This window comes from Gordonia sp. DT30 (genome assembly GCF_049844915.1).
Taxonomy (GTDB): Bacteria; Actinomycetota; Actinomycetes; order Mycobacteriales; family Mycobacteriaceae; genus Gordonia.
The window spans coordinates 1-57,671 of the sequence record NZ_JBNCLY010000017.1; the positions used below are offsets into that span (position 1 = coordinate 1).

Annotated in this window: 45 protein-coding genes, 1 tRNA gene and 2 pseudogenes (1 of these 48 running past the window's edge); 15 read left to right on the forward strand and 33 right to left on the reverse strand. The window is 66.1% G+C overall.

Annotated features, from left to right (window positions below):
• The first annotated feature begins 505 nt into the window (after positions 1-505).
• Positions 506-802 carry a hypothetical protein gene (locus ACLQ3C_RS15540; protein WP_425705987.1) on the forward strand — a complete coding sequence of 99 codons (297 nt, stop codon included), beginning with the start codon at positions 506-508 and terminating at the stop codon, positions 800-802.
• A gap of 713 nt (positions 803-1,515) precedes the next feature.
• Here ACLQ3C_RS15540 and ACLQ3C_RS15545 read toward each other — a convergent pair.
• From ACLQ3C_RS15545 to ACLQ3C_RS15560, 4 genes and pseudogenes are all read right to left on the reverse strand, one after another.
• A complete protein-coding gene (locus ACLQ3C_RS15545) occupies positions 1,516-2,841 on the reverse strand; it encodes an amidase domain-containing protein (RefSeq protein ID WP_425705988.1) in 1,326 nt (441 codons plus the stop codon).
• A gap of 74 nt (positions 2,842-2,915) precedes the next feature.
• Positions 2,916-4,026, reverse strand: a pseudogene (locus ACLQ3C_RS15550) (EamA family transporter).
• 120 nt (positions 4,027-4,146) lie between these two features.
• Positions 4,147-5,169: an LLM class flavin-dependent oxidoreductase gene (locus ACLQ3C_RS15555; RefSeq protein WP_425705989.1), complete on the reverse strand. Its 1,023-nt coding sequence runs from the start codon at positions 5,167-5,169 to the stop codon at positions 4,147-4,149.
• Positions 5,170-5,177: 8 nt separating this feature from the next.
• Complete coding sequence (locus ACLQ3C_RS15560) at positions 5,178-5,327, reverse strand: hypothetical protein (RefSeq protein WP_425705990.1); 150 nt, start codon at positions 5,325-5,327, stop codon at positions 5,178-5,180.
• A gap of 75 nt (positions 5,328-5,402) precedes the next feature.
• On the opposite strand from ACLQ3C_RS15560, the gene ACLQ3C_RS15565 reads away from it, so the two are divergent.
• Positions 5,403-6,293: a LysR family transcriptional regulator gene (locus ACLQ3C_RS15565; RefSeq protein ID WP_425705991.1), complete on the forward strand. Its 891-nt coding sequence runs from the start codon at positions 5,403-5,405 to the stop codon at positions 6,291-6,293.
• Positions 6,294-6,356: 63 nt separating this feature from the next.
• Here ACLQ3C_RS15565 and ACLQ3C_RS15570 read toward each other — a convergent pair whose 3' ends face one another.
• The gene (locus tag ACLQ3C_RS15570; RefSeq protein WP_425705992.1) at positions 6,357-6,914 is read right to left on the reverse strand and encodes an RES domain-containing protein; all 558 of its coding nucleotides are present in this window, start codon (positions 6,912-6,914) and stop codon (positions 6,357-6,359) included.
• A 3-nt stretch (positions 6,915-6,917) separates the two neighbouring features.
• Positions 6,918-7,343 carry an antitoxin Xre/MbcA/ParS toxin-binding domain-containing protein gene (locus tag ACLQ3C_RS15575; protein ID WP_425705993.1) on the reverse strand — a complete coding sequence of 142 codons (426 nt, stop codon included), beginning with the start codon at positions 7,341-7,343 and terminating at the stop codon, positions 6,918-6,920.
• Positions 7,344-7,537: 194 nt separating this feature from the next.
• On the opposite strand from ACLQ3C_RS15575, the pseudogene ACLQ3C_RS15580 reads away from it, so the two are divergent.
• Positions 7,538-8,494: pseudogene (locus ACLQ3C_RS15580) on the forward strand (MFS transporter); the annotation flags it as partial.
• On the opposite strand, the gene ACLQ3C_RS15585 reads toward ACLQ3C_RS15580, so the two are convergent.
• The 4 genes from ACLQ3C_RS15585 to ACLQ3C_RS15600 all read right to left on the reverse strand — a co-directional run bounded on the left by ACLQ3C_RS15585 (position 8,484) and on the right by ACLQ3C_RS15600 (position 14,521).
• Entirely contained in the window at positions 8,484-10,559 is a 2,076-nt protein-coding gene (locus ACLQ3C_RS15585) for a neutral/alkaline non-lysosomal ceramidase N-terminal domain-containing protein (RefSeq protein WP_425705994.1), read from the reverse strand. The pseudogene ACLQ3C_RS15580 and the gene ACLQ3C_RS15585 sit on opposite strands and share 11 nt — an antisense overlap.
• Positions 10,556-11,200, reverse strand: a complete 645-nt coding sequence (locus ACLQ3C_RS15590; protein ID WP_425705995.1) for a TetR/AcrR family transcriptional regulator — start codon at positions 11,198-11,200, stop codon at positions 10,556-10,558. The genes ACLQ3C_RS15585 and ACLQ3C_RS15590 overlap by 4 nt, the downstream gene beginning before the upstream one ends.
• A gap of 304 nt (positions 11,201-11,504) precedes the next feature.
• Positions 11,505-13,400, reverse strand: coding sequence for an alkyl/aryl-sulfatase (locus ACLQ3C_RS15595; protein ID WP_425705996.1), 1,896 nt, complete (start codon positions 13,398-13,400; stop codon positions 11,505-11,507).
• A 119-nt stretch (positions 13,401-13,519) separates the two neighbouring features.
• Positions 13,520-14,521, reverse strand: a complete 1,002-nt coding sequence (locus tag ACLQ3C_RS15600; protein ID WP_425705997.1) for a TIGR00341 family protein — start codon at positions 14,519-14,521, stop codon at positions 13,520-13,522.
• 169 nt (positions 14,522-14,690) lie between these two features.
• Between ACLQ3C_RS15600 and ACLQ3C_RS15605 the strand changes: the two genes are divergently transcribed.
• Positions 14,691-16,313, forward strand: a complete 1,623-nt coding sequence (locus ACLQ3C_RS15605; RefSeq protein WP_425705998.1) for an MFS transporter — start codon at positions 14,691-14,693, stop codon at positions 16,311-16,313.
• Positions 16,314-16,332: 19 nt separating this feature from the next.
• Here ACLQ3C_RS15605 and ACLQ3C_RS15610 read toward each other — a convergent pair whose 3' ends face one another.
• Positions 16,333-18,915: a LuxR C-terminal-related transcriptional regulator gene (locus ACLQ3C_RS15610; RefSeq protein WP_425705999.1), complete on the reverse strand. Its 2,583-nt coding sequence runs from the start codon at positions 18,913-18,915 to the stop codon at positions 16,333-16,335.
• A 225-nt stretch (positions 18,916-19,140) separates the two neighbouring features.
• On the opposite strand from ACLQ3C_RS15610, the gene ACLQ3C_RS15615 reads away from it, so the two are divergent.
• On the forward strand, positions 19,141-20,073 hold the full coding sequence (locus tag ACLQ3C_RS15615) for an LLM class F420-dependent oxidoreductase (protein ID WP_425706000.1): 933 nt from the start codon (positions 19,141-19,143) through the stop codon (positions 20,071-20,073).
• Positions 20,074-20,185: 112 nt separating this feature from the next.
• On the opposite strand, the gene ACLQ3C_RS15620 is transcribed toward ACLQ3C_RS15615, so the two are convergent.
• The 5 genes from ACLQ3C_RS15620 to ACLQ3C_RS15640 form a co-directional block, all read right to left on the reverse strand.
• Positions 20,186-22,834: an MFS transporter gene (locus ACLQ3C_RS15620; protein WP_425706001.1), complete on the reverse strand. Its 2,649-nt coding sequence runs from the start codon at positions 22,832-22,834 to the stop codon at positions 20,186-20,188.
• An 82-nt stretch (positions 22,835-22,916) separates the two neighbouring features.
• Positions 22,917-23,726, reverse strand: coding sequence for a YceI family protein (locus ACLQ3C_RS15625; RefSeq protein ID WP_425706002.1), 810 nt, complete (start codon positions 23,724-23,726; stop codon positions 22,917-22,919).
• Positions 23,723-24,526, reverse strand: coding sequence for an MSCRAMM family protein (locus ACLQ3C_RS15630; protein ID WP_425706003.1), 804 nt, complete (start codon positions 24,524-24,526; stop codon positions 23,723-23,725). Before ACLQ3C_RS15630 ends, ACLQ3C_RS15625 begins: the two co-directional genes overlap by 4 nt.
• A complete protein-coding gene (locus ACLQ3C_RS15635) occupies positions 24,526-25,017 on the reverse strand; it encodes a MarR family winged helix-turn-helix transcriptional regulator (RefSeq protein ID WP_425706004.1) in 492 nt (163 codons plus the stop codon). Before ACLQ3C_RS15635 ends, ACLQ3C_RS15630 begins: the two co-directional genes overlap by 1 nt.
• Positions 25,018-25,185: 168 nt before the next feature.
• Positions 25,186-25,770: a TetR/AcrR family transcriptional regulator gene (locus tag ACLQ3C_RS15640; protein ID WP_425706005.1), complete on the reverse strand. Its 585-nt coding sequence runs from the start codon at positions 25,768-25,770 to the stop codon at positions 25,186-25,188.
• Between the two features lie 62 nt (positions 25,771-25,832).
• Between ACLQ3C_RS15640 and ACLQ3C_RS15645 the strand changes: the two genes are divergently transcribed.
• Entirely contained in the window at positions 25,833-26,609 is a 777-nt protein-coding gene (locus tag ACLQ3C_RS15645; protein ID WP_425706006.1) for an SDR family NAD(P)-dependent oxidoreductase, read from the forward strand.
• 87 nt (positions 26,610-26,696) lie between these two features.
• Here the strand turns inward: ACLQ3C_RS15645 and ACLQ3C_RS15650 are convergent, their stop codons facing one another.
• The 5 genes from ACLQ3C_RS15650 to ACLQ3C_RS15670 all read right to left on the reverse strand — a co-directional run bounded on the left by ACLQ3C_RS15650 (position 26,697) and on the right by ACLQ3C_RS15670 (position 32,956).
• Positions 26,697-28,352, reverse strand: coding sequence for a SulP family inorganic anion transporter (locus ACLQ3C_RS15650; protein WP_425706007.1), 1,656 nt, complete (start codon positions 28,350-28,352; stop codon positions 26,697-26,699).
• A 38-nt stretch (positions 28,353-28,390) separates the two neighbouring features.
• Positions 28,391-29,719: an ion channel protein gene (locus ACLQ3C_RS15655; protein WP_425706008.1), complete on the reverse strand. Its 1,329-nt coding sequence runs from the start codon at positions 29,717-29,719 to the stop codon at positions 28,391-28,393.
• A 66-nt stretch (positions 29,720-29,785) separates the two neighbouring features.
• Complete coding sequence (locus ACLQ3C_RS15660) at positions 29,786-31,681, reverse strand: alkyl/aryl-sulfatase (protein WP_425706009.1); 1,896 nt, start codon at positions 31,679-31,681, stop codon at positions 29,786-29,788.
• 34 nt (positions 31,682-31,715) lie between these two features.
• Entirely contained in the window at positions 31,716-32,309 is a 594-nt protein-coding gene (locus ACLQ3C_RS15665; protein ID WP_425706010.1) for a hypothetical protein, read from the reverse strand.
• The gene (locus ACLQ3C_RS15670) at positions 32,306-32,956 is read right to left on the reverse strand and encodes a TetR/AcrR family transcriptional regulator (RefSeq protein ID WP_425706011.1); all 651 of its coding nucleotides are present in this window, start codon (positions 32,954-32,956) and stop codon (positions 32,306-32,308) included. Before ACLQ3C_RS15670 ends, ACLQ3C_RS15665 begins: the two co-directional genes overlap by 4 nt.
• A 160-nt stretch (positions 32,957-33,116) precedes the next feature.
• On the opposite strand from ACLQ3C_RS15670, the gene ACLQ3C_RS15675 reads away from it, so the two are divergent.
• Together ACLQ3C_RS15675 and ACLQ3C_RS15680 are read left to right on the forward strand one after the other, a co-directional pair.
• The gene (locus ACLQ3C_RS15675) at positions 33,117-34,088 is read left to right on the forward strand and encodes an alpha/beta hydrolase family esterase (protein ID WP_425706012.1); all 972 of its coding nucleotides are present in this window, start codon (positions 33,117-33,119) and stop codon (positions 34,086-34,088) included.
• 194 nt (positions 34,089-34,282) lie between these two features.
• Positions 34,283-35,749, forward strand: coding sequence for a DUF1254 domain-containing protein (locus ACLQ3C_RS15680; RefSeq protein ID WP_425706013.1), 1,467 nt, complete (start codon positions 34,283-34,285; stop codon positions 35,747-35,749).
• A gap of 155 nt (positions 35,750-35,904) precedes the next feature.
• On the opposite strand, the gene ACLQ3C_RS15685 is transcribed toward ACLQ3C_RS15680, so the two are convergent.
• Positions 35,905-35,975: transfer RNA gene (locus ACLQ3C_RS15685), tRNA-Gly, on the reverse strand.
• A 146-nt stretch (positions 35,976-36,121) separates the two neighbouring features.
• On the opposite strand from ACLQ3C_RS15685, the gene ACLQ3C_RS15690 reads away from it, so the two are divergent.
• The 4 genes from ACLQ3C_RS15690 (at position 36,122) to ACLQ3C_RS15705 (ending at position 41,263) form a co-directional block, all read left to right on the forward strand.
• Entirely contained in the window at positions 36,122-37,630 is a 1,509-nt protein-coding gene (locus tag ACLQ3C_RS15690) for a DUF222 domain-containing protein (protein ID WP_425706014.1), read from the forward strand.
• 46 nt (positions 37,631-37,676) lie between these two features.
• Entirely contained in the window at positions 37,677-38,252 is a 576-nt protein-coding gene (gene dcd, locus ACLQ3C_RS15695) for a dCTP deaminase (RefSeq protein WP_425706015.1), read from the forward strand.
• Between the two features lie 90 nt (positions 38,253-38,342).
• Complete coding sequence (locus ACLQ3C_RS15700; protein WP_425706016.1) at positions 38,343-39,773, forward strand: UDP-glucose dehydrogenase family protein; 1,431 nt, start codon at positions 38,343-38,345, stop codon at positions 39,771-39,773.
• A complete protein-coding gene (locus ACLQ3C_RS15705; RefSeq protein WP_425706017.1) occupies positions 39,770-41,263 on the forward strand; it encodes a hypothetical protein in 1,494 nt (497 codons plus the stop codon). The genes ACLQ3C_RS15700 and ACLQ3C_RS15705 overlap by 4 nt, the downstream gene beginning before the upstream one ends.
• Before the next feature lie 20 nt (positions 41,264-41,283).
• Here ACLQ3C_RS15705 and ACLQ3C_RS15710 read toward each other — a convergent pair whose 3' ends face one another.
• Both ACLQ3C_RS15710 and ACLQ3C_RS15715 read right to left on the reverse strand, forming a co-directional pair.
• Positions 41,284-42,084: a MerR family transcriptional regulator gene (locus tag ACLQ3C_RS15710; protein WP_425706018.1), complete on the reverse strand. Its 801-nt coding sequence runs from the start codon at positions 42,082-42,084 to the stop codon at positions 41,284-41,286.
• A 59-nt stretch (positions 42,085-42,143) separates the two neighbouring features.
• Positions 42,144-42,722 (reverse strand): TetR/AcrR family transcriptional regulator, encoded by a 579-nt coding sequence (locus ACLQ3C_RS15715; RefSeq protein WP_425706019.1) that lies wholly within the window; start codon positions 42,720-42,722, stop codon positions 42,144-42,146.
• Positions 42,723-42,819: 97 nt separating this feature from the next.
• On the opposite strand from ACLQ3C_RS15715, the gene ACLQ3C_RS15720 reads away from it, so the two are divergent.
• Positions 42,820-44,382, forward strand: coding sequence for a DHA2 family efflux MFS transporter permease subunit (locus ACLQ3C_RS15720; protein ID WP_425706020.1), 1,563 nt, complete (start codon positions 42,820-42,822; stop codon positions 44,380-44,382).
• A 161-nt stretch (positions 44,383-44,543) separates the two neighbouring features.
• Positions 44,544-44,756 (forward strand): hypothetical protein, encoded by a 213-nt coding sequence (locus tag ACLQ3C_RS15725; RefSeq protein WP_425706021.1) that lies wholly within the window; start codon positions 44,544-44,546, stop codon positions 44,754-44,756.
• Positions 44,757-44,820: 64 nt separating this feature from the next.
• On the opposite strand, the gene ACLQ3C_RS15730 is transcribed toward ACLQ3C_RS15725, so the two are convergent.
• From ACLQ3C_RS15730 to ACLQ3C_RS15745, 4 genes are all read right to left on the reverse strand, one after another.
• A complete protein-coding gene (locus ACLQ3C_RS15730; protein ID WP_425706022.1) occupies positions 44,821-46,326 on the reverse strand; it encodes an asparagine synthetase B family protein in 1,506 nt (501 codons plus the stop codon).
• A 68-nt stretch (positions 46,327-46,394) separates the two neighbouring features.
• Positions 46,395-47,243 carry a DUF5715 family protein gene (locus ACLQ3C_RS15735; protein ID WP_425706023.1) on the reverse strand — a complete coding sequence of 283 codons (849 nt, stop codon included), beginning with the start codon at positions 47,241-47,243 and terminating at the stop codon, positions 46,395-46,397.
• Between the two features lie 212 nt (positions 47,244-47,455).
• On the reverse strand, positions 47,456-48,370 hold the full coding sequence (locus tag ACLQ3C_RS15740) for a LysR family transcriptional regulator (protein ID WP_425706024.1): 915 nt from the start codon (positions 48,368-48,370) through the stop codon (positions 47,456-47,458).
• A gap of 257 nt (positions 48,371-48,627) precedes the next feature.
• Entirely contained in the window at positions 48,628-49,605 is a 978-nt protein-coding gene (locus ACLQ3C_RS15745) for a LysR family transcriptional regulator (protein ID WP_425706025.1), read from the reverse strand.
• 179 nt (positions 49,606-49,784) lie between these two features.
• On the opposite strand from ACLQ3C_RS15745, the gene ACLQ3C_RS15750 reads away from it, so the two are divergent.
• A complete protein-coding gene (locus ACLQ3C_RS15750; protein ID WP_425706026.1) occupies positions 49,785-50,360 on the forward strand; it encodes a TetR family transcriptional regulator in 576 nt (191 codons plus the stop codon).
• On the opposite strand, the gene ACLQ3C_RS15755 is transcribed toward ACLQ3C_RS15750, so the two are convergent.
• The 5 genes from ACLQ3C_RS15755 to ACLQ3C_RS15775 all read right to left on the reverse strand — a co-directional run.
• Positions 50,361-51,500, reverse strand: a complete 1,140-nt coding sequence (locus ACLQ3C_RS15755; protein ID WP_425706027.1) for a PDR/VanB family oxidoreductase — start codon at positions 51,498-51,500, stop codon at positions 50,361-50,363.
• 13 nt (positions 51,501-51,513) lie between these two features.
• Positions 51,514-52,434, reverse strand: coding sequence for a metal-dependent hydrolase (locus tag ACLQ3C_RS15760; RefSeq protein WP_425706028.1), 921 nt, complete (start codon positions 52,432-52,434; stop codon positions 51,514-51,516).
• Positions 52,435-52,444: 10 nt separating this feature from the next.
• Positions 52,445-54,241, reverse strand: coding sequence for an SDR family oxidoreductase (locus tag ACLQ3C_RS15765; RefSeq protein ID WP_425706029.1), 1,797 nt, complete (start codon positions 54,239-54,241; stop codon positions 52,445-52,447).
• A 126-nt stretch (positions 54,242-54,367) separates the two neighbouring features.
• Positions 54,368-55,621 carry a pyridoxal phosphate-dependent aminotransferase gene (locus ACLQ3C_RS15770; RefSeq protein ID WP_425706030.1) on the reverse strand — a complete coding sequence of 418 codons (1,254 nt, stop codon included), beginning with the start codon at positions 55,619-55,621 and terminating at the stop codon, positions 54,368-54,370.
• 136 nt (positions 55,622-55,757) lie between these two features.
• Positions 55,758-57,671: the 3' portion of a heterodisulfide reductase-related iron-sulfur binding cluster gene (locus tag ACLQ3C_RS15775; RefSeq protein WP_425706031.1), read on the reverse strand. Its footprint extends 1,470 nt past the window's final position; 1,914 of the gene's 3,384 nt are visible here — the last part of the coding sequence; its start codon lies off the right edge, out of view — the gene reads right to left on this strand; its stop codon occupies positions 55,758-55,760.

A 57,671-nucleotide genomic window follows, 5' to 3' on the forward strand; every position in this document is an offset into this window, starting at 1 on the left:
ATGCCCCGGCAGTCGCCCTCACCAGCGCAAACACGCCGCAGCACACCACAGACCGCGAACTACGGCTGTAGTACTAGTGCATAGATATCCAGCTCAAGTGCCGTACCCGGAGCAATCGCACCGACCGCCCTCTGCAATGCGATTCTATTACTGTGTTCAGGCGCCCACGTTTGACTAGCGACACTAGAGATCTCAGGCCCCAAATTTTCCTAATATCCATTATTTGCCTAACGGGACAGAAATCGCGTTCGTAGATAAAGCGCTAATCGAAATACCTGCACGAAAAGAATCGACTCTTCCGGATTGGCGGGGCGTGGAACGCGTTCTGCTGACCAACAGGTATAGGTCAGGTTCGTGGTTAGGAGCTTTCATCCTCACATCATCGGCCCCCGGGTCGGGCTGCGTGATTATGTCGATCGTGAGGCCGCCGATCTACCGATCTTGGGACAGTCCCGGCTGCACATCTACGCTACCTCGGTACCGCTACGGGACGACTGAGTGTCCGATGTCGGTCTCCCGAACCGACATTTCCACAATCGCCGCGCCGCGCGCGGCTCACCTGCCGCACCACGACCTGGATTCTGCGCGCGATGCTCGCGACAAGAGAAGTGCGAAGGAGGTTGCTGCGGAGGTCGGGCGGAGTTACAACACTGTCAACAAGCTGGCCCTGGAGGCGGTGAAGGAGGTCGCCCATGCTGAAATTCAGGCCGTTTCCCCTGGCTGCTTCAACGATCAGGAACTGAGGGGCTTCGTCAAGCCATTGATCGCAGCCATTTCACGATTGAAGCCCGCGACGTTGTGAGTATCCAGGTCATGGTACGTGGTTGCCGCCCTAATTATGGCTTCGGCGTTGTCTTCCAGCTTCTTCAGGACGCTATCGATGCTGGTGTGCAGGTGGTTGGAGTACGCTCTCACCGCAGGACCGGCCGTGAACCCTGGGTTGCCTGCTTCGGCGGTAGTAGCCGAGTCGAAATATTGCGCGATGTTGCGGCGCGCTTGGCCTGATAGTGAACTTAGTTGAGCCCCTGTGTCCTTTACGCGTTCAGTGGCGATACTCAGGTCATCATCACTCATGCGATATCCTTCACTCGTTCCCGATGATTCCGCGGTCAAGGTACGCGGGCGGACATTGCGGCAATGCAGGCCCCCCGATATTGTCTGGGACGAACGCTGCCACAGCGACGATGCCCGACGCGATGGTGATCACTATGCCCAGCAAGATGGACCAAGCGCGGGGACGGAGCCGGATGGTCAAGACGGTGCCAGCCCCCGCGATAATGAATGTGCTGATGGAAACCCACTGAGTGATTATCGTGCCGATATGTCTGCGCTCGGCGAGATTAGTCGGCCAGTATACACATGCCGTGGTGCCGAAGTCTGTGGTCCGGGGGGTGACGTTGTAGACCGCAGCGAACACAATCCAACCCACCGTCAACGCAATAGCGGCCAGAATAAGCACAATAGAAGCTCGCCGCTTCCACGAGTGGGCGGAAGTTTCCGGAGTGTGTGCCGTGATCACCATGTAACCCGAGGCTTGACGATCTTGACGATCTGGCCCCCCTCATTCTGCGTAACTTCAGGCATACGCTCGGACAGAGAGTAGTCAGTTGCCGAATCGGTGTGTTGTGTGTACAACACGTCTCCGTCAGGCAGGACGCCAGTGACAATGGCCGCGTGGTGGATATTCCCAGCGGAAATCCCCTCGCTGGGTACCGCCTGGGTTGATTGGAAGTACATGATGTCCCCGGGACGCGCACTCTCCACGGGAACCTCCTCTCCTCCATTATCCATGAAGAAGTCGTGGTTGTTCTGTGCGGCACCCCACGTCGGGGTATGGTACACGCCAGCCATGTGGTTGCCGATTCCGAATGGCAGACGTGTAGCCAACGTGGGGAATATGTTGTTGGCACCGTCAGTTCCGTCATCCCAGTCTTTCTGGCTATTGTGAAGCAAGATTCCGGAATTGGATTTAACTCTCATTCCTCCGCCATATGCCAGTGAGTCGGACACAAAATTAGTACAATTGTCATTGTACTCGTCCAAGCTTGTATTGGCCCAGTTCTTCTGTGCGTAGCGGACTGTGCCCACAGAGCTGTAGCCAAGTCCCGGCCGGTCGATTTGGGCCTTCACCGAGTTGGGAACGCCCTTCAGGTCATAAAGCTCGACGGGGCAAGCCCTCTCTAGGTCGTACTTGTCTTTCGGCGTCAGTTCCTCCCACCATTTCGCAACTTCGCCAGGAGTCAAGCCGTCGGGAAGGGTGTCGCGTATCGACTGGAGTGCATCGACTTCGTTCGAGTTCTGAACGCCTTGCGCTGCTCGAACCCGTGTGGTTGCAGGGTCGGCGCGGTCGGTGCGCCGCAGCGCACCGGTACACAGCTCGTCCGCTTGAGTGGCTGCCTCGATCGCGTCATTGATTACTTGTTGGCTGGTCTTCTGTGCATCGCGTATCAACAGCTCCTCGTTAGGGTCCGGAGGCATGACAGAAGGCAGCTCTACTTGCCCCGACGCCTGGTTGACGGTTAGCCCAGCGCGAGTCGCGATGCCGATTCCAGTGTGAAGTTCCTCCTGAGCGATCGACACAGCGTGCGCCAACGTATCGAGGGGATCCACAGCGGAGCGTGCCAGAATGGCAAGCACCTCGGTCTCGCTTGCGCAGTCGGTCAACGTTTTGCTCGCCATCTCGTAGGCGCTGCCTGACCAGTTTCTCGCAAGTGGCCTTGTGCCGTTGTCGTGAATGTCGTCCTTCATCCGCTCGCAATGCTTCGCCGCAGCAAGCACGTCCTCAGCGACGACGGTCCAGGCGTGCGGGCGTGCGTCGCGCAGCTGGACAAAATTGACCATAAGCCAAGACGGTATCGCAAGTAATAGAACCTAAATCCGACGAAACCGGCGACTGGACACAGTGGTGAGGTATATCACAGACCACTTTTGGTGATGCGAATGGTTGTGGCCCTGGGTGGTGGGGGCGCAGAGACGTTGACTCGTTGAGTGTTTGGCTCGCCTTGTGTCGTGTCGCATGGGCGAGTCCAGTATCGTGTATTGACCAGTGTTGCGTGGGAGATGTTGCCGCCTATTACGACCGCGAAGGATCGATTACGCAGTCGAGGAATAGATGGGTGTGCCTCTGCGGCCCGCACCCTCGACCGCGGCGCCGCCAGGACTCCGGCGGCGCATCCGGCGATGACCAGTGCGGCACCGGCGATCTCGATGCCGCCGGGCACCTCGCCGAGCAGCAGCCAGGCAGCGCTGATGCCGACGACAGGCACCAGCAGTGAAAGCGGTGCGACCCGACTGGCCTCGTACCGTTTCATCAGCATCGTCCACAGTCCGGAGCCGACGATGGTGCCCAACAACACCACGTAGGCGAGTCCGACGAGGGCGATCAGTCCGGATGAGGAGCCCAGGGGTCGTGAGCGACTCGAGGTCGGCAGCGGGGCCCTCGGTGGTAAAGCTCAACGCCAAGAACGGGATCGGCGGCACCACCGACATCCACAGCGTCATCCGCAGCGCGTCGTCGGGCTGGGCCAGGCGGCTGCCGATGTTGCCGAACGCCCACGACAGACCGGCCATGACGGTGAGCACCATCGGGATGACGATGCCCAAGCCGATCGACGAGTGTCCCGCACGGTCGACGCCGATGATGACGATCCCGGCGACGGCCACCGCGATACCGAGGATCTGCGCGGGCACCAGCCGTTCGCGCAGGAAGAACACACCCAGCAGGACGGTGAACGGCGCCGAGGTCTGTAGAACCAGCGAGGCCAGTCCGGTCGGCATGCCGAGTTCCATGGCGAGAAACAGGAACGCGAACTGCCCGAACCCGAACCCCAACGCGTACAGCAGGAACCAGCGCATCCGAATCCGAGGGAATCGGACGAACAGCACCACCAGGACGGCCATCACGCCGAAGCGCAGCGCCGCGAAGAAGAACGGCGGGAAGTGGTCGAGACCCACTCGGATGGCGATGAAGTTGAGGCCCCAGAGAACGACGACGGTCAGGCCGAGCAGGCGGTCGCGAGTGGTCATGGCATCCATCGTCGGGGCGCAGTCGATGAAGCACAATCGAATTCTTTTACATCAACAATTCAGGAATGCTTCACGGTCACCTGTTGTCGCAACCAGGCTGTGGCGGATCCTCGAAAGGTTTCAGCGCCAGCCGAGTCCGGGTGCCACCTCGGTGAGGATCGCCTCGATGACGTGTGCGTTGTAGTCGACGCCGAGTTGGTTGGGCACCGTCAGCAGTAGCGTGTCCGCAGCGGCGATGGCCTCGTCCTCGCGGAGTTGCTCGATGAGTTTGTCGGGCTCGTCGGCGTAGCTGCGGCCGAAGCGTGCCAGACCGCCGTCGATGTGGCCGACCTGATCGGTGCTCGAGCGATCACGTCCGAAGTAGGCGCGATCCATGTCGCTCACCAGCGGGAAGATGCTGCGGCTCACCGACACTCGTGGTTCACGCGGGTGTCCCGCGGCCTTCCAGGCGTCCCGGAAGCGACGGATCTGTTCGGCCTGCAATTCATGGAAGGGCACACCGGTGTCCTCGGTGAGCAGCGTCGAGGACATGAGGTTCATGCCTTGCTCGGCGGTCCATTCGGCGGTCGCGCGGCTGCCGGCACCCCACCAGATGCGGTCGCGCAGCCCTGGTGACTGCGGCTCGATGCCCAGCGGGCCCGGCGGGTTGGGGAACATCGGGGACGGGTTCGGTTCGGCGAAGCGTGCACCGTCGATGACCTTGAGGAAGACGTCGGTGTGGGCGCGTGCCATGTCGGCGTCGGACTGGCCCTCGGCGGGGACATAGCCGAAGTACTTGTAGCCCTCGATGACCTGTTCCGGCGATCCGCGGCTGATCCCGAGCTGCAGCCGGCCGCCCGCGATGAGGTCCGCCGCGCCCGCGTCCTCGGCCATGTACATCGGGTTCTCGTAGCGCATGTCGATGACGCCGGTGCCGATCTCGATGCGGTCGGTCTTGGCGCCGACGGCTGCCAGCAGCGGGAACGGGGAGCCGAGCTGCCGTGCGAAGTGATGCACACGGAAATACGCGCCGTCGGCACCGAGCTCCTCCGCGGCGACGGCGAGGTCGATCGACTGCAGCAGGGTGTCGGCGGCCGTGCGGGTCTGTGAACCCGACGACGGTGACCAGTGTCCGAAGGAGAGGAAGCCGATGTTCTTGCTCATGACACCAGTTAACCGGACTCTGGTCCGGATTGTTCCACGAGGGTGGCCAACCGCGCGAGATCCGCGGCGACCGTCTCGGCGTCACGGTCGAACTCCTCGTCGGAGAGGGCGAGTTGGCGGATGGTGAAGAGCACCTCCGAACCGTCGGGACGTCTCACGCGACGACTGCGCATACCTCCATGATGGATTCCGGGCCTGGCCTCCGTGGGCATTCGAGGCCTTATGATCCCGCCATGGAGGTTCGCCGGCTGCGTCTTCTGCGAGAATTCGCCGATCGTGGATCGATCGGCGCGGTCGCCGATGCACTGCACATGACGCCGTCAGCGGTGTCACAGCAACTCAAGGTGCTGGCCGAGGAGGCCGGGGTGGCGTTGCTCGAACCGGACGGGCGACGTATCCGGTTGACCGGTGCGGGGCAGGCGCTGGTGTTGCGCGCCGACGACGTCATCGCGGCGGTCGAACGCGCACAAGACGAGATGGCGTCGTACCGATCCGGACACGCATCGGTGCGGCTGGCGATGTTCCCGTCCGGTGCGTCGCTGCTGTTGCCCGACGTGCTGACGCGGGCGAAGTCGTCGGGCACCGACGCCTACGCCTTTCACCTCGACGTCGGATATGCCGAGGCGGCAACGGCATTGGCCGATTTCGACATCGTCGTCACCCATCGCGACGAACGCATGCCGACTCGGACGGACCCCCGGGTCGCGGTCACCGAACTGATGCGCGAGCCCCTCGACGTGATCGTCGCGCGCACCTCGGATCTGGCCGCTCACCGACGTGTCACCGTGTCCGAACTCGCCGACCGGGACTGGATCAGCGTGCTCGGCGGATTTCCCGTCGACGATGTGCTCCAGTCGATTTCCGCGTTGACCGGTGTGGCACCGCGGGTGACCCAACGCATGCTCGACTTCGCCACCATCGAGTCGCTGGTCGCCGCCGACCATGGGATCGCGCTGATGCCACGACATGCGGCGCGCGACCCGGGAGTGGTTCGCCTGGAACTCAAAGGAGTTCGGGCGGCACGCGTCTACGAGGCGCTGACGCGTCCGCACCCGCGCGCTGCGATCGCGGCGGTCGTCGACGATCTGGCCGCGGTGGCCGCCGACGTCGCGCGCACGCCGTGAACGGCACCCACCGAGGTGGGCCACAGCATGGCCAGTGCGCCCAGGCGACGGACCGGTTGCGGGTCAACGTATCTCGCGGTAGAGGGCGCGACCGGCGTCGACGATTGCCGGGTGGTCGATGGTCAGTGGTTCGACGCGTTCGAGTGTGGGGCGTTGCCAGCAGCCCAGCACGGTCCAGAAGGGCCGGTGAAATGACCACCACTGCACGGCCTGCCAGCGCCGCCCGTCGATCGCCGCATCGTGTTGAGACCAGATGCGGTGTCCCCATGCCGAAGTGACCGCAAGGTTGCGGGCAACGACCTGGGTAGGCCGCAGCTGCTGCTCGACGAGCCGGTGCGGGTCGTCGAGATCGCACACGCGCAGATCGTCGGGGAGTCTGAACACGGCCAAGGCCCGGCGCGCGCCCGCGATGAACGGGACATCGAACATGTCGTCGGTCCAGCGGGAGAGGTTGCCGAACGACTCGCCGCAAGCGCCGGCGGCTTCGCGCGCCAGATACCACGTGTAGTAGTCGGGATGGTCGACGCGCCCGCCGCGTTGCGGCCGATGCTCATAGAGCGGATGGCCGGGCCTACCCGTTTTGGCGCCGGCGAGATAAGGGAACACTCGATAGACGAGCACGGGTCAGGCGGCCCCGCCCCAGGTCTCGGCATCCAGGGCATCCAAGACGCGTGCGACTCCGTCCTGCTGCAGAACATCGACCGGCCGCGCGCCGTCGAGGAACGCGTTGGGGCTCTCGATCCAGATGGCCGCAGCCTCCGGTCCCCACACCAGCCGCGCGCGGGCGTAGACGTGGTCGAGGTCGATGAGCGCGGCCGCCGCCGCGGGCCCAGGGCGTTCCTTGCCGCTTGCCCATCGGGATGGCTGCGACGGGCTGACCCCGATCAGGGCCGCCAATCGGGCGCCGGAGAACGCGCTGCTGAGCGCTTGCACGCGAAACGCGGCGACGGGGTCATCACCCGCCGAGCCCGGCGACTTCTTCGTCGTGGCACTGCGGCCGCGAGCGGAGCGCTGTTGTCGTACCGGGGTGGAGGGGCGCGTCGTGGTCATGGCCCCATACTACCCAAGGAAAACATTGGGTGGGCGCGGCGACTTGTAAAGCTTCGGCAGGTGGAGCAACTGCGTCTCTGGGGCAGAACTGCTCACGAACATCGCCCGCCGACCGTGGCGGCATCGGAGGCTCTGTGGGTGGCCACGACCGGACACCGCGCCGACGCCCAGGGGCGAGTCCGCCGCGCTCGGCGCTGGTACTGGCGGCCCTGATCATCGTGGCCGGCGTCGCCAACATCAATCTGTCCGTGGCCAACGTGGCGCTGCCGGACATCGGGAAATCGCTCGATGCGAGTTCGACGCAGCTCAATCTCATCGCGGTCGGCTATTCGCTCGGCCTGGCCGCGTCGGTGCTGTACTTCGGTGTGCTCGGCGACCGCCACGGTCGGCGTCGGTTGCTCATCGCGGGCATGCTGCTCACCCTGCCCGCATCGCTCATCGCCGGATTCGCCACCGACCCCGACGTTCTCTTCGGTGCGCGGGTACTCGGCGGCATCGCGGCGGGGCTGGCCTTCCCGACCACGCTGGCGATCATCACCGCGTTGTGGACCGGCGCCCGACGGACTCGCGCGATCGCGGCCTGGTCGGCGGTCGGCGGGGCGATCTCGGCGTGCGGGCCGCTGGTGTCGGGGGCACTGCTGGAGAAGTTCGCCTGGCATTCGGTGTTCTTCGTGACGGTGCCGCTGGCAGTGATCGCCCTCGTCGGCGCGTGGTGGGTGGTGCCCAAGGACGGCGGTGACACCGAGGTCGTCGTCGACAACATCGGGGGCGTCGTGTCGATCGTCCTCGTCGGCGCCACGGTTCTCGCGATCAATCTCGCCCCGCTGCACAACATGGCCACGGCCGTCTGGATCCTCGCCGCGGTTGTGGTGGTCGCGGCGATCCTGTTCGTCTGGCGCCAGTTGCGAATAGCCGTGCCGCTCAAGGACTTCCGGATCGCAGCACGGCCGACGTTCTGGGTGGCGGCGGTCGGCGGCATCGTCATCTTCGGCACGTTGATGGGTGCGATGTACGTCGGGCAGCAGTATCTGCAGAACGCGCTCGGCTATTCGACGCTGGCGGCCGGCGCGATCGTGTTGCCCGCCGCGGCGACGATGGTCGTGGTCCTCGCTGCGCTATTCTCCGGCCCGACTCGGGTGGTCAGCTCACGTCGAAGGCCGGGCTGACACCGGTGATCGTGGTCAGCCGCCCGGACGCCGACTTGGCGTCGCCGAAGTACCGGATCCGGTGACGCCCCTTGGTGCCCTGCGGGATTCGCCACGAGATGGTGATGACCGACGCGGATGCCTGGCCGTCCGGGCGCTTCCAGTCGAGTTCACCGGACGGCCCGTCGTCGTCCTCGGCGGTGACCCAGCGTCCCCCGTCGAAGCGCTCGATCACGTAGTAGCCGTCGCCCGGCCGGGATCCGTCGGCGGCCACGCGATGCACCCGATTGCTCGGATGGGCGCCGGAAAACGATACCGTCGCAGTCTGTCCGGCCGTGTATCGCGGCTTCGGCGCGGTGGTGACGGCGCCGAAGGTGGTGCCGCGCACCGGGCTATCGGCGGGAACCGGGGTGAGCAGCTCGGGTTGCGCGCCGCTGGTGTCGGTGGGCACCGGGCCGGGCGCGAGGCGTCGGCCGGTGGCCATGGCGCGGGCCAGCCGGTCGAACTCCTGCATGTAGGCGCACAGTGTGTACCGGCCGAACAACGTCTCGCCACCCTCGTATTGCTGGGACAGATACTCCTCCGGCGTCGTCACGTATTGGCTGTACGCATTCGAATACCCCTGCATCAGCACATTTTCCAGCGGCACACCGAGAGCGTCGGCGACGACCCGCCGGATCCGCAGACCGGCGACGATGGTGTACTCGGCAGGTCCGCCGGCGAGTACGAGATCGCCGATCCGGATCAACTGGATCGGCAGCACCTGCTGAATCCAGGGCCGAGGTGGCAGATAGCCGAGTGGAAAGAGGTCGAGCTTGGGTGCCTGGATGGCGGTGGCCCACGCGGGCGGGGTGGCGGTGGTGTCGACGCCGAGTGCCCGTGCGAAGGGCAGCACCATGCCCTCGTGCAGGAAGCTCAATTGACTCCGGGTGTTGTCCTCGGTGCTGGTGGCCGCGGCACCGGCGCCCATGATGGCGGGCGTGGTCCGCGCGGGTTTGCCGTCGGGGGTGTAGTGCCCGTCGATGGGCACATCGGCGAGGTCGATGAATCGGTAGGCATAGGAGAGGCCGCCGGTCACCGGCCGCGATGCGGCGAAAGCCCGTTGGCCGGCCCGGTATTGACGCTCACCGATCATCGCGCGGTTGGTGCGGTGATCGCCCGTCGGGCCACCCGGGTGCATCTTGCGCACCCACAGGTTCGGTGTCATGTCGCCGGCATTGGTCTGTGGAAAGGCCGCCACCACTGCGGGATCCGCACTTTCGGCCAGGTACGAGGCAAACCCCTTGTTGTCGCTGGAGATGAGGGTGTTCGCATCGGTCAGCGAGGTGCCGTGGGTGGCGAACCAGGTGATCTCGCCGATCACGCTGCCGGACTGGCGCAGTCGCAGGGAGGTGACCTGCGGGTCGATGTGGTCGGGGAAGTGCTTTTGGTCAGCGGCGGGGTTGCGGACGAACGCCTCCAGCGAACGGTTGGCGCTGGCGTCGTGGAGATCGCTGTGCCCGAGTTCGAGCGTGCCCGGCGCCAGACTGTGATGTGCGGCGGTGATGGCCTCGACGATGCCGTCGACCTCGGCGCGGTATGAATTCTCTTGATGTCCCAGTGCGGCAAGAATATACGCGTAGTCCCAGGCGGTGCCACCACACGAGTTGTGGTTGTGGGTGGCGTTGAGATTGACGTTCTCCTGGGTGTAGATGTTTCCGAAACGTTCGGCGAGGGCCTTCATCACACCGACCCGATGGGACTCGAAGATGCACGCGAGGTCGGCGTTGACGAACGCTACGCGTTTGCCGGTCGCGGCGTCGGCGATGATGTAGGCCCGCGCCCACACCCGCTGCAGCAGTCCGCTGGCGACCTGGGAGAGATCGGAATAGCCCATCATGCCCTGTCCGGCAATGGCTCCGGTGATGTCGCCGCGGCCGGCGCCGACGAGATAGCCCGTCGACGGCGCCGCATGTGCACGCCCGGTGGCGGAAGTCGTTGCGGCGGCGGCCACTCCGAGTGCGGTCACGCCCGCTGCGCCGGCCAGCAGCCCGCGGCGTGACAGTGATGGTGAGTGGGGCGGGGTCGTCATCGTCGGTGGTGTTCCTCTGTGTTGTCGGCGGTCTCCGTAGAAGCTGGATCTGCGAGGGGAATCGCCATGGCGGCGAAGGTGGTTGCCAGAACCGCGATATGCCTGCGCGCGGCGGCACTGTCGCGGTCGGTGAGCCACGACAGTGTCAGCCCGTCGAGCGAGGAGGTCACCATGTGTGCCAGCTCCTCGACGGGCATGCTCCAGCGCAGCTGCATCGTCGTCGCGATGAAGGTCAGGGCGTCGGCGACGGCCGAGCGGTAGGTGGCCCATTGTCGTCGCCCGGCATCGGGGTCATGCCGCATCGCATGGGTGGCGACCTCCAGGAGTGCGATCTCGCGTCTCGGATCACGCTCCAGCAGCCGCAGGTAGGAGTCCATGGCGGTGGTCAGCACCTCATCGACTCCGATGTCGGGCGCCGAGAGCTCGATGCTGAGCAGGGCCCCGAGCCGTTCGGCGCCGGTGATCTCCTCGATGACCGCGCTGATCAGGGCCTCGCGCGAGGAGAAGATGTAGAACAGGGCGCCCTGTGGCATGCCCGCCTCGCCCACGATGGCGCGTGTCGACGCAGCGGCGAGCCCGTCGCGCGCGATCACCCGGATCGCGGCATCGATCAGCTCGGTACGTCTCTCGTCGAACGTCATCCGGCGCATCGAGAACCCCCACTCCGAACTCGCGCCCGCGAGTTGACCACATGATCAGTTGATCGTTTGGTCAACCATGCCGCACCGATGACGATCTGTCCCGGCAACCGAGATATTTTCTCGGCACCGTCGGGGATTCGGCGGTGTATCGAGCGTTGGCCTGCGGTCGGTAGCCTCGTCGGCAGACCCTTTGGGTGAGAAGTACACCGCGACGAAATATAACGTGCAGCTATAGCGACGGCCGCGACGATAATCGTCACGGCCGTCGCTATAGGTGCACGTTATATTTCGTCTGCCGCGGCCATCACGGCGTGACGATGGCGAAGTCCGTGTCGGGGGAGTCCAGGTAGCCGGCGAGACTCGTGAAGAGCGTGGCGTCGCCGTCTATCTGGATGAGGCCGTCGGCCACGGCCTGTTGGGTGTCGGCACCGGCCAAGATGATGCCCAGTAGTGCTGGGCGGGTACCGCTGATCGTGAGTCCGGCCGACGCCGCGGCGGCGTCGATATCGTGATGCACGAGCACGCCGTTACGCAATTCGCTGCGGTAGAAACGGTTTTCATCGGTGATGCGCCAGTCGATGACGATGTGCGCGTCCCATGCCGCCGGACCGTTGACGCGCAACGCCACCGCGTCGAACAGCTGCTCCACCGTCAGCGCGGCGGCGATGTCGGGGGCGGCCGCGGTGGTCGGGGTGCCGATGGGGCCGTGGCGGAGCTCGTAGGCGCCCATCAGGTAGAAGTTGCGCCAGGTGCCGTTCTCCGATCCGTACCCCAGCTGTTCGAGGGTGTCGGCCTGCAGGGCCTTCGCGGCTGCGTTGTCGGGGTCGGCGAAGATGACGTAGTTGAGTACGGTGGCGACCCAGCGGAAATCGCCATCGTCGAACGACTTTCGTGCCTTCTCGAGCACCGCATCGGCGCCGCCCATGAACTCGACGTGCCGGACGGCCGACTCGACCGGCGGATGCTCCCACAAGTGAGCCGGATTGCCGTCGAACCACCCCATGTACCGCTGGTAGATGGCTTTGACGTTGTGGCTCACCGAACCGTAGTAGCCGTGGGTGTGCCAGGCGTTCGCCAGCGTGGGCGGGAGTTCGATGTCCTCGGCGATCTCGAGACCGGTCCGACCCTGATTGAGAGCGCGCAGCGTCTGGTCGTGCAGATAGCCGTACAGATCACGTTGCAGAGCAAGGAATTCGGTGAGATCGTCGGTGCCCCAGGTGGGCCAGTGGTGCGACGCGAACAGCACGTCCGAGCGGCCGGCGAACGTGTTGATGGCCTCGGTGAGATACTTCGACCACACGTGGGGGTCGCGCACCAGCGCTCCGCGCAGGGTCAGCAGGTTGTGCAGGGTGTGCGTGGCGTTCTCGGCCATGCACAGTGCCCGCATCTGCGGGAAGTAGAAATTCATCTCCGCGGGGGCCTCGGTGCCCGGGGTCAGCTGGAATTCGATCTGGACCCCGTCGAGCGTCTCGGTGTGGCCGGTGACGGAGATGTCGCGGGTCGGCACGATCAACGTGGCCGTACCTGTCGACGTCGACTGACCCAACCCCGCACCGATCGCGCCGCGCGGACCCCGCGGCAGTGCCGCGCCATACATGTACGCGGAACGACGGCCCATAGCCGTTCCGGCGTAGACATTTTCGGCCACCGCATGTTCGACCATCCCGGCGGGCGCGAGAACCACGCAGTCGCCGGCGTCGACGGCCTCCTGGGTCGTCACCCCCTTGACACCGCCGAAGTGGTCGATGTGTGAATGCGTGTAGATGACCGCGACCACCGGACGGTCACCGCGGTGGCGCCGGTAGAGGGCCAGCCCCGCCGCGGACGTCTCCTGGGAGATGAGCGGGTCGATCACGATGACGCCCGTATCGCCCTCCACGATCGTCATGTTGGAGAGATCGAAGCCGCGGATCTGGTAGATGCGATCGGTGACCTCGTACAGGCCGTGCTTGGCCACCAGGCCGGATTGCCGCCAGAGACTCGGGTTGGCGGTGGGTGGGCAGTCGTCGCCCAGGAAGGAGAATTCGGCACAGTCCCAGACCGCGGCGCCGTCGGCATCGGGGATGATCGGCGAGTCGAGGGCAGCGACGAATCCGCGGTCCGCGGCGGTCTGGTCGGCGGTGTCGCCAAAGGGAAGCGTCGAACGGAGCTGGTCATTGGCCCGGGAAATGCTCGGGTCGGCTTCACGGGTATCTGTCATGTCAGTCACCTTCACCTCGGGATTGCGGGTATCAGCCGTGCTGCCCCAGCCTTGTGTCGCACGTAGGTGGTGTCAACACCCGCATGGGGTGAAAACGCGGTGCTCGGTCGGTGGTGATCTCAGTTGGCCGACTCCCGGCTGCCGGTGGTGTGGACGACCACGAGCTGCGGGTCCCACGGCACCAGACCGTCAACGGTTCGTTGCAGCGAATCGATCGGGGGTAACGCTCCAGGGGACAGCACGTTCACCGTCACGGTGTCGCCGCTCCAGACCACATCGGTCACCTCGGCCGACGCAACACCGGCGGAATCGAGCCAGTCGCGGGTGGCGTCGGCGACCTGCCCGGCCCACAGGGAGGTGAGTGAATTGATCACCATCGGCACCGCGACGGCGACCAGCGCGACGAGCAACACGGTGTAGGCGCGTGCCCGGCGCGGCCTCGGCGTACCGACAGTCCCGGCCGTATCGGTCCGTGCGATTCCGGCGACCGTGAACACGATGACGGCGGTGATGACCATTGCCACCACATTCGAGGCGAACAGCACGAAGGCGCCGAGCGCCAACGAGGGCGCCCCCGACCCCAGACATACCCCGACCACTCCGAGCGGTGGTACCAGGCTGATGGCGATCGCCACCCCCGGCAGTACGTCACCGACGTCGCGGCGGGTCACCGCGACGGCACCGACGAGCCCGGTCGCCAACGCGGCGACGAGGTCCACCACAGTCGGTGAGGTGCGGCCCTGCACCTGCGAATTGGTGAGCACGTTGGTGGGATTGGGCAACACCTGGGCGAACAGCACACCGAGTACGGTCACCACGACGACGCCGGCAAGGACATAGGCCACGCTCGTTGCCACCAGCCGTCCACGGCCACTGACGATGCCCAGGCCGATGCCGAGAATCGGAGTCGACAGTGGCGCAACGATCATGGCACCGATGACGGTGGCGGTGCTGTCGCCGATCACGCCGGCGACCGCGATGATCGCCGACAAGGTCAGCATGATCCAGAATGCCGACTGCTTCGACCGGACGTCACCGGAATTCAGGTCGAGGCGGTCGACGAGCTCGTCGAGTGTTCGGCGTTGCCGTTCTGGGATGAGGTGCGCCGCGATGCCGAACACGATGCCTCCTCCGCACGGCCGGGCACGACTGCCCGAGTGGCGATATCAGCCGAGAATAGGTAGTCGGCGCGGCCCGTTCACGCACAACGTGCGGAATCGGCGGCCTGGGATCGGCAATTCACCCCGAAGGTATGACAGCTCAGCTGCGACAGATGCTTACCTTTGCGTGATGACACGCTGGTCGGTACTGATCATCTTGTGTGCCGCACAGTTCATCATGGTGCTGGATACCACGGTGATGAACGTGTCGGTCGCCGATGTCGTCGCCGATCTCGACACCTCGATCACGCAGGTGCAGTTGGCGATCACGCTCTACACACTCGTCATGGGTTCGTTCATGTTGCTCGGCGGACGCCTCGGAGACATTTTCGGCCGCAAACGGATCTTCGGTGTCGGACTCCTCGTCTACGGCGCCGGTTCGCTGATCACCGCGTTCAGCCCGTCGCTCGGGTGGCTGTTGTTCGGCTGGTCTTTCGTCGAAGGTGCCGGGGCGGTGCTGGTGATGCCGGCGATCATCTCGCTGACCGCGACCAACTACACCGGCAAGGACCGCGCCACCGCATATGGTGCGCTCGGCGGAATCGCCGCCGCCGGTGCCGCCGCCGGCCCGCTGATCGGCGGGTGGGTGACCGAGGCGCTGACGTGGCGGGTGGTCTTCGGCGCCGAAACGGTCGTGTGTGTCGGGGTGGTGGCGTGCCTGCGCCTGATCACCGACGGCAAACCCGACCCGAATCGGGAAATCGACTGGGGCGGAGCGGCGTTGTCATCACTCGGACTCGGTCTGGTGGTGCTGGGATTGCTGCAGGCGGGCACCTGGGGGCTGTTCCGGCCGACGGGCGCGCTCACCGTCGCCGGGCACGAGATCACCCCGTTCGGTTTCTCGGTCGTTCCGTTCATGATCGCGGCGGGCCTGTTCGTGCTGGCGTGCTTCCTCCGCTGGGAGCGCCGCCGGATCAAGGGCGGGCACAAGCCGCTGATGAATCCGGCTCTCTTGCGGCGGCTGCAGTTGCGCAATGGTCTGGTGATGCTCGTCGCGCAGCAGACGATCATCGGCGGGGTGTTCTTCGTCATCCCGATCTACTTGCAATACGTGCTGGGCCACAACGCTTTCGAGACGGGGATCAGGCTGGCACCGATGTCGATCGCCATGCTGATTGCGGCGTTCTCCGGACCTGTTCTGGGACACAAGCTCTCACCACGGGCGATCGTCACATCCGGTCTCGTCCTCGTCGTCATCGGTTCGGTGATCCTGGTGTCGACGATCGAACCGGAGCTGAACGGCGCCCTGTTCGCGGTGGGCATGGCGATCTTCGGCGCCGGCTTCGGTTTCGTTGCCTCGCAACTCGGCAACGTGATCATGTCGTCGGCGAAGGACAGCGAGCGCGGTGAGGCGGGCGGACTGCAGGGTACCGCCCAGAACATCGGCATGTCCGTCGGTGTGGCGATGATCGGTGCACTGCTCATCAGCGCACTCGGTGCCGGTTTCGACCATGCGGCGCAGAGCGATCCGGCAATCTCGGCGCAGACGAAGGCGGTCATCGCCACCGAGACCGACGACGGGATCGACATCCTCGCACGTGATCAGCTCGACGACGTGGCCGCCGCCCACCACGTCCCGGCGTCGGAGGTGAATGCCCTGATCGACCACTACGTCGACGCGCAGCTCATGGCCATCAAGGCGGCCCTGCTGCTGGCGATCGTGTTCGCGGCGTTCGGGTTGCTCATCGCCCAGCGGTTGCCCCGGGTGCCCGGCGTCCAGCTGGGAACGGTGACCGGTGCCGCGGCCGCGTAGCCGAACAGTCGCCGTCTCGTCAGCGTGCGGCAACTCCGACGACACGTACCGCTCCCCGACGGTTGGTGACCCCGAGCTTGCGGTAGAGCGACCGGCAGTGCGTTTTGAGGGTGTTCGGTGAGATGAACAGCGCATCGGCGATCTCGTTCACCGTCATCGGCATCCGAAGGTATTCGAGCACCTCGTGCTCGCGTCTGGTCAGCGGGCTCGAGACACCGGCGGAGCGGTGCGACAACGACATTCGCCGAGACAGGGCTTCTGCGAGGAAGAGCGGGGCCGAGCCGCGGGACACGTGCGCGTCGAGGAGCTCGGTGGTCGCAAGATCGGTGTTGTCCAAGAACGGCAGCATGATGCGCTCCGGCTCGGCAACCGCCAGCGACTTTCCGAGCAGCCGATGTGCCCGGTCGCGGTCGCCGGACTGCCAGGCGATCACGGCGTGCGTCAACGAAGCATAGGCGCGAACATAGGACGGCAGTTCCGGCGCCTCGAGGCCCTCGAGGAAGCGCCGCGACCAATCGAGTTCACCGAGCCGGCGCAGCATGCCCGCGAACAAGGCCCGGGAGACCGGCACTGCGGGGATCTGCTCGATCTCGGTGGCCATCCGTCGGACCGTGTCACCGTCGCCCTTGAATTCGGCAGCCCGGGCGAGTGCCAGACGCCGGTACACCGGCCAGGGCACGCCGTGCAGGAATTCATCGGCCACCGACTCCGCGCCGGTCTCCGCGTCGGGCAGCGCGGTGCCGTCGTGCAGAACGGCCGCGGTGATCACGCGGTACAACCGGGCGAGCGGCGGATAGCCGTCCATCGTTCGGGACTGCGTGTCCCGCGAGAAGAATTCCAGTGCGGTGTCGAGCTCGCCCGTCCAGAAATTGAACCAGCCGCGCGTGAAATTGCTTATCCCGACGTCGTAGTAGTCCCATTCGCCGCCATCTCGGCCGCGATCGGCGGACGCGCTGATCGTCTCGGCGGTCTCGGTGAACCGGCCGGCGAAGGCCAGGGCGAACGCGTGGTTGCTCTCGGCGCGCTGCGCGAGGGTGGCGAGTCCGGCGGCGCGGCATTCCTCGATCGCCGTGCGTATCAAGGCCACACCGCGGTCGGCGTCGCTCCGGAGCCGGGGTGCCGTCCAACCGACCACGAATGCGCAACCGGCACGCAGACCGGGACGCATGTGCTCGACGGCCACCGGATCGTCGAGTATTGCGACAACCCGATCATGGGCGGCCACCAGGCAGGTGTGATCGTTCGCGTAGAGGATCGTTGTCAGCGCGGCGGTCAGCTCGAGCCGCGCGTCCGGCCCGCGCTCGAACTGCGCGCACGCGTCATCGAACAATCGGCGGGCACCGAGCATGTCCCCGCGGATCGCCCGGCAGCAGGCCCGGATGAACGTCAGGTGGCACAGATGGGCCGGATTGTCGGTGTGTTCGGCGAGCGACGTCGCGGTCGCCTCGGTCGGCGTGGCACCCGAGGAGATGACCAGGCCGACCCAGTTGTCGACGAGGATGTCGACGGCGCGTCCGGCATCGTCGGCGAGCAGCGACAGCCGGGCGGCGAGCAGGGGATCGGTATCGCGCAGGTGTTCGGCGGCGGACTCGCGCGCCTTGCGTTGCCGGTCCGGATCGGTGCGCGTCAGGACCCGCCGACAGTGTTCGACGAACAGCGAATGCCACGCGTAGACGGTCGTCGATCGGGCGGTGTCGCTGTAGCGGCTCAGGAACAACCCCCGGCGGACACACTCCTCGATCAGTGCGGCGGCATCGGAGCGACCGGTCAGGGTGGTGGCGAGTTCGGTATCGAACCGCGCGGTGGTGGTCGTGTCGAGAATGAACTCCGAGAGTTCGGTCGGCAGGGGCGCGAGGATCTCGTCGGCGACGTAGTCGGTCAGCAGCGACTCGGGATCGCCGCCGTCCAGCGATGCAGCCCGGCCGCCCATGCGGGACGCGTAGACCGCAATGGGCCAGCCACCGGTGGCGGTCCACACATGGCCCGGATCGAATTGCGGTCCGGCATCGACGCAGGCACGCTCGACCTCGTCGAGGGTGAACGTGAGTTCCGACGCGCCGATCACCCCGCACACACCATGCAGGATCGCGCGGCTGACGCTGCGGCTCAACGTGCTGTGCCCGATCAGCACGATCGACAACCGCGCCGGACCGTGCTCCAGCAGGTCCGCGATGGCCGGATCGGCGAGCGCGTCGGCCGCGCGGTGGGCGTCGTCGAGGACCAAGACGACGCGCTGACCGATCTCGTCCACCGTGGCGGCGAATCCGGCCGGGCTCGTCGATGTCGAAGGAGTGTGCAGTGCGGCGACGGCCGGGTGGTCGCGTAGCTGCGGCAACCGGCTGACGGAGCTGATCATCCCGCGGAGTAGCTCACCTGGGTCGTTCTCGGTGTGTGGGACCGACAACCACGCCACCGGGAGGTCGCTCGATCGTGCCCAGTCGGCGACGGCCACGGTCTTGCCGTGTCCCGACGGGGCGTTCACCGCCACGACACGGTGGCGGCCGAGCAGGTCGGCCAGCCGATCACTGAGTCGTTCACGCTCGATGGTGTCGGGCCGTGGCCGCGGGATCGCGGTGAGGTACCACGGGACGGGCTGCCACATCGACGACGAATCCACTACGCCCCCTGTCTTCCCTCGAACGCCCCGTTGTGGTTGCATCCCGAACCTCGAAGTTCCGATGAGCAATCGGTGCGGTGAAGTCTAGGCCACCCGACGCCGTGTCACTATTCGGATCGGAGGTGGTCGGGTCATCCGTCCGTTGCTGTCGCGAGATCACCGTGCGGGCCCGGCACATGTAACGGTGGCCGGCTGAGTACGTTGATCAGAGTGGACTTCAGAATATTTACCGAACCCCAGCAAGGCGCCGACTACGATCAGCTGCTCGCCGTCGCCAAGGCGACCGAGCACCTCGGATTCGACGCGTTCTTCCGGTCGGATCACTTTGGCGCGATGGGGGATGGCGATGGTCTTCCAGGGCCGACCGACGCGTGGGTGACGCTGGCCGGACTGGCCCGGGAGACCAGTCGCATCCGGCTGGGCACGCTGGTCACCTCGGCGACCTTCCGCCTTCCTGGCCCGCTGGCGATCTCGGTGGCGCAGGTCGACCAGATGAGTGGTGGGCGTGTCGAATTCGGGCTCGGCTCCGGGTGGTTCGAGGACGAGCACCTCGCCTATGGCATTCCGTTCCCGTCGGTGGGGGAGCGTTTCGACCGGTTCGAGGAATCGCTCGAGATCATCACCGGGCTCTGGGGCACGCCGGTCGGCGAGTACTTCGACCACGATGGCCGCTACTACTCGTTGAAGAACTCGCCGGCGCTGCCCAAGCCGGTGCAGACGCCGCGTCCGCCGATCATCATCGGCGGGAAGGGCAAGGCCCGTACCCCGGCCATCGCCGCGCGCTTCGCCGACGAGTTCAACATCCCTTTCGAGCCCGTTGACGTCGTCGCCGCACAGTACGACAGGGTGCGCTCGGCGTGTGCTGCGGCCGGGCGCGACGCCGACGAGCTCACCTACTCGGTGGCCCTCGTGTTGTGTTGCGGCCGAACCGAAGACGAGATCGCGCGGCGTGCACAGGCCATCGGCCGTGACGTCGCCGAGCTACGGGAGAACGGTGCCGCAGGCACGCCCGACGAGGTGGTCGAGGCCATCGGCCGGTACCGCGACATCGGCGTGAGCCGTGTCTACCTGCAAACGCTCGATCTGTCCGACCTCGATCACCTCGACCTGGTCGCGAAAGAAGTTGTGCCGCAGCTCGGTTAGCATCCCGACGGCACCACCCTCGGCTCGGACGCGAACGCGCGGCGTACCCGGACTCCGGATACGCCGCGCGTTCTTGTGTATTCAGTTGTGGTGCATTACCGAAGGGGTGACCTCACGGCACCGACGGGCGGTCGACGCCGAGTTGGATGTCGACGTTGGTGCGTTCACCGGTGACGATGCGCGCCTGCACTGCGGTCGGCTCATACATGTTGGCCACCAACGTGAACTGGGTGTCGGTGAGCCCCTCGATGCGGTAGCGGCCGTCGTTGTCGGTGGTGACCGACGCGACGATCGTCTGATCCGGACCGATCGCCGAGACGGTCGCCCCGGCGAGCGGACTGCCGTCGACGGTTCGCACCGTGCCCTGCACGCCACCGGTCGCCGTCAGCACGATCTCGGCCTCGCCACCCACGCCGGACTCGACGGTGATGAGCTGGCTCGACGGCTGATAGCCGGGCGCCGACGCGGTCACTGCCACGGTGTCGCCGACGGTGAGTCCCGTGATCGTGAACCGGCCGTCCGAACCGGCGTGCGCATTGGCGACGACCGCACCCGACTGGTCGGTGACGACCAGGTTCGCGGGCAGCGGACGCTGGGCGTCACGCACCGAACCACGCAGTGCCGCACCACCTCCGAGCGTGAAGTCACGCCGGAACACCAGCTCGCCGACGACCGAGACGGCCAGTGCCCGCGGCGCCAGTCCGGGAGCGGTGGCGATCACCGTGTACGTGCCGTCCGGCAGGTCGGTGACCGCGTAGGAACCGTCGTGATGTACGGCGGTGGCTCCGATCTGATGGCCACGCAGATCGGTGACGGTGATCGCCGCATCGACGGCGGGTTTGCCGTCGGTGGAGGTGATCAGTCCGGCGATCCGTGGCCGCACCGACGTGCTGCCGGCTTCACCGGTGGAGGTGAGACGGTGCCGTGGTGCGGCGGCCGCGCGGGTGGATTCCGTCTCGGTGACCAGCTCGGCCGGGGTACCGAACCCGGCGTCGGCGGCAACCGCCGCCAATTCTGCTCCGACTGTCTCCGGGACTGCCGGCTTCTTCGACGAACCGGTGAACAGTGAGGCGATGCCGCCGATGACGCAGCAGATCAGGGCGAAGGTGAACGCGGCGGTCAGACCGTCGGAGAACGGATCGCTGATCAGGTGCGGGAAGAAGTCGAGCCCGGTGAGGTGATCGACAGTTGCGCTCGGAAGCCCGTTCAGCGCTTGCCCGGCAACGTGCTGAATGGGGTTGTAGCCGAGGAAGGCGGCGAACAGGATACCGACGGTCGGGATGTGTGCGATGCCGTTCGCGGCCTGCGCCGGCATGCCGTTCTGCGTCAGACCGCTGAACATCGCGTCGGGCAGGTGAGCGCTGAGGCCGGCGATCATCAGCGAGAAGAACAGGCCGATGGAGAGCACCATCGCGGCGTTCTGGAACGTCGTCATCATCCCGGCGCCCGAGCCGCGAGAGTTGACCGGCAGGCTGTTCATCACCTCGGCGCGGTTGGGCGAGGCGAACAAGCCCATGCCGATGCCGTTGATGAGCAGGATCAGTGCGAAGACCCAGTAGTTGAAGTCGACGGGGATCGCGATCAAAGCGGCGAAGGTGCCTGCGGTGATGAACATGCCCAGCGTGGTGAACCACTTGGTACCGAGCTTGTCCGAGAGCGCGCCGGAGACGGGTGCGCTGAGCAGGAAGCCGATGGTCATGGGGACCATGTAGATGCCGGCCCACAGCGGGGTTTGCGAGTAGTCGTAACCGTGCTGGGGCAGCCAGATTCCCTGCAGCCAGATGATCAGGATGAACTGCAGACCACCACGGCCGATCGACGCCATCAGATTGGCGAGGTTACCGAAGGCGAACGAGCGGTCCTTGAACAGCGACAATTCGAAAAGTGGACTGGCCACGCGGGTTTCGATGAGCACGAAGATGGCCAGCACGATGACGCCACCGATCAGGCCGGTCAGCACCCAGGGGTTGGACCAGCCCATGTTGGAGCTGCCGTAGGGCTGGATGCCGTAGGTGATGGCGACCAGGATCGCGATCAGGCCGATCGCGAAGGTGGCGTTGCCCCACCAGTCCATCTTGGCGTGCTTGCGTTCGCCGAGGTCGTGCAGCTTCAGGTAGGCCCAGATGGTGCCGATGACACCGAAGGGCACCGAGACCAAAAAGATGTAGTGCCACTGGATCGGGGCGAGCAGGCCGCCGATGAGCAGGCCGAGGAACGAGCCGGCGATGGCGGCGACACCGTTGATGCCCATGGCCAATCCGCGCTGGTTGGCAGGGAAGGCGTCGGTGAGGATGGCCGAGGAGTTGGCCATCAGGAACGCGCCGCCGACGCCCTGGACGATGCGCCAGACGATCAGCCAGATGGCCGCCGCACTGCCGTCGAACCAGGTGATCGCCAAGAAGACCGAGGAGATGGTGAAGACGGCAAAGCCCATGTTGTACATGCGCGCTCGGCCGAACATGTCACCGAGGCGGCCGAAGCTCACCACGAGAACGGCGGTGACGACGAGGAAGCCCATCATCATCCACAGCAGATAGCTGGTGTTCTGCGACTCCAGCGGGTCGAGGTGGATGCCCTTGAAGATGTCGGGCAGTGCGATCAGCACGATCGAGGAATTGATGGTGGCGATCAGCATGCCCAACGTGGTGTTGGACAGCGCGATCCACTTGTAGTGGGGGCCGAGTTCTTCCAGCGTCCGGTGCCTGGACCGACGTGGTGGTCCGGCAGCGGCGCCGGCCTCGGCGACTGCTTGGTTGGACATGTGTTGCCTTTCAGATCAATACGTCACAATTGCGCGGAAACGTCGACGGTGACTTCCCGCGAGTGCTGGGTCGGTGGAGACGTCAGTCGCCGGTTCGGACCGCCTCGACTTCGAGTGTGATCGTTGCGGTGCCCCCGATCTGGGCGACACCGGTGATCAACGTGTCGTCGAAGCTGATACCGAAGTCCTTGCGGTGCAACGTTCCCGTTGCCTGGAACGCTGCCCGTCGTCCGCCCCACGGATCGTCGACCTCGCCCTGATAGCTCAGTTCGAGTTCGACCGGAACGGCATGCTCGCGCAGCGTCAATGTGCCTGCCAGCGTCCACGCCTCGTCATCGCGCGGGGTAACGCCTTCGGCGGTGAAGGTCGCCACCGGATGGCGTTCGACGTCGAAGAACGCGTCCGAGCGCAGATGCTCGTCGCGCGTCCGGTTGTCGGTGTCGATGCTCGCGGTCTTGATCTCGGCGACCACCGAGGACCGCTCGACCGATTGCGGTACGTCGATGTGTCCGGTGAAGTCGGCGAAGCGTCCACGGATGCTGGAGATCCCGAAGTGCCGCACGCTGATCTCGAGCAACGAGTGCCCGGGGTCGATCTCCCAGTGCCCGGCGGTCGGAGTGGGTGCGTCGCCGGATCGCACGGCGGTGATCTGCCCGATGTTGACGGTCCCGGCACCGGTGACCACGGCGACTCGCGCCGTCGGCTGATAGCCCTCGGCGCCGACGACCACGGTGTAGGTGCCGGTGTCGAGCTGGTCGGCGACCGCGGTGCCGCTGTCGTCGGAGCGGGCCACGGCCCGTTGTTCTCCGGTGTCGCTCATGACTGTCATGACGGCATTGGGCACCGGTCGGCCCGATGTGGTGACCACCTTGGTGGTGATGGAACTGGTCATGCCTGACCCCTTGCGCCCAAGACGAATTCGTGGTTGACGACCCGGCCGGCCTCGACGTCGATGCTCGCTGCGACCGGTGTGTAGCCGTTGGCGATGACGGTGTAGTCGCCGGGGACGAGATTGGCGAACAGGTAGCGGCCGAGGTCGTCGGTGAGGGTGCTCGCGGCCATCTCGCCTGCATCGTTGAGCAGGGCCACCTGACTATGTGCGACTGGGCCGCCCGTTCCGGTGGCGCCGTCGCTGATCACGCCGGCGAGTTCGGCGGCGGTGCGCACCACGATGGCGACCTCGCTGCCATCGGCGAGGTTGACGGTCTGGGCGACCGGATCGCAGCCGGCGGCGGTGACGATGACGGTGAAGGTGTCGTCGCCGAGCCCACCGATCTCCCAGCGGCCGGTGCCGTCGGTGATCGTCGTGGCCAGGATCTGACCCGCGCGGTCGGCGATGGCGATGGTCGCCTTGGCCACCGGCTCGCCGGTTGCCGACGTGGTGACGCTCCCGGAGAGGGCGGCCATCGAGGCAAGGGTGATCTCGGTGTCGACGGGCGTCGTCCCGACTGTCACCGTGACGGCGGCGGGGTCATGGCCGGTCGCCGACACCGCGAGCACGTAGTGACCGGCGGTGGCGACCTGCACGCTGAAGGTCCCGTCGGCGCTGCTGACGGTGCGGGCGGCCTGGCTGCCGCCGGGGTCGATGACGGTGACCGTCGCGTCGGCGATCGCGGTGCCATCCGGGCGGTGCACATCGCCCTGGATCAGGCCGACTGCCGCGCTCTTGTGGCCGTTGACGGTGGGTTCCATCAGGCTCCTTCCTCTGCAGTTTCTGTGTGGATGGTGGGGTGTTCGAGATCGCACAACGTATCGGCGAGCAATCGCATCGAGCGGCTGACCACGGCACGGTCGGCGGTATCAAGCCGGCCCAGAGCCGCCTCGAACAGTTCCGACTGCCGTGACGATGCGCCGCGCATGTACTCGTATCCGGTGTCGGTGGGCGCCAGCAGGCTGGCGCGGCCATCGTGCGGGTCGGTGGTGCGGGCCACCATTCCGGATTGTTCGAGACATGCGACGACGCGCGACATCGTCGGCCCGGCGACCGACTCGCGCGCGGCGAGTTCGGTGGCACGGATCGGCGTGTTCTGCGCGATCGCCCAGAGCGCCGAGAGCTGCCCGGGGGACAGCGGCTCGTGACTCGAACGCGAACGCACCGCCCGGCCGATCCGGATCAGGTCGCGATGAACCGCGGCCGCATCGCTGATAGTCGCGACAGGCGCGGCGTCGGACATCTCGTCCATGGCTCACCACCGAAGGGTTGATAGTTGCACAACGTAACTAATTACTTAGCTAGCCTAAGCGAAGCGATGGCCGGAAAGCACGCCGATATCGTGTGATGTGGGTGACATTGCGGGCAAATACCCGCTGGTAAACAAGAAGATTCGGACATACGCGGCAGTCGGTGCGAGCTATCCGCTCCGCAGATGATCGAACATGACGCCGAGCACGGCCTCGAGGTGTGCGGTGTCGCCGGTGGTGCGAAGGACGGTGACGCCACCCTGAATGCCGGCGATGAAGGCGGCGGCGAGGCGCTCGGCGTCGAGGTCGGGGCGCACCAGGGCGGCGTCCTGCATGGAGACGATGCCGCGGCGAACATATGACTGCCATCGCCGCAATAGCGCCGTGGCCACCTCCGCCGTGCCGGGCCCTGACCCGAGTTGACTGGTGAGAGCGGCCAGGGGGCACTGCGGACCCTGTGCCCGATACCGCTCGATCAGGACGCTGCGCCACTGGTCCCACGCCTCCCACGAGTCGAGCGCGCTCAGATACGGTTGCTGATCGTCGAGCACCCGGTCGGCCTCCCGGTGGGCGACCTCCAGCCAGAGCTGCTCCTTGCCGCCTGGAAAGTAGTGGAACAGTTGGCTTTTGCTCGTCTGCGTCACGGCGCGAACGTCATCGAGAGTCACCCCGCCGGGATCGTTGCTCCGGAGGTAGGTGGCGACCTCGTCGACGATGCGCGCACGAGTGGCCAGTCCCTTGGTGGTGAAAGCCATGTCCTGCACCGTACGCGGTTTTGGACTTGCTGGTCCAAAAATGCGTGTCTACCGTCGCTCACATGCCAGGAAAACTCGACCACACATCAGCTCTGATCACCGGCTCGACCAGCAACATCGGTCGCGCCATCGCCTACCGGTTCGCGGCCGACGGCGCGTACGTCCTCGTGTCCGGCCGCGATGAACGACGGGGCGCCGAGGTCGTCGCCCAGATCCGCGAACGCGGTGGCAGCGCCGACTTCGTCCGCGCCGACCTCGACGGCAGCCCTGCCGCAAGCCGGGCCCTCGCCGACGACGCCCTCGCGCTGACCGGCGGACGTCTCGATGTCCTCGTCAACAATGCGGGGATCTTCCCCGCGTCGACGACGCTCACCGCCGACGGCGCGACCTTCGACCGGGTCTACGGCGTCAACGTGAAGGCGCCGTTCTTCCTCGTCCAGGCGCTCGCGCCGGTGATGGCCGCAGCCGGTGGTGGGGCCATCATCAATCTCGGTAGCTGGGTATCCCGACTCGGGATCGGGTCCGGAGCGTTGTACGCATCGACCAAGGGTGCGCTCGAAACCCTCACGCGCGCATGGTCTGCCGAGTTCGCCGCGGACAACATCCGGGTCAACGCCGTCTCCCCGGGCGTCATTCGCACCCCCGACCTACCCGACGACGTCGAATACCCGGGAGAGGCCCTGATGGTCGGTACGCCGGCCGCTCGGGCCGGACATCCCGACGACATCGCCGCCGCCGCAGCGTATTTGGCCTCCGACGACGCCAGGTTCGTGCACGGAACGGTGCTCGACGTCGACGGCGGGCGGGTGGGGGTGGCGGTCATCGCGGAAGCCTCCTGACCCCGCCGTCGGTGCCACGGGGTACCGGTGAATTCTCGACTCCGATCAACTCGGGAACTCCGATCGCGACCAGAAGGCATACGATGCTCATCCGGTGGCAAGCCACCGCTTCGCCTCGGCGTAGGCATCTTCGACCGCGCCGAACACATGCTCTGACGTCGCGAAGATGTTCTCGGAACCGAGGGCATCGGCCAATCCTGCACGCCGGATGGTCGTCATCATCGCCGGCCGCACGCCGGCCAGCATGAGACGTCCGCCGGTTTTCCGTAGCTCTTCGGCTCGCGCGTGCAGCAACTTCTGAAGTGTGGCCGATGGGACATCGGGCAGTCCGCGAATGCTGAGGATGACGACGTGGCGCCCGCTCTGTTCTGGTAGCGCCGGCCAGGTTTCGGCGATCCGCGGGATCTCGGCAAACAGAGCCACGCCGGAATAGTTCAAGACGGTGATCCCCGTGGTGGGCAACGTGTTCGGCGGCTTCTCCGCGCGCCAACCTTCGTCGTCGGGTATCAGCGCCGTGAGGTGGGCCGTTCGGGCAGCCTGCACGCAGTAGAGGACAAGGGAGATCGCCGCGCCCGCGAGGATTGCATCTTGGAGCGGGAACTGTGTGGTGGCGACGAACGTGGCGATCATGGCGACCGCACTGAGCGGGGCGCTCCGCATCACCAACACGATGTCGTCCCACCGCCCTTCGATGAGTTCGAAACCGATCACGAACAACAGTCCGCCGATCACCGGCATGGGGATGATCTGTGCTGCCGAGCCGAGCAGCAGAACTGCCACGATCAGCCATGCACCGGCGAAGATCCCGGCCCACCGAGTCTGCGCACCTGCCGACACCGCGACACCGGTCCGGGACAACGATCCGCCGGTGGGTAGCGATCCGAAGAATCCGCCGACGAGATTGGCCGCGCCCTGGGCTGAGAAGTCGCCGGACGCGCTCGGTCGCGAGCGGTCCGGATTGGGCACGGCGGCCGAGATGCCCGCCGCCTGCGCCAGCGCGACGAGCGCGATGGCGAAAGCACCCAGGATCAGCTTGGGGAAGGCGGTGATATCGGGGAACGTGAACGGCGGCAGGCTATTCGGCACCGTCGCGATGTCGCCCACGGTGTCGGTGTCGGCCCCGGTGATGGCTGTGACCGCGGTGACGACGACCAAGGCCAGCAGCGTTGCATACGACCGAAGGGGTCGGAAGAATCGGACGACGACCCAGACCGCGATGGTCGCGAGGGCCACGAGGACCGCAGTACCGGACCACTGTGAGAGGTGCGCGGCGACGTCGACGAATTTGAGTACGGTGTTGTGGGTATCGGAACTGTAGCCGGTCACGTCTTTGAGAATTCCTGCGACGATCTGCACCGCGATGCCCACGGTGAAGCCGGTCATCACCGCGCTCGAGACGAAGTCCATGATCGCGCCGATACGCAGCAATCCGAAGAGCAGCATCACTGCGCCCACCGCCACCGTCAGCATCGCGATGTTGCCGACGCTGTGTGGATCGAGCCCGGCCGAGCTCAGGACACTCTGCGCCGACAGCGCGATCGCGCTGGTCAGCGTCGTCACCATCAGCACCGTGCGGGCGAAGACCGAACCGACCAGTGTTGACACCATGCCGGAATACAGCCCGCTGACCGGGTTGAACCCGCCGATCGAGGCGTATGCCATACCTTCCGGGATGGAGAACAGCGCGGTGACCAGCCCGGAGACGACATCGGCGGGCCGCGGACGGGTGATCCTTCGAGACACGTCCCGAAGGTGTTTCGGTCGCAGCGAGAAACGGATCGTCATCCCCCCTCGGGAAGTCGGTCGATGGTGCGGTCCTCGTCGAGGGGCTCTGCCCGGAACGCTGGTGCGTTGGCCACCACCAGCCATGCGGCGAGCGTGGCGAACAGCAGCGGTACCAGCAGATCCCATTGTGGTACGACGGCGAGCCCGAGGAACAGGCTGACCCAGCCGTTGCGGGTGGCGACGACGACGATCCCGACGGCGGCCGAGGCAACGGTGATCACGAGGGGTAGATCCGGTAGCCCGGCGTGGACAGCGAAACCCAATGCGACACCGACGAATACGGCGGGAAAGATTCGTCCGCCGCGGAACCCGGCGGCGCTGGCGATCATCAACGCCACGAGCTTTATCCCGGCGAAGGCCAGGAATCCGAGCGCCGTCGTGGTGGCCATCCGGTCCGGCAGGTCCTTCATCTCGTCGAGCCCCTTGAACAAGGTGATGGTTCCGCCGAGGGCCCCGAGGAGGCCGAGCACCGCGCCGGCGCAGGTGATCAACAGGATCGGGTTCGGCAGCGCACGATGCAGCAATCGGTGCAGCGGACCGAACAGCGCCGCAGCGACCACCCCGATCGCCGCCGTGGCCACTGCGATGGCGATGGCCACCAGGACGTCGACGACGCCGCCGACCTGCTCGGCGGGCAGCCCGATGGACATGTCGAGGTCCGTGAACCGGAGAATGATGAAGGAGCCGGTGGCGGCGGCCACCATGGGTACGTAGAGGCGATTCCACAGCGGGACACGCGAATCGCCCGCGTTGGCCTCCGACAGCATCAGCGCCGCGGCCACCGGGGTACCGAACAGCGCTCCGATCGTGGCCGCGGTCGACAGTCCAGTCCACTCCGGGACGGCGACCTTGGGTACGAGCCGCGCTCCGATCGCCACGATGAGCGCCGCGTTGATGGCAATGATCGGGTTCTCCGGTCCGAGGCTGACACCGCCGGCAAGAGACAAGATGGCGGCGATGGCAAGACCGGGCACGACTCGCGGCGCCAGTGGCGTGGACACCAGCTCGACGGTGGCCGGGTCGTCGCCGGCGTGACCGGGCACATATCGGACGACCAGCCCGACCAGTAGTCCGGTGACAGTGAGGACGGCGACGATCCACCACCGGTCCGCGGACGACACCCCCAGTGCCGACGCGAGATCGTCCCACACGAGGTGCTCGATCAGTCCGGCCAGCGCCGAAATACCCCAGAGGCAGAGGGCGCACAGGGTTCCGACGACGATCCCGACCGGGGTCATCGCGATCAGGCGGCCGACGGGGACGCGGAATCGGCGGACATCGGCGGTGGTTCCTCGGTCACCCATCGACGCGTCTCCTCGGCTCATGGGCAGGATTGTCGACCCTGGAGGCCGGCCCGATCGGCGGGTGACCGGTGCGGGGCAGGTGGGTGTTCAGTCGGGGGTGACGATCGCGAAGTCAGGGTCACCCGGATCGAGGACTGCCGCAAGTCGCGTCAGAACTGTTGCATCACCGCTCAATTCGATGCTGGCGTCCGCAAGCTGCGCTGGTGAGAGGTCGCCCAGTGCGAGTGCGGGGAGGGCGTGTCGCGGTGCGGTCAGAATCGCGTCTGCAGCACCCTTCTGCGGCCGGCCACTGTAGGTGAGCACACCGTTGGCGACCCGTAGACGGTACTGCTCGTCGGAGTCGGTGAGAATGACGTCGATGGTCAGGTTCTCATCCCAGGCGCGCGAACCGTCGACCTGGATGGCGATCGCGTCGAACAACATCTCCGGGGTGAGTGCGGATATGACGTCGGCCGAGGCCGAAACGGTCGGAGTGCCGAACTGCCCCTCACGAAGCTCGGTGGCGCCGGAAAGGAAGATGTTGCGCCATACGCCGTTTTCCGCGCCGTATCCGAGTTGCTCGAAGGTGTCCGCGAGTAGTGCACGGGCGTCCGCATGGTCCGGCTCGGCAAACACGACGTGACTGAGTATCTCTGCGGCCCAACGGTAATCGCCTTCTCTGTATGCGGTTTGCGCCTTGGCCACCACGGCGTCTGCGCCGCCACCGAGTTCGACGTAGCGCTTGCCCTGTTCGGTGGGCGGGTGCTGCCACAGATGGGCCGGGTTGCCGTCGTACCAGCCCATGTAGCGCTGGTAGATGGCCTTGATGTTGTGGCTGGCCGAGCCGTAGTACCCGCGCGCATGCCACGCGTTCTCGAGTACGGGCGGGAGTGACAGCTGCTCGGCGATCTCGATCCCGGTCCAGCCCTTGTTGATCAGCCGCAACGTCTGATCGTGCAGGTAGGCGTACAGGTCACGCTGCGCGGACAGGAACGCCGTCACACGCTGGTTGCCCCACGTCGGCCAGTGGTGTGATGCGAACACGACGTCGGTCTCGTCGCCGAAGAGGTCGATGGTCTCGGTGAGATAGTTCGACCACGCGTGCGGGTCTCGGACGAGTGCTCCCCGAAGTGTGAGCAGGTTGTGCATCGTGTGGGTGGCATCCTCTGCCGCGCACAACGCCTTGTGGTCGGGGAAGTAGACGAGGAACTCGGCCGGCGCCTCGGTGCCCGGGGCCATCTGGAACACCATGTGCACGCCGTCGATGGTCTCTTCCTGGCCGGTCTCGGTGATGTCCAGGGTCGGCGCGATGAGTGTGATGTTGCCGGTCGCGACGGTTTGTGCGAGGCCCGTGCCGAGCCCGCCCTGCGGACTGCGGGCGAGTGCCGCGCCGAACATGTAGGCCGACCGCCGGGCCATTGCCGTGCCTGCGTAGACGTTCTCCGACGCGGCGTGCTCGGTGAACTCTGCGGGTGCGACGATCGGTACCTTCCCGGAATCGACGTCCGCCTGCGTGGTGACCCCGCGGACACCGCCGAAGTGGTCGACATGTGGATGTGTGTACAGCACGCCGGTGACCGGCCGGTCGCCTCGATGCTCGCGGTACAGCGCGAGCGCTGCCGCTGCTGTCTCTTCGGTGACGAGCGGGTCGAGGACGAGGACTCCCGTCTCGCCCTCGATGAATGACACGTTCGAGAGGTCGAAGCCGCGCACCTGGTAGATCCCGGGCACGACTTCGAACAGGCCCTGGATGGCATTCAGTTTCGACTGCCGCCACAGGCTCGGGTTGACGGTGTCCGGAGCATCCCCGTCGAGGAAGGAGTAGGTGTCGTTGTCCCAGACGACCGTTCCGTCTGCTGCGTGGATCGCGTTCGGTTCGCGTCGACCGATGAGACCGCGGGTGGCGTCCTCGAAGTCCTGGGTGTCGGCGAAGGGGAGGCTTGCGAGGAGTGCCTCTTGTTGAGCGGTGATGGTCGCAGATGCCGGCTTCGATGAGGAGTCCATGCCGCCAGGGTGGTCGCACGGGTCTGCAGCCGCTTCACCCCCGCGGGGTGAAACTGCTCGTAGTCCCCGACTTCGTGCCCGCTCGATCTGCGAGTTCCATCGCCCACGTGTAGAAGGCGCGCCCTTGGTCGGCCTCAGACCGATGCCAGACCGACGACGCGCAGATGAGGTCGTAGAGATCGAGGTCCGTCCACTCCCACATGAAGGCGTTGTAACTCTCGGCCATCTCCGCGACATTGGCGCGCACTCCACCGATTTCGGCGTCGGTGAGGCCGTGTGCGCGAAGAATCCGGTCGACATGCCCGATCTGCTCAGTGGTGACCTCCGTGTCGAGGAAGGGATCGAGCAGAAGACTCCACAGATCGGGACGCCGGGTCTCGGGAATACCGTGGCGCGCCGCAAGTTCGGCGAGCGCGAACCGATTGGTCCGCGGAACGAAAAGGGTTTCGCCTCCCTTTGTCCGGATCTGCGGCGGAAACTGAGTCGAGTCGACGTCGCGGATTCCGTTGACCGACAGGTCCGGCGTCCCGCGGACTGACGCCGCCGGATGCGGGTACTTCACGAAATGGATGGTGTCGGCACCGAACTCGGCGACGGTCGACCAGTCCGCATGCCGCCAGACCGTCATGACCGTCCCCCTGTGTCGCCGGTGCGAGTCTGTTCCGGCCGGATCAGTGCGGTCATGATCGCGACGAAATGGCGGCGGACCGTGGCCTCGTCCATGTCGAGCAGCAACTGATAGATCACGCCGTCGTAGACGGTGACGATGGCGCGGGCCAGCTCGGCGGGAGTGGACAGCGACGGTGGGAGCGGCATGTTCTGGACCTCGATGAAGGCGGCCACCACGTCGGTGACGGCGGTCCGCAGTTCCCGACGATGGTCGGCGAGTTCACCGGCGACCTCCCGGAAACGTGCCGCATAGGAAACGAAGTCCGTGTTGATCAGCAGCCAGTCGCGGTCCAGCAGTACCTGCTCGGCCCAGGCGACGATGAGCTCTTCGACGGCGGTGGTCTCCGATCCGATCATGTCGGTGGTGAACTCGGCGCCGTACGCCGATTGTCGGTCGTACAGGGCGAAGAACAGCTGCTCCAGGCTCCCGAAGTTCGAGTAGAAGGCACCCTTGGTGTACCCGGCCGCTCGGCAGACATCGTCAATGGTCGTTCGGCCGAAGCCTTTTGCCACGAATGCCTCGAAGGCGGCGTCGAGCAGGCGCTCGCGTGTCTCGCTGCGACGACGTGTAGGCGCCGACTTCCGACGAGGTGGTTGCTCGGGCATGGGTCGAGTGTGCGCCGCCGCCGGACCGGTGGTTGCGCCGGGGAGTGCGGGCAGACGGGCGATCGACTGGGGAACCATTGACGCCGAGGCCACTCGACCGGTCTAATACCTTTTGGTATCGAAACGCTCGAGGAATCGGGCGGCAAGAGGGGTGGAACTGATGCGGGTACACGATGTGCGGGAACGGATCGTTCCCGGCCGGATCGCCACTGTTGTCGTGGTGCTGTTGCTGGCTGCGGTGTGGACCGGCGCGGGGACGACACTTTTCGCCGGCGACGCCGGCGCGACACCCGCCGGGTCGTCGGGCGCCGCCGGCGGCTCGATCGTGACCCGCACACTCACCAACGCTGCGGGCACCCGCGACTTTCAGCAGTACCGGCCGGTCGGTGCCGGACCGGGTCGGCCGCTGATTGTGTGGCTACACGGCGCCAGCCAGGTGGATCGAGGTGATCCCCGGCAACTCCGACGCACGAGCGTGTTGCTGACCGAGGCCGACCGGCAGGGGTATGCGGTGGTGGCGCCGATGCAGTCGTTGCGCGCCGACCCCGCGGGTACCTGGCGTTTGACCGATCCGAGCAACTTCGTGCGCGGCAAGGGCGAGGCGTCGATCGTCGCCGACATCGTGCGGCGAGCGGTTCGTGAGTTGCAGGCGGATCCGGCGCGGGTCTACCTCGTCGGGCACTCCGCAGGCGGCGCGATGACCCAGAACGTCGCCGCGCTGTATCCGGAGGTGTTCGCCGGGATCGCCACGAGCGCGGGTATCCCGTTCGCTGCCGACCCGACCGGCGCCGCGGCCGCGATTGCCCGCACCGATCGGGGACCGCTCCCCACACTGATCGTGCAGGGTGACCGGGATTCGGTGACCCCGCCGATCCTCGGTGAGATCGGTGTGTCGGCAGCATTGGGCGCCAACGGGATTCGTGGAGTCCGCGGATCGTCGGCGACGATCCCGGCGACGGTGTCGGGCGACCCCTACAGCAGTGTCGTGACCCGATACGGGCGAGGGCAGCAGGAGGTGGTGTCGGCAGTCGTGCATGGCGCCGACCACTGGACCGGCCCGGGAGGGGTGACCGTGAACGGCCCCGCACTCGACCGCCTGCTGATCGATTTCCTTGTCTCCAAACACCGGTGAGTTCGATCTCCGGAGTGCTTGAAACCGGCGGCAATCCTGCCCGAATGGGGATGGGAGGGCAGCCATCGTGCCGCCGGGCCTGTACGTCCCGCGAACCTTCACCCCGCACGGGTGAGGTGATCGATCCCGCCCGCGGGCACAGTCGGTGCTATTGATCGGCGCTACTGATCACCTGACGAGAGGACTGTGTGCGAATGTCAGAGGATTTCATCAAGTTCACTGCATTGGCCTCGGCCAATGTCGATGGTGGATATCCGACGCCGGACGCCCAACGACAGCTCGAGGACGAGTTGTTCTTCCAGCGTGCAGTGCAGGTCTATCTGTGGTCGCTTCCCGCGATGAACATGTGGGCGATGAAGCGGGGCCTGGAGGCAGTCTCGGGGTCCGGCTACAACGTGATGTCTGTTCCCGAGAAACGGCTGACGCCGGCGACGGTGATCACCACCCCGAACTCGGACTTGATCTACGGGCTGACGTTCGCCGATCTGAGTGTAACCGGACCGTTGGTCATCGAGGCGCCACCGAAGATTCAGGCACTGGTCGACGACTTCTGGCACCGTCCGTTGACGGGGCCGGTCATCGACGGTGTCCGGTATCTCGGCGATGTCGGAATCCCGGGGCCGGACCACGGTGTAGGCGGCAAGTACCTGATCGTCCCCGACGGTTACGACGGCGAGATTGACCGCGACGAGTACTTCGTTTTCACGAGCCGGACCAACGGCGTCTTCATCTTTGCGCGGGGGTTCTTCCACTCCGTCGACGATCTCTCGCCAGGTGTGAAGTCGGTCGAAGGAATCGTCGTGCGCCCGTTGAATGGTGACGCGAAGCCCATGGAGTACAAGCACGTGTCCGACGTGCCGGTGGATGCGTTGTTCGCGCAGGACGGCAGCTACTTCGACTCGCTCGACGATTTCATCCAGAGCGAGCGAGTCGATCGAATCGACCCCTATATGCACGGTATGCTCGCGGCACTCGGAATCCGGAAGGGCGGTGTGTTCGCGCCGTCGGCGAGGGAACGCACGATCCTGGACTTGGCTGCACGCACCGCCTGGAACATGTCGAAGACGGTCGCCTCGGGTTATGACGAGGACGAACGTGCCCGATGGTGGTCGGATCGGCACTGGGTGGCGCATGTGAAGACGGACCCCGACGACTTCATGCACACCGTCCTCGACGAGGAATGGCGCAACCGGGAAACCGGACACACCGACGTCAATGCGAAGATCCACATGTTCACCAATCACTACTCGATCAGCACCGGCATGATGTCGTCGATCGTCGGTATGGGCGCCAAGTACGGGGACGCCTACAAGGACAGTGACGGTGAATTCTTGCGCGGCGAGAACACATACACGATCACCCTGCCCCCGAACCCTCCGGCCGGATTGTTCTGGTCGGTCACGGTCTACGACGCCGAAACCGCCGCGGGCGTCGATGCCAAAGGGCAGAAGTACCCTTCGCTAAACGGTATGAACGACCTCGACTACAACGCTGACGGGTCGATCACGCTGACGGTCGGACCGAACCCGCCGGACGCGGCACGGAACTGGCTCCGGACCGTTCCGGGCCGTGGCTGGTTCAGCCTGTTCCGCTTCTACGGACCGAAGCAGGAGTTCTTCGACCGGAAGTACAAGCCAGGCGACTTCATCAAGACCGGCTAGCCACATCGAAAAGCAGTGCGGTGAACCGCGGGCCCCGACAGCGTCGAGCGCAGCTTGTGCAGTCGGCCCGCGGTTCCCGGTGCTTGGGCACAGTACGGGTGCAAGACGATTCCGAATGAAAAGTGGTCGAGGCTGAGATGCTCTCTGACCTGCGGAGCCGATGACGGGAATCGAACCCGCGTATTCAGCTTGGGAAGCTGATGTTCTGCCATTGAACTACATCGGCGTGCGGGCGACGAGGCCCGCGACGGTCATGCTAGCAAAGGTCTTCACACTCGCGTCGCACCAGCCTGTGGAAAGCGGATCGGACTTGTCGGTGGGCGGCGGTAACATCGAACGCAAGTTCGTTGATGACGCTGGGGGGTGATCGTGATGACGGTGACGCAACCGCCTAACCTCGATCAATCCTCCCCTGACCTCGTCGAGAAGATGGCGCAACTGCACGCCCTGCTCGATGAGATCGAGGCTGCCGACCCGACTGGTTGCACCGACGCGGAGATCGTCGGCGTGGTCAGCGAACATGAGCGCGCCATGCGCCGAATGGATTCCATTTCGGTGTCGCACTACGTCGAGACCAACGACCGCGCCGCCTACCAGGAGGCCGGGTACACCTCGATGCACGCATTCCTCACCGGGGCGCTCAATGTGAGCCTGGGCACGGCGAAGCGGAGGCGCATCCAGTCGGCCAAGCTGGGTTCGCTGCGAAACATGCAGGGCGAGAAGCTGTCCCCGGATCTGCCGAAGACCGCGAAAGCGTTGGCCGAGGGCGCCATCTCGACTGCGCACGTCGACGTCATCATCGAGACGATGAAGCGCATTCCGTCGTCGGTGCCGGCGATCGAGCATGAGGTCGCGGAGTCGACGCTGGCCTTCTACGCGCGAGAGATGATCCCGAGCTCGTTGCGCCGCGTCGGTGTGCAGATTCTGGCGCATCTCGACCCCGACGGGCAGCTGACCGACGATTCCGACCGCAAACGACGGCGGTCGCTTCACGTGGAAGATGCCGACTTCCAACAGATGTCGAAGATCTGGGGAACGTTGGACCCGGTGACCCGTGCACAACTCGACATCGTGCTCGCCATCTGGGGCGAGAAAGGTATGAACAATCCCGACGACCCCGACTCGCCGACCGGCGATCCCGGGCAGGCCGACCCGGAACAGCTCAGGGCCGCTGCCGCACGTGACGACCGATGCGCCGAGCAACGCAACCACGACGCGTTCGCGGCGGTCCTGCGATTCGCCCTCGACGCGGGTGCGCTCGGCAAGTCCCATCGCGGACTACCCGCGCACATCATCGTCGCGATCACCGAATCGCAGCTGCACGAGGCCGCCGGAGCGCCCGCCGAAACCGCCACCGGCGCACCGATCCCCATCGCCGACCTCGTCGAGATGGCCGCCGAGTCCCAGCACCACCTGGCCGTCTTCGCCGACCACACCACCGAGGTCCTCTACTTCGGCACCCAACGCCGTCAGGCCAGCCAGGCGCAGCGGTTGGCGCTGATCGCCAAGGACGGCCCGGGCTGCACGTGCCCGGGTTGCTCCACCAAGGCGTTCGACTCGGTGGTCCACCACATCACCGACGTCCAGGACGGTGGACCCACCGACATCACCAACCTGACGTTCACCTGCTCGCCCGACAACAGGCACGTCGGCAAGCTGCCCGACAAGTGGCGGACGACGATCCAGCCGGACGGACCGGACGCCGGACGCACGGTGTGGCAACCACCCGCGGCGCACCCGAACCAGGATCAGAAGATCAATCACACCCATCTCGCCCACGACGTCGTCAAACGCTTCCGCGCGGCGATCGAGCGCCGCTACGACGAGGAATCCCGTCGCAAGAAAGGCGGTAGCCCCGAGTCACCCGATCCGCCTCCGTGACCGGGGACACCCGCACACGTATTCACCGGTCCGATAGCCTCGCACTGTGCTGCTCTCCGACCGGGACATCCATGCCGCCATCGACAGCGGTCGCCTCGCGCTGGATCCGTTCGACCCTGCCCTCGTCCAGCCGTCGAGTATCGACGTGCGCCTCGACGGGCTGTTCCGGGTATTCAACAACACCCGCTACACCCACATCGACCCAGCACAGCGGCAGGACGAGCTGACCACGCTCGTCGAGCCGACGAAGGGCGAGCCGTTCGTCCTGCACCCGGGCGAGTTCGTCCTCGGCTCGACACTCGAGGTGTGCAGCCTGCCCGACGACCTCGCCGGCCGCCTCGAGGGCAAGTCCTCGCTCGGGCGGCTCGGCCTACTCACCCACTCGACCGCGGGGTTCATCGACCCCGGGTTCTCCGGGCACATCACACTCGAACTGTCCAACGTCGCGAATCTGCCGATCACGCTCTGGCCGGGCATGAAGATCGGGCAACTGTGCCTGCTGCGCCTCACCAGTGCGGCCCAACATCCCTACGGCAGTGCTGCCGTCGGCTCCAAATACCAGGGCCAGCGCGGGCCCACCCCGTCCAAGGCGTATCTGAACTTCGTGCGCGACGCCGACTGACCTGCGCCGACCGCGGAGTTCACGCACGCGTCGCTGTCGCGCCACGTCATTGTCGGCTGCGCGCATCACGCCGCGCGTACGTCTACATCTATGAAGCTCACCGTCATCGGATGTGGATATCTCGGCGCGACCCACGCGGCCTGCATGGCCGAACTCGGGCACGACGTCCTCGGCGTGGATGTGGATATCGAGAAAGTGGCCCGGCTGCGCGCCGGTGAGGTGCCGTTCTTCGAACCCGGGCTCGCCGACATCCTGCGCCGCAATATCGCCGCCGGCCGCCTCGACTTCTCGACGTCCATGCAGTCCGCCGCCGACCACGGGACCGTGCACTTCATCGGCGTCGGCACGCCGCAACGAGCTCGCGGCTACGGCGCCGACACCTCAGCAGTCTTCTCCGCGGTAGAGACGCTGGCCGGGATGCTGCGCGGCGAACACCTCATCATCGGCAAGTCGACCGTGCCGGTTGGCACCTCCGCCGAGCTGGCCACCCGCATCGCCGACCTCAGCAGCAACCTCGCCACCATCGAATTGTCCTGGAGCCCAGAGTTTCTGCGAGAAGGATTCGCCGTGGAGGACACGCTGCGGCCCGACCGCATCGTCGTCGGAACCGATCCGACCGCCGAAACGACCGGCGCGGCGGCGGTGATCGGCGAGCTGTACCGCGAGGTTCTCGACTCTGGCGTACCGATGGTCGTCACCGACTGGGCCACCGCCGAATTGGTCAAAACATCAGCCAATGCCTTTCTGGCAACCAAGATCTCGTTCATCAATGCGGTCAGCGAACTCTGCGAGATCGTCGGCGCCGACGTCACCGCGCTCGCCGACGCCATCGGCTACGACAACCGGATCGGCCGCCGATTCCTCAATGCCGGCTTGGGATTCGGTGGCGGATGCCTCCCCAAGGACATCCGCGCATTCATGGCGCGCGCCGAAGAACTCGGTGCGGGACGCACGTTTCGGTTCTTGCACGAGGTCGATGCGATCAACATGCGCCGCCGCGAGGCGATGGTCGAGCTCGTCGAGAGTGCTTGCCACAGTGACCTCATCGGGGCGAACATCGCCGTCCTCGGTGCCGCGTTCAAACCGGAGAGCGACGACGTCCGCGATTCTCCGGCGCTGAGCGTCGCCGGCCAGCTCGCGTTGCGGGGTGCGTCGGTCACCGTCTTCGACCCGAAGGCCGCCGCCAACGCCCGGCGCATGTATCCGACGCTGAACTTCGCCGAGACTGCGCGCGCGGCGGCCGCGGACGCCGACGTCATCGCGCTGACCACCGAATGGGCCGAATTCGTGCACATGAGTCCCGACGAGTTCGACGGCGTCGTGGCGCGCAAGGTGATCGTCGACGGCCGCCGATGCCTCGCGGCGGCGCAGTGGCGGGACGCCGGCTGGGACTATCGGGCGCTCGGCGGCGAGGTCCGCCGCAACCCGCAGGACGCCGGAACCGCCGGCGCCGGCCCGGCGGTCCATCGTGGGATAGCTCACTCATCGGTCCAGGTGCCCCGCCCTCACGTGTTAGGTTGAACAACCAATGGGCGCAGGGGAGGCGCCCGGGCGACTGGAATGCCGACGAGGACACCTCGGGCGAGCAACCGATCGACCAGCGCAGCGCCCCCGACGACCGCAGGAATCACCTACCGATGACCGAACAGACACATCCCGCAGCACGCGTCCTCGACGCGACGCTGACCGAATCTGTCCGTCAACGGCTCGTCGACGAGGGTGTGCGTCTGGTTGCCGTGGTCGATCTGGACGCTGCCGGTGCGATCGTGGCCGCTGTCGACATCGTCGAAGACCAGGTACTTCTCACCGCACCCTCGCTCGGTGAGGTCACGCCACGCGAACTCGACCGGGTAATCGCCGACCACCTCGTCGCCCTCGGGCGGGTGACTCCGCCCGCCGGCGACGAATGGCGCGATGAACTGCGCAAACTCGCTGGACGAGGGCGTACCCGACTGGCCTCCTCCGGCGGCGCGTTCATCATGGGCGAGCAGCACGTCCGGCTGTTCCGGATGACGCACCGTGACGTCGAGGTGGCCACCGCCCCGCTCGCGGCCGCGCTGGCCGAGCACCTCGACGCCACGCTCGCGCAGGTCGGCGTCCTCGACGCGCCTGCCCTTCTGACGAGCTCACATATCGCGTGGCCGGGGCTGGCCGTGATGCTCGCCGACGCACGCCGCACACCGGTGGCAGTCGTCGACGACAGCGCCACCGACAGCAGTGCAGCCGACGACAGTGCCGACGGCAGTGCAAGTCACGGGGTGACCGCACCGACGTCGGGTGATTTCCCCATGCCTGGATCGATGAGCCACCAGATCGTCCGGATGGTGGAGCCGTCCGGAGTCGAACCGGCCAGGGTTGAACCGCCGCGCCGCGCGCCCTCCCCGGCGGCCCCGCAACCGGCCCCGCGTGTCCCGCCACTCTCGGATGCCTCCACCGAGACGCTCGCTGCGGTCACCGAAGAACTCGCTGCGCTGCCCGACGAACCGGCCGGACCGGACGAGTTCGCGACGGACGCCGACCCGGCATTCGGTACCAACCCGGCGATCGATACCGAGCTGGATCGCGACGCCGAGCCGGAGCTGGATGGCGAGCCGGCCGGAGATTTCGACTCCAACGCCGATCGGGACGAGCCGGCCGCTGATCGCCGCTGGTATTCGCGGCCGCGCTGGTTGCTCGGCGGTGCGGTCGCCGGGGTGCTCGCGGTGTTCGGCGCGGCGATGGCGGTGGCCTTCACCGGCGGTTCGTCGGCGCCGACACCCCCGGCCGCGGTGTCGACGACCACCCCATCGGTCTCGACGTCGGCCACTCCGACGTCGCCGCCGGAGTACGCCGATCCGTCGGATCTGGTCGAGGCCCGCCGTCCGGCGGTGCGATACACGCCACCTCCGCCACCACCCCCGCCGGCCCAGACCGATTCGCAGACACGCGGCAATTCCCCTCGCCGAGGTTCACCGCGACCGCCGCGGATTTCCATTCCGGTCCCGGGGCTGCCGCCGATCGTCATTCCGTGACGGCATCGCCCATTGATTGACTACTCGCCGGCGCTCGGATCTGTTGCGGCGGTGGGGTTGTGGTCTGGGTCATGCCCGGATTCCCGTGCGGCATCGAGGTAATCGGCCAGCTGCCGCGCCATGTCGCGGTCGAGAGCGCGATCGAGTGCGTTGTGGGCCGACACCTGCCCGGATCGGCGAAGTTCGGTGAGAAGCCTTGTGGCTTCGGAAGATTCCTCGGATGTCTGCGGAATCCAGCCGTCGGAATGCCCCGTGGTCACCATGCGTCGGCCGGCGGAGATCAGGGTGTTGGCCGCCGCATCCATCGCGCGGTCGAGCTCGGCGTGGACATCCAGAAGATCGCTCAACGTGATCCCGAGTGCGACGAGACGGCCGTAGCCGGCGACGGTCTCGGGATCGCGAATCACGTAGCTGCGCGGTCCATCGTCGCCGGGTTCGGGGCGGATGAGCCCGAACTCGGTGAGTCGGCGGAGGTGATCGGGGTCGGTGGTGTGCAACATCTCGGCGAGTTCATCGGCGCTCACGATCGTCGGCCGGGTCGTCGACCACCGTTCGGAGACCACCTCGCGCAGCCCGAGGACATCGGTGAGATCGTCCCCGCGCGCCACCCCGGTGAGGAAGTCGCCGATGTGGCGAATGGTGAACCCGCGCTTGAGGAGATCGTTGATGACCTTCAGGCGTGCGACGTGCGCGTCGGTGTAGATGGCAACGCGTCCGCGCCGGAACGGCCGCGGCAATAGTCCGCGATCCTGATATCCGCGGACGTTCCGGGTGGTCGTCCCGGCGACCCGGGCCAGGTCGTCGATCCGGTATTCGGTCACGGTTGTCCATTCTCGCAGATCGCGGCTCGTGTTCGGTCAGGTCGACGACGTGGGCGCGTTCAGGGCCGCACACCACGCGCGATCAGGGCGATGACGTCTGCGTAGTTGCCGGCGGGGTCGATGAACGGCGGCCCGGACCGGGCGAGCTCCAGGCTCACCGCGCCATGCACGCAAGACCAGATCTGCATCGCCAACAGGAGCGGGTCGCCGGCGCGGATCATTCCGGCGACCTGACCGTACCGGACGACGTCGGCGAGGGAGTCGAAGGCGGTGGCGGCGGCGTCGGTGCTGGGATCGCAGTCCGCGGAGAACATCAGCTCATAGACCGTCGGGAAGGCAAGGGCGAATTCCCGGTACGCGCGTCCGCTGTGTGCGAGCCGCTCCACGGGATCGGTGTCGGTTGTGGCGGTCGCGGTGGCCAACTCGAAAAAAGCGTCGCTGACCAGGGCATCGAGGAGACCCTCTTTGCCGTCGAAGTGGTTGTACACCCCCATCGGTGCGACTCCCGCCTCTTTCGCGACCGCGCGGACGGTCAGTCCGGACACGCCATCGCGCTCGAGGATGTGGCGGCCCGCGCGTATGAGATTCGCGCGGACCTCGGTCGCCGGGGTGCGCCGGTTGGTCGGGGTGGTGCTCATATTGACAACTTACTAGAACAGTGTTCTTCTTGAGTAGAACGATGTACTACAACTGTGGATCGTTGTTACAGACACGAGCGCCGAAAGGAACAGCACGATGCGTACTCGTTGGGTGGCGCTGGGCGCCCTCTGCTTCGCAGAACTTCTCGTGATGATCGACAACACGATCGTCAACGTCGCATTGCCGACCATGTCGCGTGACCTCGACGCCGGGATCTCCGGCCTGCAGTGGATCGTCGACGCCTACACGCTCGTCTTCGCCGGATTGTTGGTGACCGGTGGGTATCTCGGCGACCGCTACGGGCACCGCCGCATGCTGCTCACCGGCATCGCCGGATTCGCTGCGGTGTCGGTGCTCGCGGCGGAATCGCAGACCCTGGGTCAGCTGATCGCCGCACGCGGCGGCCTCGGACTCTTCGCGGCACTGGTGTTCCCGGCGACGCTGGCAATCATCGTCACCGTCTTCACCGAGCCCCGTGAACGTGCTGCCGCGGTGGGTATCTGGGCGGCGACGTCGGGTGTGGCCGTCGCGATCGGCCCGGTCCTCGGTGGCTGGCTGCTCGAGCACTTCAGTTGGTCCTCGGTGTTCTGGGTCAACCTGCCGATGGGAATACTCGCGGCCGCAGCCATTCTCGGATTCGTCCCCGGGACGCGGCCGACCTCGGTGTCACGTCTCGACGTCGTCGGACTGCTGCTGTCGATCACCGGGCTGGGCCTGCTGGTCTACTCGCTGATCGAGGGCCCGAATTTCGGTTGGGGCGACCTGCGCACCATCGGCGGTCTGATCGTCGCGGTTAGCCTGCTCGGCCTGTTCATCTGGCGTCAGCTCGTCATCTCCCATCCGATCATCGATGTGCGACTGTTCGCCAATCGTCACTTCGCCACTGCCGCCGCGATGATCAGTGTCGCCTTCTTCGCGCTGTTCGGCTTCATCTTCCTCATCACCCAGTTCTTCCAGGCAGTCAAGGGCTACGGTCCCCTCGGGTCGGGCGTGCGGACGCTGCCCTTTGCCGTGGTGATGGCCGTGTTCTCGCCGGTGGCCATGGCGCTCTCACACCGCTTTTCGGCGCGTCCGGTCGCGGTGGCCGGTGCGGCCCTGATGGCGACCGGCTTCGCCCTGGTCGAATTGGCCACGCGTACTTCGGGTTATTGGGAACTCATCATCTGGTCGATGACGCTGATGGCGATGGGTCTGGCGTTCATCTCCGGCCCGTGTACGCAGCTCATCATGGATGCCCTCAAACCCGAGCAGGCCGGTGCCGGCAGCGCCGTCAACGACACGACGCGTGAGGTCGGCGGCACCCTGGGTGTCGCGATCCTCGGTTCCGTTCTCACCTCGGTGTACGCCTCGGGTGTCACGGATCGGCTTGGTGCGCTGGGGGTTCCACGTGATGCCACCGACATTGCCGGTCAATCGGTGATGGCGGGTGTCGAGGTGGCGCAGCGGGCGCCGGCGGCGGTCGCCGACACCATGCGTGCCGCGATACAAGACGTGTTCGTCGATGGCCTGCATTCGGCAGTATGGGTGGCCGTGGGTATCACGGCCGCGGCCGCAGTAGCCGCCGCAGCCCTGCTGCGGGGCGCGCCGCGCGGTGGCGAATCGGCTACCACCGAGGTGGAGACGTCCGATACCACCGAGGCCGTGGGGGTTCGCGAGTAGGTCGCCGACGCGGTGGAGAGCGCTGGCGGCATGGCTTTGTGACATCCGTTCACGAGCGGGCCACACTGACCGCCGTGCTTGTGGATCAATATCCCGGCCCCTGCACGCCGAACAAGTCTTTGGGTACGCTCGATCCATCGCAAGTTCATCCAGGGGGGCTAATGACCGACGACACCACACCTTCGCCAGCGCTGTCCGCGGAATTGGCGGGCATAGTCGATCAACTCGCCGGCCACACAATCAGCGCAGACCTCACCGCCGGCGAAGCGATCGCGGCGATGCAGCAACTGGCCATCCTGTACAACAAGGTCGATCACCTCATTGCCACTCTCGCCGACGAATTGGGTCAACCGACGGACATTCCGCCTCGATAGTGTTTCATTAAACGTACTGCCGCACAGAGACTTCCTGTCCCGGGATCGAGCATACCGGGACAGCTCACTTCCGCACGCTGCGCAACGCTCCGGTGAGATTCCACCGGAGTGCGCCGGCGAGATCCTTGCCGCGTTCGAACATCGTGTGGTCATCGAACAGCGAGCGCCCCGAACGGGCTGCGCGCAGGTCATTGCCGGCCGCGGCCAGGGCGACGTCGAAGTCTCGCCGCAGCGGTGCATGCGCGTCGTAGCCGCACTTGCGGTAGGCGGCCGGGATCAGCGGCTTGTACAGACGCACGCGGTCATGCAGCCCCGAGGAGTAGGAGAGGCCGTGCTTGGGGCGGGCGATGACATAGTCGGGAAGCTCGTTTTCGAATGCCCGACGCAGCACCCATTTCTCGACGCCGTCGCGCACCTTCATCGACACCGGTACGCGCAGCGCGGTGGTGACGAGTCGGCGATCGAGAAAGGGCACGCGCATCTCCACTGTCGAAGCCATCGCCGAACGATCGACCCGCTGGAGTTCGGTGCGGGACAGGTTGCCCAGCTTGTGCGCGAACAACTCTCGACGCTGATCCGTGGGCACCGTGTCGTACATCGGGTATCCGCCGAAGAGTTCGTCGGAGCAGTCGCCGCCGATCGCCACCTTGATGCCGGCTTCGTGGATGGCGGCGAAGAGGCGCTCGGAGATGACCGCGTTGATGATGTCGCCGTATTCGGTCAGCTCGGAATTCCGGACGGCGTGGGCCACGTCGGCGCGCGAGATGTCACGGGGACGTACGGTGATCACCCGATGCGCCAGCCCGAGGTCGCGTGCGACGCGGGCGGCGTAGTCGATGTCGGGACTGTCGGGGGTGCCGATGGTGAATGCGGTGCTGCCGGGGTGTGTCCGGGCCACATGGGCGGCGACGATGCTGGAATCGAGTCCTCCCGAGAGAACCACGGCGACAGGAAGATCCGTCTGTAGGCGGGAGTCGACGGCGGCGCTGACCGCATCATGGACGGCATCGATCGCCGTAGGGGTATCGGTGAATTCCCGTGCCGCGCCGATCGCGGATTGCTCCTCGACATCGAAATACGGTCGAAGCCGAGGTCCGCTCGCGGTGATCCACCCGTGGTGCCCGGCGGGGACCTCGTGGATCGATGCGCCGATCGCGAGCAGCCCCTTGATCTCCGAGCAGAGGTGTACCCGACCGTCGGAGATGGCGAAGTAGAGAGGTTTCACGCCGAGCGGATCGCGTGCCACGTAGACGCGATCACCTTCGACCACGGCGAACGCGAACTCGCCCTCGAGCCGGTCGACGGCATCTTCGCGCCACACACGGAATGCCTTGGCGACGACCTCGGTGTCCGAATCCGTGTCCGGCGCCACCGATTCGCGGCGCAGCGCGGTGCTCAGCTCGGCAGTGTTGTAGAGCTCGCCGTTGTAGCACAGGGTCAGGTCGCCTTCTCGCCACGGCTGAATCCCATGGGCGCGGTCGACGATGGGGAGCCGCCGGGTGGCCGCCGCAAGGCCGGGGCGGTGGTAGGTCTCGGTGACCTCGCCGCGATGCACAATTTGCGTGACCATGACGTCGAGCAGCGTGGAATCCGCGGCAGATGAATGGTCACCTACGATGAGAGCAATTCCGCACATTGTCAAGGACTTTCGGGTCGAAGCGGGTCGGGGTCAAGGCAGAGGTGCCACGCCTGTCCTTCGTCGATGACGTTGACGCGGCCCGTCGCGGCGCGGCTCGTCAGGATCGCGGCGAGTACGTCGGCGTGTCCGCGCGCGGCCATCCAGGCCATCTCGATATCGGCGGCCCACCCGACGCAGTGCGAGCTTCCCGACACCGCAAGGTAACCCGCGCTGCGCATGTCCTTCTGATACGACGCACTGCGCACCGTGCTGTTGACCCACAGTCGCGGTGCTCGTGGGCATGCCGATGCGAAGTCGTCGGCGATCGAGTTGAGCAGCGACACCATCGCCGGCCGCGCATACGGAAGACGCATCCCGATGGTGCGGGGAGAACGCCCCGAGAGAAGGCGGCGGTCGGCGGCCCGCACCACCCGTCGGGGGCGGTCATAGATCTGGACGCGGAAGTCGAACCGCAGTTCGCCGCGGCAGCGGGCGGCGACGAGGTCGACGAGATCGGTGGCGCTTCGGACCTCCTCGTCGGTGGCATAGGGCGAGTGGCCCGCGCACCAGACGGCGTCGAGCATCGAGAGCAACTGCACCTTGACCATGGCTGCGGTGGTCGACGCGGTCGAGTTGTCGGTGGGTCGGAACCTGCGCGCGGCCTCGACGAGTTCGTCGATCCGGAAGTCCGCGTCGGAGAACTGCCCGACGATGCCGTACAGATCCGGCTCCGAGAGTTCGCGCCGGATCAGCGAATCCTCGACGCCGGTCGGGCACCCGTCGATCGCTGCGGCCAGACGTTCGACCCCGGCCCGAAAGGCAATGGCGGCGGCGGGTGTGATCACTCGCGCTCCGACAGGGTTCGTCATCGGCACTCCCGATGTGATTTCTGGGATCCGATCACGGCCGGTCTCCATTTCCTTCGAGGTTTTCCCAGACTGTCCAGCGTCGACGGTAATGCCTGGGGAAGGCATTGATGTGCAACGTCTCCCGAGTGTCGATGCACGGGTGGGCGCAACCTGGGATCACAAGCGAATTCTGTGCGTTGACAATTTTCTCTGGTTCATCGATATCCGAATGCTCACGTCTCCTTGGTGAGTAGCAGATCTCTCACCGGGGAGACCGTGTGCGGCAACCAGACGGCTTGCATCGGAACCTGGTGGGGTTCGGTGAAATCGATGACCCGTACCCGGCCGCCGAGAGCGGTGCCGCTGGGGCAGGTGACAAATGTGCATGCGGTATCCGATGTCGCCACCGCCGTCGACGGTGGTGCGCCCTCGATGGGATTGGTCACCAGATCGGGGTAAAGACCCTCTCGGTGACAAAGTGCCGTCACGTAGTCGGTGTAGAAGGAATGGTGTTCCGGGCCCCACATGATGATCGGGTAGCCGGCCAGGTCGGAGATCTTGACCGCGGACGCGGCAGCCAGGGGATGGCGCACGGATACCGCCAGCCGAAGCGTGTGGTGGGCCACGACTGTCGTCGCGAGGTCGAGTGAATGGTCGATGGCTCGGCGGATAGCCAGGTCGATGTCGCCGTCGAGGAGTTCTTGGCGAATGTTCTCCGGCGATACCTGCACGATCTTGAACGGCTGCGTTCCCACGGTGGCGAGCGCGGGTTCGATCAGCTCGAACACTTCTTCACCGACGATGGCCGGGGTGTGGCCGATGACGAAAGGCCGTGGCGTCTCCTCGATGGCGCGATGCACGGCCTCGATCGTCTGTTGTCCGCCGGCGAGCAGCGCGGGTGCGCGGCGATAGAGCTCTCGCCCGGCCTCCGAAGGTCGGAGGTGGCGCCCGGAGCGGGAGAACAATTCGACACCGAGGTCGGCTTCGAGCTGGCGAAGAGACGACGAGAGGCCCTGCTGGGTCACGAAGAGTTCGGCGGCGGCAATCCGGAGATTCGGGGATTCGACCGCGGTGACGAATTGGTGCAACCGGCGAAGGTCGAGGAACCGCGGGTTTCGTCGCGAGTTGTACTCACCACTCGCGCTCAATCTCTCACGCTCCTGAACTACGTCGACGCGGTGCACGATCGGTGCCCGAGGCCGTCGCGGTGCTGACTGGTTCACGCCGGACGTGGCGTAGCTGTCAGAGATTTACTATCAAGTAAAGACCTGGCGGGCAAGGTCGGCCACTTCGGTGCCGATCGGTGACCTACCGACAAGAAAGCGCGAAAAAAACTGGGCCCCAGCGGATTCGCAGATCAAACCACACCGACATTCGAGCGTGGGTACAGGAAGAATCTGATCACTCACAAACAGCGGTTGTGGATCTCGCGGGGGCACCTCGCGGTGCCATTACGGGTCGTGGGTGAGGTCGGCGCCCCTGTGAGTAGGAGATCTCTCACCGGAGATACCGTGTGCGGCAACCAGACTGCCTGCATCGGAACCAGATGGGGCTCGGTGAAGTCGATAACCTGCACGCGTCCGCCGAGAGCGGTGCCGCTCTGAGATGTGACGAAGGTGCACGCGGTGTCAGACGCAGCCACCGCCGTCGACGGTGATGCCCCCTCGATCGGATTGATCACCAGATCGGGACGGAGTCCCTCCCGATGGCATAGGGATATCAAGTAGTCGGTGTAGGAAGAGTGGCGTTCCGGACCCCACATGACTATGGGGTAGCCGGCCAGCTCGGCGATCGATACGGCCGACGCGCCGGCCAACTCATGGCGGACCGACACTGCCAGCCGGAGCGTGTGATGGGCCACGACAGTCGTCGCGAGGTCGAGAGAATGGCCGATTGCCCGGCGGATCGCCACGTCGATGGTGCCGTCGAGGAGTCGCTGGCGGATGTTCTCCGGGGACACCTGCACGAACTTGAACGACTGAGACCCCATACCGGCAAGCGTTGGCTCGACCAGGTCGAATACTTCTTCACCGGCGACGGCGGGCGTATGGCCGATGACGAAAGGCCGTGGTGCCCGTTCGATGGCACGGTGTATGGCCGCGATGGTCTGTTGTCCGACGGCGAGTAGCGCCGGGGCGCGACGATAGAGTTCTCGTCCGGCCTCCGAGGGGCGCAGGTGACGCCCGGAGCGGGAGAACAATTCGACGCCGAGGTCGGCTTCGAGTTGGCGAAGGGACGACGAGAGGCCCTGCTGGGTCACGAAGAGTTCGGTGGCGGCGACTCGAAGATTCGGGGATTCGACTGCGGTGACGAACTGATGCAGCCGGCGCAGATCGAGGAACTGGGGGCTTCGCTGCGACTTGTGCTCGATACTCACGGCCATTCGATCACGCTCCTGAGCGTCGTCTACGAAGACACCTCTGCTGCCCGAGAGGCGTGCGTGGTGTGTGGCAAGAGAACTCCCTCATCAGAGAGTATCTATCTAGTTATTTACACGACGAGTCTGGCACGCCGGGTCCCGGACTGTCAATAACCAGATAGTTACGTTGTAACGTGGAGGATATGCCGCCTGACGCCACTGATACGAAGCGCCGAATCCTCGTCGCGGCCGACAAGGAATTCTCCCGGTATGGCTTGGCCGGAGCACGAGTCGACCGGATCGCGGCCGATGCTCGAGCCAACAAACGCTCGATATACGTCCATTTCGGTCCTAAGGAAGAACTGTTCGACCTCGTTGTGGCCCAAGCGCTGTTGGCCATATCCGAGAATGTGCCCTTTACGCTTGATGATCTCCCGGGATACGCCGGTGCGCTGTTCGACTATATGATGGCGGACCCATCCATTCTGCGATTGATCACTTGGGCAGGACTGGAGCGCCCGGAGGCCACCGACGCCGAGGTGCGCACTTACGCTCCGAAGGTGACGGCCCTCAGCGACCGATACGGCCCGTCGGGCGCCGACGTGCTTGCGCTCATGCTGGGGCTGGTCACCGCGTGGCCCGCGGCCTCGCCTGCCCTACGTGCACATGCATCTGGCGAACCGTGGTCCAAAGGTCGCCTCCGGACCCATCGAGCACTGATGACCTCCGCGGTCCGGGCTCTCGCGGCAACGGCGCAGTCAGCCGCGTCAGGTCGGTGATCAGAGGTCCAGCGTGAGGTGATCTCCGCGGGCGCGTGAGACGCAGGTGAGGATCGCACCGGACGCCCGTTCGGGTTCGGTCAGCGTGTTGTCCCGGTGATCGACTTCGCCGGCAAGAGTGCCGAGTTTGCAGGTACCGCAGAAGCCCTGGCGGCAGGAGTACGGCACAGACGGAATCTCGCGCCGTAGTGCGGCCAGCAGCGTTTCGTCGGCGCCGACGGTGATCTGGGCGCCGGTCGAGGCGATGGTGGCGGTGAATTCGCGGCCGTTCTCGACCGGGGGCGGACTGAACCGCTCGTAGTGCAATTCGATGTCGGGTCGATCGGCGAGATGGCGCCGCAGGCTCTCCAGCATCGGGACCGGGCCGCAGCAGTACACGGCCAGACCCGACGGTGCCCGGCCGGTGCGGGGATCGACCTCTCCGAGCAGCTCTTCCATCGACGGCAGGCCGGCGGCGTCGTCGGTGCGGATGGTGACCTTGTCGCCGAATCGGGCCACCTCGTCGCGGAACGGAATCGAGTCGGTGGAGCGCCCGGTGTAGATCATCGACCAGTCGAGCCCGAATCGTTCGGCGGCGGCGAGCATCGGCAGGATCGGGGTGATGCCGATGCCCGCGGCGATGAAGCGCAGCTTCGTCGCCGGCGATCCGTGGCCGGGCAGCGAGATCGGAAAAGCGTTGCGCGGTCCCTTGATCGAGACCATATCGCCGACGCGAAGCGTGTCATGTACCTCGACGGAGCCACCGCCGCCGTTGGGAATGCGCCGGATGGCGATGCGGTAGGTGTGCTGGTCGGCCGGGTCGCCGCAGAGCGAGTATTCACGCATCCGGCCCGACGGCAGCAGCAGATCCAGATGTGCGCCGGCGTGCCAGCGGTGCAGCAGACCGCCGTCGGGGGCGGCGAGAGTGAGTGCGACGACGTTCTCGTCCTCGGCGACCACTTCGCGTCCGACAATCTGCAAGGTCGTGGTGCCGTCATCGGCGGGGGTCGTCCGCAGCGGCGAGAACGGACGCCAGGCAGGCCACCAGATCTTCGAGATCGCGGTGCCCACGGTGAGCAGAGGATCGTGGCGCCACCGGCCGTAGAGTTGCGGCGGCGGGGAGGTGAGGGTGGTCGTATGCGGATGTGCGCGCTGATTCATTCGGGCTCCTGGTTCAGCTCGCGTTGCGGGCGGCGGGTGAGGCCGCGAGATAGGCGACAGCCTGTGCGGTGGAGCCGATCTCGTTCGGATGGAAACCGGGCCGGAAGTAGCTGAACGTCGCCAGGACGACCTTCCAGAGCTTGGGCAGCACACCGGCGCGTACCCCGCGCAAATAGTGGTACCGACGCTGGAAGAAGTTGTAGTCGATGGTTCGATCCGAGGTCATGATGAAGCGGAAGCCGCGAGAGATCAAGATCAGCAACACCGGAAGTGCCACCAGCATGGCACGCCCGCGGCGCAGGTAGCCGTCGCCGAAGTAGATGGCGACCTCGTGTGCCACCGCACGGTGTTCGACTTCTTCGGCGCCGTGCCACGTGAACAGGTCGGCCATCGCCGGGTCGGCCCCGTGCTCGGTCCAGGTGTTGTTGAGCGCGAAGTCGCCAAGAATCGCGGTGTAGTGCTCGAGTGCGGCGATGAGCCATAACCGTTCGACGAGGTGCTTGCGACGGGCTGTCGCAGTCCCTGTGGCCATGGGGCCCAGGAGCTTCCGAAATATCCACTCCATCTGCAGGCAGAACGGCCGCGGATCGATCCCGTGCCTGTCGAGGAACTCCCAGAGCACGTGGTCGTGTGCTTCGGCGTGCATCGCCTCCTGACCGATGAACCCGCGCATGGTGGCGGCGAGTTCGTCATCGTGCACCAGCGGCAGTGCCTCGTTGAAGGTCTGGACGAACCAGCGTTCCCCCTCGGGCAGTAGGAGATTGAGGACGCTGACGAAGTTCGACGCCACCGGATGACCGGGAATCCAGTGCAGCGGGGTGTGCGCCCAGTCGAACACCACATTGCGGGCGTGCAGTTCGACCGGGCCCGGATCGGAGCCGTCGAGGTCGGCGGGTTCACGGGAATCGCCGATGGAATGGGCAGATGCGTGCATGATCGCTCCTTTACTGACGCGCCGCGGCGACGACCTGCCGGCGGGCCGCGATGCGCGAGATCCATGGGGTGAAACGATGGACGCGATAGGCGATCTGGGCCTCCGGTGCAACCGGCACCACGGCCTTGTCGGCGCGGATGGCGTCGACGATCTGAGCGGCCACCTTGTCGGGGGTGAAGCCACGCCGCCGATACAACTCGGCGAGGCGCGTCTGCTCACCGAACTGCGCATCGGCGTCGAGGCCGGCGATCTCCGAGGTGGCCACGATCGGCGTGTCGATGAGCCCGGGACAGATGGCGCTGACGCCGATGTGATGCTCGGCCAGCTCGCCGCGCAGCGATTCGGAATAGCTCAGGACACCGGCCTTGGCCGCCGCGTAGATACCCAGCCCGCGTTGCGGCGTAAAGACCGCCGCCGACGCTAGATTGACGATGTGCCCGCCGGTTCCGCGTCGGACCATCTGACGGCCGAACTCGCGACATCCGGTGATCACGCCACGCAGGTCGATTGCCAGTAGCCGGTCGGCTTGATCGTCGGTGGCATCAAGGGACGCACCGGAAAGCCCGATCCCGGCGTTGTTGACCAGGATGTCGGGGACGCCGTGGGTGCGCTGCACCGTCTCGGCGAACTCGGCGTAGGCGGCGGTGTCGGCCACGTCGAGCGGGTAAACCGCCGGCGCAGAGCCGCTTTCCTTGCACAGACGAGCGGTCTCATGTGCGCCGGCGATATCGACGTCGGCGAGCACGACGTCGCAGCCCAGCTCCGCGAGTGCGCGAGCGGTCTCGCGGCCGATGCCGCTGCCTGCGCCGGTGACCACCGCGAGTCGCCCGGAGAACACCTGCCCCGGGCCGAAACGTCGCGTGCGGGAGAAGCTTTCGGGCACCGCACGATTCGCGTCGATGGTCCCGATGAAGTTGCGGACGTTCTCCGCAACGTAGCGTGGGTGGGTCGCCGGCAACCAATGGCCGGTCGCGGAATCGCGCCGCCAGAGCCGGGACGCGTAGCGGTGGGTGGTTGCGAAGGTCGCGGGGCGGATCGCGAAGTCGCGGGTGTTGAGGAGTTCGAGAACCGGCACCGACACGGTTCGGGGCGCCGGAAAGAGCAGGCGCCGAAGGATATTGGCACGGTAGTACCGCACTCCGGAGATCATGTCCCGACGTAACGTGGGGCCGGTGGTGATCGCCTGACGGGGGGTGCCATCCATGAGGTGCAAGAAGCTGCGCCAGACCTGCGGCGTGCCGAGCACTCCCAGTAACAGCCGCGGAATCACCGGTACGTGGAAGAACCAGATGTAAGTCGAACTGACCAGTTGGGCGAGGCTGGTGCCCAGATTGCGCGGCGTCGGATGAGTGATGTTGTGGCGCAACAGCGCGCCCACCTGATCGAGACTCGGGCCCGAGATCGAGGTGAACGACGCGATCCGGGTGTGCGCCCCGCTGCGCGAGACCGCCTCCCAGCTTTGGATGGAGCCCCAGTCGTGGGCGACGACGTGCACGCGGGTATCGGGGGCGATGGCATCTGCGACGGCGAAGAGGTCGTCGGCGAGATTCTCGATCCGATACGCCGACACCGGCTGCGGACGGTTGCTGTCGCCCATCCCGCGGGTGTCATAGGCGAAGACGCGCGCATCGCGCGACAGGTCGGCGGCGACGTCGTCCCATACGACGTGGGTGTCGGGCCAGCCATGGACGAGCAGGACGGTCGGCAGGTCGGCGCCGGACGAGGTCTCCGGGCCATCTACATGCCGGGTGGCCTCGAAAACGGCGAGTTCCACCGCACCGCTGCGCACGATCCGACGTGTCCACATCACCGCTGGCTCCTTGCTCCCGGGCGTCGTTGCCTCCGGGGGCACGTTACACGTTACCAACGGTTACATGAATAGGGTGGCGATTACGTGAACATGCCGGTGTGGTGTGCGGGATGGACTCCCCGGCTATTGGCGGTACGAGGCGAGGAAGTTGCCGATCCGCTCGATCGCCTCACCGAGCTCACGCGCCCACGGCAGGGTGACGATGCGGAAGTGGTTGTGGTCGTCGAGGTTGAAGCCGGTGCCCTGCACGACGAGGATCTTCTCCTGCAGCAGGAGGTCCTGGACGAACCGCTCGTCGTCGTGGATTTCATGGACCTCGGGGTCCAGACGAGGGAACGCGTAGAGGGCGCCGCTCGGCTTCACGCAGCTGACGCCGGGGATCTCGTTGAGCTTTTCCCAGGTCACGTTGCGTTGTTCGTACAGACGTCCGCCGGGATGGACGAGTGCGTCGATGCTCTGATACCCGCCGAGGGCCACCTGGATGGCGTGCTGGCCGGGGACGTTGGAGCACAAGCGCGTCGAGGCGAGGATGCCGAGGCCCTCGATGAAGCCCTGCGCATGGTCCCTGGGTCCGGTGAGCACGACCCAGCCGGCCCGGTAGCCACATACCCGGTACGCCTTGGACAGCCCGTTGAAGGTGAGGCACAGCAGGTCCGGCGCGAGTGAGGCGATGTTGATGTGCTCGGCGTCGTCGTAGAGGATCTTGTCGTAGATCTCGTCGGCGAGGATCAGCAGCGAATGGCGGCGCGCGATGTCGGCGAGTTTCTCGAGGACGTCGCGGGAGTAGACGGCGCCCGTCGGATTGTTCGGGTTGATGATGACGATCGCCTTGGTGCGGTCGGTGATCTTCGACTCGACGTCCTCGATGTCGGGATTCCAGCCGTTGGATTCGTCGCATCGGTAGTGCACCGGGCGGCCACCGGCCAGCGAGGTCATCGCCGTCCACAGCGGGTAGTCGGGCGTCGGGATGAGGACTTCGTCGCCGTCGTTGAGCAGTGCCTGCGTTGTCATGGTGATGAGTTCGGAGACCCCGTTGCCGAGGAGGACGTCGTCGACGTCGAAGTACGGGAAGTCGGGGATGAGCTCGTAGCGGGTCACCACCGCGCGGCGGGCGGAGAGCACGCCCGCCGACTCCGAGTAGCCCTGCGAGTAGGGCAGCGCATGGATCATGTCGCGCATGATGACGTCGGGGGCCTCGAAGCCGAACAGCGCCGGATTGCCGATGTTGAGCTTCATGATCCGATGGCCGTCGGCCTCCAGCCGTGCTGCGTGTGCATGCACCGGACCCCTGATCTCGTAGCACACGTTCTGCAGTTTCTGGGACTGCTCCAGCGGCTTGAGGTTCTGGTTCTGGTGGGATACGTAAGGCCTACTCACGGGGTCAATTGTCGCAGCCGTGGGCAACCCGATTAATTCGGCCTCGCGGCGGGTCCGTCGTCGATGTCCGGGAAAGCGGTGAGCCCGCCCGGTGCGACCGGGCGGGCTCACGGATATCGGTTGTCGGACGACGCCGTCAGGAACGGTGGCCCGGCCGCTTCTTGCCCGCGGCCAGACCGAATCCCTTCGCCTTCGAGGTGCCGGTCTCGTTGACGGTCCGGTCGTCGGCGGTGCCTGAGGCCTGCGGCTCCGTCGCCGAAGCGTGCGACTCCGTTGCCGGGGCCTCATCCGTTGCCGAGGCCTCGTCCGTGGCCGGCTCGGGCGCGCTCGACGTCTCGGCGGGGGCCGTCGTCTCGGTGGGTGTCGACGACTCTGCGGGCGTGCTCGGCGCGGCTGCCGCAGGCTTGGCGCCGGGGCGCTTCTTGCCTGCGGCCATGCCGAACCCCTTGGCCTTGGCCGTGGTCGCCTCGGTGGCCGCCGGTGCGCTCGGCGTCGCGGCTGCCTCGGCGGATTCCGTGTCGGCGGTCGGTGTGGCCTCGGGTGCGGACTCCGCCTCGTCGACCTTGTTCTCGGCGGGTGCGGTCACCCCGGCGTCGGGTGCGGCCGCATTGGGTGTGACCCCGCCACCGGGCTTCTTCATGCCCGGGCGCTTACCCGATCCCATCGCGAAACCCTTTGCCGCAGGCTTCTTCTCCGGCCCAGCGGTCTCCGGCCCTGGGGCCTCCGGACGAGTGGTCTCGCTGACGGCCTCTTCGACCGCCGGTGACGATTCCTGCTCGGCCGGAGCGGGTGCCGCGGACTTTGCCGTGGCGCCCGGCTTCTTGCCGCCCTTCATGCCGAATCCCTTGGCGGCGGGCTTCTTTTCGGCCTCAGTCGGTGCAGCTGCCTCAGCCGGTGCGGCCGCCTGCGCCGGTGCAGCACTCGCGGTGACGCCGGGCTTCTTGCCGCCCTTCATGCCGAATCCCTTGGCGGCGGGCTTCTTTTCGGCTTCAGCCGGTGCAGCTGCCTCCGCCGGTGCAGCATTCGCGGTGGCGCCGGGCTTCTTGCCGCCCTTCATGCCGAGTCCGACCTTGGGCTTCGGCTTCGCCTCGGTGGCGGCACCGGCGGTCGCGGTCGCGGCAGCAGCGGCCGGGACCTTCTCGGGTTCGGGCTCCGGTTCCGGTGCGGCCTTCGGCGTCGGGCCGAGGAATCGACCACCGCGGGTGACCTCGGGTGCGCCCCGCTTGACCGATTCGAGCACCAACTGGGCGACGTCGACGACCTCGACCTTGCCCTCGTTCTCGGTACCCGAGGTCCGTGCGGTCACACCGTCGGTGAGCATCACGCGACAGAACGGGCAGCCGGTGGCCACCTTCTGCGGTGCCTCACCGCCATCGGTGTTCCCGGCGCCTAATGTGTCGAGCGCCTCGTCGACGCGATCGATGTTGATGCGCTTGCCGATCTGCTCTTCCATCCACATCCGGGCGCCACCGGCACCGCAGCACATGGACCGTTCGCCGTGTCGGGGCATCTCGCGCAGATTCGAGCCGGACGCGGCCATCAGCTCACGCGGGGCGTCATAGACCTTGTTGTGGCGGCCGAGGTAGCAGGGGTCGTGATAGGTCACGCCCTCACCGAGCGGGGACACGGGCACCAGACGTTTGTCGCGCACCAGCCGGTTCAGTAGCTGGGTGTGATGCACCACTTCATATTTCGCACCCAACTGGGGGTACTCGTTGCCGAGTGCGTTGAAGCAGTGCGCACAGGTGACGACGATCTTCTTGCGTTGCTGTGGCGCGGTCGCGAAGACCTCGCCGATCGTCTCGATGTTCTGCTGCGCCAGCATCTGGAACAGGAATTCGTTGCCCGCGCGGCGTGCCGGGTCGCCGGTGCAGGTCTCGCCCTCGCCGAGCACCAGGAAGTTCACCGCGGCGATGTCGAGCAGTTCGGCGACGGCCTTGGTGGTCTTCTTCGCGCGGTCCTCGTAGGCGCCGGCACAGCCGACCCAGAACAGGTACTCGAAGCCCTCGAACGAGTCGACGGTCTGGCCGAACACCGGGATCTCGATGTC

Coding starts and splice junctions, on each gene's coding strand:
- ACLQ3C_RS15540 (WP_425705987.1), top strand. CDS start 506: ATGTCGGTCTCCCGAACCGACATTTCCACAATCGCCGCGCCGCGCGCG.
- ACLQ3C_RS15545 (WP_425705988.1), bottom strand. CDS start 2,841: ATGGTCAATTTTGTCCAGCTGCGCGACGCACGCCCGCACGCCTGGACC.
- ACLQ3C_RS15555 (WP_425705989.1), bottom strand. CDS start 5,169: ATGAGCAAGAACATCGGCTTCCTCTCCTTCGGACACTGGTCACCGTCG.
- ACLQ3C_RS15565 (WP_425705991.1), top strand. CDS start 5,403: ATGGAGGTTCGCCGGCTGCGTCTTCTGCGAGAATTCGCCGATCGTGGA.
- ACLQ3C_RS15575 (WP_425705993.1), bottom strand. CDS start 7,343: ATGACCACGACGCGCCCCTCCACCCCGGTACGACAACAGCGCTCCGCT.
- ACLQ3C_RS15585 (WP_425705994.1), bottom strand. CDS start 10,559: ATGACGACCCCGCCCCACTCACCATCACTGTCACGCCGCGGGCTGCTG.
- ACLQ3C_RS15590 (WP_425705995.1), bottom strand. CDS start 11,200: ATGACGTTCGACGAGAGACGTACCGAGCTGATCGATGCCGCGATCCGG.
- ACLQ3C_RS15595 (WP_425705996.1), bottom strand. CDS start 13,400: ATGACAGATACCCGTGAAGCCGACCCGAGCATTTCCCGGGCCAATGAC.
- ACLQ3C_RS15605 (WP_425705998.1), top strand. CDS start 14,691: ATGACACGCTGGTCGGTACTGATCATCTTGTGTGCCGCACAGTTCATC.
- ACLQ3C_RS15610 (WP_425705999.1), bottom strand. CDS start 18,915: ATGTGGCAGCCCGTCCCGTGGTACCTCACCGCGATCCCGCGGCCACGG.
- ACLQ3C_RS15620 (WP_425706001.1), bottom strand. CDS start 22,834: ATGTCCAACCAAGCAGTCGCCGAGGCCGGCGCCGCTGCCGGACCACCA.
- ACLQ3C_RS15625 (WP_425706002.1), bottom strand. CDS start 23,726: ATGACCAGTTCCATCACCACCAAGGTGGTCACCACATCGGGCCGACCG.
- ACLQ3C_RS15630 (WP_425706003.1), bottom strand. CDS start 24,526: ATGGAACCCACCGTCAACGGCCACAAGAGCGCGGCAGTCGGCCTGATC.
- ACLQ3C_RS15635 (WP_425706004.1), bottom strand. CDS start 25,017: ATGGACGAGATGTCCGACGCCGCGCCTGTCGCGACTATCAGCGATGCG.
- ACLQ3C_RS15640 (WP_425706005.1), bottom strand. CDS start 25,770: ATGGCTTTCACCACCAAGGGACTGGCCACTCGTGCGCGCATCGTCGAC.
- ACLQ3C_RS15645 (WP_425706006.1), top strand. CDS start 25,833: ATGCCAGGAAAACTCGACCACACATCAGCTCTGATCACCGGCTCGACC.
- ACLQ3C_RS15655 (WP_425706008.1), bottom strand. CDS start 29,719: ATGAGCCGAGGAGACGCGTCGATGGGTGACCGAGGAACCACCGCCGAT.
- ACLQ3C_RS15660 (WP_425706009.1), bottom strand. CDS start 31,681: ATGGACTCCTCATCGAAGCCGGCATCTGCGACCATCACCGCTCAACAA.
- ACLQ3C_RS15665 (WP_425706010.1), bottom strand. CDS start 32,309: ATGACGGTCTGGCGGCATGCGGACTGGTCGACCGTCGCCGAGTTCGGT.
- ACLQ3C_RS15670 (WP_425706011.1), bottom strand. CDS start 32,956: ATGCCCGAGCAACCACCTCGTCGGAAGTCGGCGCCTACACGTCGTCGC.
- ACLQ3C_RS15675 (WP_425706012.1), top strand. CDS start 33,117: ATGCGGGTACACGATGTGCGGGAACGGATCGTTCCCGGCCGGATCGCC.
- ACLQ3C_RS15680 (WP_425706013.1), top strand. CDS start 34,283: ATGTCAGAGGATTTCATCAAGTTCACTGCATTGGCCTCGGCCAATGTC.
- ACLQ3C_RS15690 (WP_425706014.1), top strand. CDS start 36,122: ATGACGGTGACGCAACCGCCTAACCTCGATCAATCCTCCCCTGACCTC.
- ACLQ3C_RS15700 (WP_425706016.1), top strand. CDS start 38,343: ATGAAGCTCACCGTCATCGGATGTGGATATCTCGGCGCGACCCACGCG.
- ACLQ3C_RS15715 (WP_425706019.1), bottom strand. CDS start 42,722: ATGAGCACCACCCCGACCAACCGGCGCACCCCGGCGACCGAGGTCCGC.
- ACLQ3C_RS15720 (WP_425706020.1), top strand. CDS start 42,820: ATGCGTACTCGTTGGGTGGCGCTGGGCGCCCTCTGCTTCGCAGAACTT.
- ACLQ3C_RS15725 (WP_425706021.1), top strand. CDS start 44,544: ATGACCGACGACACCACACCTTCGCCAGCGCTGTCCGCGGAATTGGCG.
- ACLQ3C_RS15730 (WP_425706022.1), bottom strand. CDS start 46,326: ATGGTCACGCAAATTGTGCATCGCGGCGAGGTCACCGAGACCTACCAC.
- ACLQ3C_RS15735 (WP_425706023.1), bottom strand. CDS start 47,243: ATGACGAACCCTGTCGGAGCGCGAGTGATCACACCCGCCGCCGCCATT.
- ACLQ3C_RS15745 (WP_425706025.1), bottom strand. CDS start 49,605: ATGGCCGTGAGTATCGAGCACAAGTCGCAGCGAAGCCCCCAGTTCCTC.
- ACLQ3C_RS15750 (WP_425706026.1), top strand. CDS start 49,785: ATGCCGCCTGACGCCACTGATACGAAGCGCCGAATCCTCGTCGCGGCC.
- ACLQ3C_RS15755 (WP_425706027.1), bottom strand. CDS start 51,500: ATGAATCAGCGCGCACATCCGCATACGACCACCCTCACCTCCCCGCCG.
- ACLQ3C_RS15760 (WP_425706028.1), bottom strand. CDS start 52,434: ATGCACGCATCTGCCCATTCCATCGGCGATTCCCGTGAACCCGCCGAC.
- ACLQ3C_RS15765 (WP_425706029.1), bottom strand. CDS start 54,241: ATGTGGACACGTCGGATCGTGCGCAGCGGTGCGGTGGAACTCGCCGTT.